The sequence below is a fragment of the Sphingobacterium alkalisoli genome, from assembly GCF_005049105.1.
Lineage (GTDB): Bacteria > Bacteroidota > Bacteroidia > Sphingobacteriales > Sphingobacteriaceae > Sphingobacterium > Sphingobacterium alkalisoli.
This window is the reverse complement of the sequence record NZ_SUKA01000003.1, coordinates 575,803-633,473: the sequence shown is the minus strand read 5'-3', so window position 1 is coordinate 633,473 and position 57,671 is coordinate 575,803. Positions and strand designations below refer to the sequence as shown.

Annotated in this window: 48 protein-coding genes (1 of these 48 running past the window's edge); 31 read left to right on the top strand and 17 right to left on the bottom strand. The window is 40.5% G+C overall.

Annotated elements, in window-relative coordinates; all coding sequences use genetic code 11:
* The 3 genes from FAZ19_RS12300 to FAZ19_RS12290 form a co-directional block, all read right to left on the bottom strand.
* Positions 1 to 1,188, bottom strand: partial view of a RagB/SusD family nutrient uptake outer membrane protein gene (locus tag FAZ19_RS12300; protein ID WP_136821010.1) — the 5' portion only. The gene continues 306 nt to the left of window position 1, outside the view; 1,188 of the gene's 1,494 nt are visible here — the first part of the coding sequence; it begins with the start codon at positions 1,186 to 1,188; its stop codon lies off the left edge, out of view.
* A 20-nt stretch (positions 1,189 to 1,208) separates the two neighbouring features.
* Entirely contained in the window at positions 1,209 to 4,208 is a 3,000-nt protein-coding gene (locus FAZ19_RS12295) for a SusC/RagA family TonB-linked outer membrane protein (protein ID WP_136821009.1), read from the bottom strand.
* Positions 4,209 to 4,484: 276 nt separating this feature from the next.
* Positions 4,485 to 7,331: a helix-turn-helix and ligand-binding sensor domain-containing protein gene (locus FAZ19_RS12290; RefSeq protein ID WP_136821008.1), complete on the bottom strand. Its 2,847-nt coding sequence runs from the start codon at positions 7,329 to 7,331 to the stop codon at positions 4,485 to 4,487.
* A 164-nt stretch (positions 7,332 to 7,495) separates the two neighbouring features.
* On the opposite strand from FAZ19_RS12290, the gene ispE reads away from it, so the two are divergent.
* The 3 genes from ispE (at position 7,496) to FAZ19_RS12275 (ending at position 13,740) form a co-directional block, all read left to right on the top strand.
* Complete coding sequence (gene ispE, locus FAZ19_RS12285; protein WP_136821007.1) at positions 7,496 to 8,305, top strand: 4-(cytidine 5'-diphospho)-2-C-methyl-D-erythritol kinase; 810 nt, start codon at positions 7,496 to 7,498, stop codon at positions 8,303 to 8,305.
* A 102-nt stretch (positions 8,306 to 8,407) separates the two neighbouring features.
* On the top strand, positions 8,408 to 10,312 hold the full coding sequence (locus FAZ19_RS12280; protein WP_136821006.1) for a heavy metal translocating P-type ATPase: 1,905 nt from the start codon (positions 8,408 to 8,410) through the stop codon (positions 10,310 to 10,312).
* 350 nt (positions 10,313 to 10,662) lie between these two features.
* On the top strand, positions 10,663 to 13,740 hold the full coding sequence (locus FAZ19_RS12275; RefSeq protein WP_229707474.1) for a beta-L-arabinofuranosidase domain-containing protein: 3,078 nt from the start codon (positions 10,663 to 10,665) through the stop codon (positions 13,738 to 13,740).
* A 168-nt stretch (positions 13,741 to 13,908) separates the two neighbouring features.
* On the opposite strand, the gene FAZ19_RS12270 is transcribed toward FAZ19_RS12275, so the two are convergent.
* On the bottom strand, positions 13,909 to 14,427 hold the full coding sequence (locus FAZ19_RS12270) for a ClbS/DfsB family four-helix bundle protein (RefSeq protein ID WP_136821005.1): 519 nt from the start codon (positions 14,425 to 14,427) through the stop codon (positions 13,909 to 13,911).
* A 156-nt stretch (positions 14,428 to 14,583) separates the two neighbouring features.
* On the opposite strand from FAZ19_RS12270, the gene FAZ19_RS12265 reads away from it, so the two are divergent.
* From FAZ19_RS12265 to FAZ19_RS12240, 6 genes are all read left to right on the top strand, one after another.
* On the top strand, positions 14,584 to 15,201 hold the full coding sequence (locus FAZ19_RS12265) for an RNA polymerase sigma-70 factor (RefSeq protein ID WP_136821004.1): 618 nt from the start codon (positions 14,584 to 14,586) through the stop codon (positions 15,199 to 15,201).
* A 66-nt stretch (positions 15,202 to 15,267) separates the two neighbouring features.
* Positions 15,268 to 16,245 (top strand): FecR family protein, encoded by a 978-nt coding sequence (locus FAZ19_RS12260; RefSeq protein ID WP_136821003.1) that lies wholly within the window; start codon positions 15,268 to 15,270, stop codon positions 16,243 to 16,245.
* A 119-nt stretch (positions 16,246 to 16,364) separates the two neighbouring features.
* Positions 16,365 to 20,018, top strand: a complete 3,654-nt coding sequence (locus FAZ19_RS12255) for a SusC/RagA family TonB-linked outer membrane protein (protein ID WP_136821002.1) — start codon at positions 16,365 to 16,367, stop codon at positions 20,016 to 20,018.
* Positions 20,019 to 20,033: 15 nt separating this feature from the next.
* The gene (locus FAZ19_RS12250; protein WP_136821001.1) at positions 20,034 to 21,686 is read left to right on the top strand and encodes a SusD/RagB family nutrient-binding outer membrane lipoprotein; all 1,653 of its coding nucleotides are present in this window, start codon (positions 20,034 to 20,036) and stop codon (positions 21,684 to 21,686) included.
* 20 nt (positions 21,687 to 21,706) lie between these two features.
* Positions 21,707 to 22,903, top strand: a complete 1,197-nt coding sequence (locus FAZ19_RS12245) for a purple acid phosphatase family protein (protein ID WP_136821000.1) — start codon at positions 21,707 to 21,709, stop codon at positions 22,901 to 22,903.
* 3 nt (positions 22,904 to 22,906) lie between these two features.
* A complete protein-coding gene (locus tag FAZ19_RS12240; protein ID WP_136820999.1) occupies positions 22,907 to 23,767 on the top strand; it encodes a glycerophosphodiester phosphodiesterase family protein in 861 nt (286 codons plus the stop codon).
* A 132-nt stretch (positions 23,768 to 23,899) separates the two neighbouring features.
* Here FAZ19_RS12240 and FAZ19_RS12235 read toward each other — a convergent pair whose 3' ends face one another.
* The gene (locus FAZ19_RS12235; RefSeq protein WP_136820998.1) at positions 23,900 to 24,871 is read right to left on the bottom strand and encodes a hypothetical protein; all 972 of its coding nucleotides are present in this window, start codon (positions 24,869 to 24,871) and stop codon (positions 23,900 to 23,902) included.
* A gap of 6 nt (positions 24,872 to 24,877) precedes the next feature.
* Positions 24,878 to 25,891, bottom strand: a complete 1,014-nt coding sequence (locus FAZ19_RS12230) for a hypothetical protein (RefSeq protein WP_136820997.1) — start codon at positions 25,889 to 25,891, stop codon at positions 24,878 to 24,880.
* 153 nt (positions 25,892 to 26,044) lie between these two features.
* Between FAZ19_RS12230 and FAZ19_RS12225 the strand changes: the two genes are divergently transcribed.
* The 4 genes from FAZ19_RS12225 to FAZ19_RS12210 all read left to right on the top strand — a co-directional run bounded on the left by FAZ19_RS12225 (position 26,045) and on the right by FAZ19_RS12210 (position 28,625).
* Positions 26,045 to 26,731: a head GIN domain-containing protein gene (locus FAZ19_RS12225; protein ID WP_136820996.1), complete on the top strand. Its 687-nt coding sequence runs from the start codon at positions 26,045 to 26,047 to the stop codon at positions 26,729 to 26,731.
* A gap of 86 nt (positions 26,732 to 26,817) precedes the next feature.
* Positions 26,818 to 27,111 carry a hypothetical protein gene (locus tag FAZ19_RS12220; RefSeq protein WP_136820995.1) on the top strand — a complete coding sequence of 98 codons (294 nt, stop codon included), beginning with the start codon at positions 26,818 to 26,820 and terminating at the stop codon, positions 27,109 to 27,111.
* Positions 27,112 to 27,114: 3 nt separating this feature from the next.
* Positions 27,115 to 27,483, top strand: coding sequence for a hypothetical protein (locus FAZ19_RS12215; RefSeq protein ID WP_136820994.1), 369 nt, complete (start codon positions 27,115 to 27,117; stop codon positions 27,481 to 27,483).
* A complete protein-coding gene (locus FAZ19_RS12210) occupies positions 27,483 to 28,625 on the top strand; it encodes a glutathionylspermidine synthase family protein (protein ID WP_136820993.1) in 1,143 nt (380 codons plus the stop codon). Before FAZ19_RS12215 ends, FAZ19_RS12210 begins: the two co-directional genes overlap by 1 nt.
* A gap of 42 nt (positions 28,626 to 28,667) precedes the next feature.
* Here the strand turns inward: FAZ19_RS12210 and FAZ19_RS12205 are convergent, their stop codons facing one another.
* Positions 28,668 to 31,340: a glycoside hydrolase family 78 protein gene (locus tag FAZ19_RS12205; protein WP_136820992.1), complete on the bottom strand. Its 2,673-nt coding sequence runs from the start codon at positions 31,338 to 31,340 to the stop codon at positions 28,668 to 28,670.
* A 160-nt stretch (positions 31,341 to 31,500) separates the two neighbouring features.
* On the opposite strand from FAZ19_RS12205, the gene FAZ19_RS12200 reads away from it, so the two are divergent.
* Positions 31,501 to 32,238 (top strand): hypothetical protein, encoded by a 738-nt coding sequence (locus tag FAZ19_RS12200; protein WP_136820991.1) that lies wholly within the window; start codon positions 31,501 to 31,503, stop codon positions 32,236 to 32,238.
* 122 nt (positions 32,239 to 32,360) lie between these two features.
* On the opposite strand, the gene FAZ19_RS12195 is transcribed toward FAZ19_RS12200, so the two are convergent.
* From FAZ19_RS12195 to FAZ19_RS12185, 3 genes are all read right to left on the bottom strand, one after another.
* Positions 32,361 to 35,822: a TraB/GumN family protein gene (locus FAZ19_RS12195; RefSeq protein WP_136820990.1), complete on the bottom strand. Its 3,462-nt coding sequence runs from the start codon at positions 35,820 to 35,822 to the stop codon at positions 32,361 to 32,363.
* Positions 35,823 to 36,054: 232 nt separating this feature from the next.
* Positions 36,055 to 37,122, bottom strand: coding sequence for a tetratricopeptide repeat protein (locus FAZ19_RS12190; protein ID WP_188876111.1), 1,068 nt, complete (start codon positions 37,120 to 37,122; stop codon positions 36,055 to 36,057).
* 172 nt (positions 37,123 to 37,294) lie between these two features.
* Entirely contained in the window at positions 37,295 to 37,654 is a 360-nt protein-coding gene (locus FAZ19_RS12185) for a winged helix-turn-helix transcriptional regulator (protein WP_136820988.1), read from the bottom strand.
* Between the two features lie 123 nt (positions 37,655 to 37,777).
* Here FAZ19_RS12185 and FAZ19_RS12180 point away from each other — a divergent pair, with 123 nt between their 5' ends.
* The 5 genes from FAZ19_RS12180 to mph all read left to right on the top strand — a co-directional run bounded on the left by FAZ19_RS12180 (position 37,778) and on the right by mph (position 42,281).
* Positions 37,778 to 38,572 (top strand): SDR family oxidoreductase, encoded by a 795-nt coding sequence (locus FAZ19_RS12180; protein ID WP_136820987.1) that lies wholly within the window; start codon positions 37,778 to 37,780, stop codon positions 38,570 to 38,572.
* 21 nt (positions 38,573 to 38,593) lie between these two features.
* Positions 38,594 to 38,911, top strand: coding sequence for a nuclear transport factor 2 family protein (locus tag FAZ19_RS12175; protein ID WP_136820986.1), 318 nt, complete (start codon positions 38,594 to 38,596; stop codon positions 38,909 to 38,911).
* Positions 38,912 to 39,033: 122 nt separating this feature from the next.
* On the top strand, positions 39,034 to 39,603 hold the full coding sequence (locus FAZ19_RS12170) for a Crp/Fnr family transcriptional regulator (RefSeq protein ID WP_136820985.1): 570 nt from the start codon (positions 39,034 to 39,036) through the stop codon (positions 39,601 to 39,603).
* A 77-nt stretch (positions 39,604 to 39,680) separates the two neighbouring features.
* Positions 39,681 to 40,448, top strand: coding sequence for an SDR family NAD(P)-dependent oxidoreductase (locus tag FAZ19_RS12165; protein ID WP_136820984.1), 768 nt, complete (start codon positions 39,681 to 39,683; stop codon positions 40,446 to 40,448).
* A 948-nt stretch (positions 40,449 to 41,396) separates the two neighbouring features.
* Positions 41,397 to 42,281: an Mph(E)/Mph(G) family macrolide 2'-phosphotransferase gene (gene mph / locus FAZ19_RS12160; RefSeq protein WP_136820983.1), complete on the top strand. Its 885-nt coding sequence runs from the start codon at positions 41,397 to 41,399 to the stop codon at positions 42,279 to 42,281.
* A 302-nt stretch (positions 42,282 to 42,583) separates the two neighbouring features.
* Here the strand turns inward: mph and FAZ19_RS12155 are convergent, their stop codons facing one another.
* The 6 genes from FAZ19_RS12155 to FAZ19_RS12130 form a co-directional block, all read right to left on the bottom strand.
* Complete coding sequence (locus FAZ19_RS12155; protein WP_229707476.1) at positions 42,584 to 43,495, bottom strand: helix-turn-helix domain-containing protein; 912 nt, start codon at positions 43,493 to 43,495, stop codon at positions 42,584 to 42,586.
* Positions 43,496 to 43,510: 15 nt separating this feature from the next.
* Positions 43,511 to 44,314 (bottom strand): SDR family NAD(P)-dependent oxidoreductase, encoded by an 804-nt coding sequence (locus FAZ19_RS12150; RefSeq protein WP_136820982.1) that lies wholly within the window; start codon positions 44,312 to 44,314, stop codon positions 43,511 to 43,513.
* Positions 44,315 to 44,877: 563 nt separating this feature from the next.
* A complete protein-coding gene (locus FAZ19_RS12145) occupies positions 44,878 to 45,786 on the bottom strand; it encodes a helix-turn-helix domain-containing protein (RefSeq protein WP_136820981.1) in 909 nt (302 codons plus the stop codon).
* Positions 45,787 to 45,789: 3 nt separating this feature from the next.
* Positions 45,790 to 46,149 (bottom strand): DoxX family protein, encoded by a 360-nt coding sequence (locus tag FAZ19_RS12140; protein WP_136820980.1) that lies wholly within the window; start codon positions 46,147 to 46,149, stop codon positions 45,790 to 45,792.
* Positions 46,150 to 46,452: 303 nt separating this feature from the next.
* Positions 46,453 to 47,235, bottom strand: coding sequence for an SDR family oxidoreductase (locus tag FAZ19_RS12135; RefSeq protein ID WP_136820979.1), 783 nt, complete (start codon positions 47,233 to 47,235; stop codon positions 46,453 to 46,455).
* Positions 47,236 to 47,488: 253 nt separating this feature from the next.
* Positions 47,489 to 48,064 (bottom strand): NAD(P)H-dependent oxidoreductase, encoded by a 576-nt coding sequence (locus tag FAZ19_RS12130; RefSeq protein WP_136820978.1) that lies wholly within the window; start codon positions 48,062 to 48,064, stop codon positions 47,489 to 47,491.
* Between the two features lie 89 nt (positions 48,065 to 48,153).
* Here FAZ19_RS12130 and FAZ19_RS12125 point away from each other — a divergent pair, with 89 nt between their 5' ends.
* The 12 genes from FAZ19_RS12125 to FAZ19_RS12060 all read left to right on the top strand — a co-directional run bounded on the left by FAZ19_RS12125 (position 48,154) and on the right by FAZ19_RS12060 (position 57,005).
* On the top strand, positions 48,154 to 48,516 hold the full coding sequence (locus tag FAZ19_RS12125; RefSeq protein WP_136820977.1) for a winged helix-turn-helix transcriptional regulator: 363 nt from the start codon (positions 48,154 to 48,156) through the stop codon (positions 48,514 to 48,516).
* Between the two features lie 179 nt (positions 48,517 to 48,695).
* The gene (locus tag FAZ19_RS12120; protein WP_136820976.1) at positions 48,696 to 49,631 is read left to right on the top strand and encodes a preprotein translocase subunit SecD; all 936 of its coding nucleotides are present in this window, start codon (positions 48,696 to 48,698) and stop codon (positions 49,629 to 49,631) included.
* A gap of 197 nt (positions 49,632 to 49,828) precedes the next feature.
* Positions 49,829 to 50,113 carry a SpoIIAA family protein gene (locus tag FAZ19_RS12115; protein WP_211245506.1) on the top strand — a complete coding sequence of 95 codons (285 nt, stop codon included), beginning with the start codon at positions 49,829 to 49,831 and terminating at the stop codon, positions 50,111 to 50,113.
* 88 nt (positions 50,114 to 50,201) lie between these two features.
* Positions 50,202 to 50,501, top strand: a complete 300-nt coding sequence (locus FAZ19_RS24245) for an SDR family oxidoreductase (protein WP_317131633.1) — start codon at positions 50,202 to 50,204, stop codon at positions 50,499 to 50,501.
* A gap of 20 nt (positions 50,502 to 50,521) precedes the next feature.
* Positions 50,522 to 50,839: a nuclear transport factor 2 family protein gene (locus tag FAZ19_RS12105; protein WP_136820975.1), complete on the top strand. Its 318-nt coding sequence runs from the start codon at positions 50,522 to 50,524 to the stop codon at positions 50,837 to 50,839.
* A 200-nt stretch (positions 50,840 to 51,039) separates the two neighbouring features.
* Complete coding sequence (locus FAZ19_RS12100; protein ID WP_136820974.1) at positions 51,040 to 51,894, top strand: HAEPLYID family protein; 855 nt, start codon at positions 51,040 to 51,042, stop codon at positions 51,892 to 51,894.
* A gap of 668 nt (positions 51,895 to 52,562) precedes the next feature.
* Positions 52,563 to 52,766, top strand: a complete 204-nt coding sequence (locus FAZ19_RS12090; RefSeq protein ID WP_136820973.1) for a type II toxin-antitoxin system Y4mF family antitoxin — start codon at positions 52,563 to 52,565, stop codon at positions 52,764 to 52,766.
* Positions 52,766 to 53,050, top strand: a complete 285-nt coding sequence (locus tag FAZ19_RS12085; RefSeq protein ID WP_136820972.1) for a HipA N-terminal domain-containing protein — start codon at positions 52,766 to 52,768, stop codon at positions 53,048 to 53,050. Before FAZ19_RS12090 ends, FAZ19_RS12085 begins: the two co-directional genes overlap by 1 nt.
* A gap of 73 nt (positions 53,051 to 53,123) precedes the next feature.
* Positions 53,124 to 53,969, top strand: a complete 846-nt coding sequence (locus FAZ19_RS12080; protein WP_136820971.1) for a HipA domain-containing protein — start codon at positions 53,124 to 53,126, stop codon at positions 53,967 to 53,969.
* A gap of 344 nt (positions 53,970 to 54,313) precedes the next feature.
* Positions 54,314 to 55,135: an alpha/beta fold hydrolase gene (locus tag FAZ19_RS12075; RefSeq protein WP_229707479.1), complete on the top strand. Its 822-nt coding sequence runs from the start codon at positions 54,314 to 54,316 to the stop codon at positions 55,133 to 55,135.
* Positions 55,136 to 55,335: 200 nt separating this feature from the next.
* Positions 55,336 to 55,710, top strand: a complete 375-nt coding sequence (locus FAZ19_RS12065) for a SpoIIAA family protein (protein ID WP_136820970.1) — start codon at positions 55,336 to 55,338, stop codon at positions 55,708 to 55,710.
* 197 nt (positions 55,711 to 55,907) lie between these two features.
* Entirely contained in the window at positions 55,908 to 57,005 is a 1,098-nt protein-coding gene (locus FAZ19_RS12060; protein ID WP_211245495.1) for a Fic family protein, read from the top strand.
* Positions 57,006 to 57,160: 155 nt separating this feature from the next.
* Here FAZ19_RS12060 and FAZ19_RS12055 read toward each other — a convergent pair whose 3' ends face one another.
* On the bottom strand, positions 57,161 to 57,541 hold the full coding sequence (locus tag FAZ19_RS12055; protein WP_136820969.1) for a (deoxy)nucleoside triphosphate pyrophosphohydrolase: 381 nt from the start codon (positions 57,539 to 57,541) through the stop codon (positions 57,161 to 57,163).
* Positions 57,542 to 57,671 lie beyond the last annotated feature (130 nt).

The window sequence follows — 57,671 nt, the reverse complement described above, 5'->3', positions numbered from 1 at the left end:
ATTCGCCTCGCCACCCACTTCATTTGCTGCTTCTGCAGCCAATAAGACAATATCCGAATAACGAATAATGCGCACATTAAACCAGTTGCCATACCTACTGCCGTATTGTACGCGTAAGTTTGGATTCGTATATACTTTTTTATTCCAGTAAGCACGGGGTAGATCTGCAGGTAGTACTTCCCCGTAAGGTTCATTACGTTGTCCACTATATAATACAGTGACATCCTTACGCGGATCTCCCTCCTCAAAGGCATCTAGCATTCTTTGATGTGGAATATTCCACCCCCAACCGAGATCCCACTGACCAGATCCTCTTACTCCTTGTCTGCTAGCATAAGTGACACCAAAATTCTGAACTCCATCAGCGAGTGCCTGTATCTCAAATATGGACTCTTTACTGTTTTCACTTTCCTCTCTAAAGATCATATTGTAAGGTACGCTAAGATCGTATATTCCTGAATTGATGACGGCGTTAGCCGATGCGAGCGCCTCCGAGAAACGTTGCCTTGCCATAAAAGTTTTTGTCTGTACCGCTAAAGCTGCTCCACGTGTTAATCGTCCTGGATGATTTGGCCAAGTTTCAGGGAGTACTGAGACAGCCTCCTGCAGGTCGGCGTCAATCAGCTGATAAATCTCAGCGATCGTAGATTTCGGTTTATTTGCGGAAGCTTGATCGACAATACGGAAATCAATTAGTGGCACTTCTCCAAAGGTGCGTACTAAGTTGAAATAGGCCCATCCTCGAAGAAACTTTGCTTCTCCGATATTAACTAATGTTGCTTCTTCCAATGTTCCTAACGAATCAACTGCAGCGATAACATTATTTGCCGAATTTATCAACGCATAATGGCCCGTCCAATAGCTATTTGTTAACCAGTGCGACAAAGGATAATTAAAATCATCGTATATGGGACCGGCCGAAGCGTAGTCTCCTGAGTTACTTCCTAGATGCACATCATCGGAGCGTATATTATGTACCGCTACATAGGGGAGTCCGCTGGTTGCCTCGCTCCGTAAGCCTGCATAGGCAGCAAATACTTGTCCCTCTAGAGATCCTGAAGGCAAATCCTCTTCTGTAAACCGACCTTTCGGCTTTATATCTAACCACTCCTTGCCACAGCTATTTAATAGAGTTATCCCAACTAAGCATAAAGCTATCAGGAGTATCGCGTTATTTTTTGTTTTCATATCTGTATCTTGCTAATTGGTTAAAAATTAAGGTTTAGACCTAGAGTATAAATTGCGGGTACCGGATATGTACCATTGTCCACACCAAATGAAATAGCACTACCTCCAATTTCGGGAGTGAATCCTGAGTTATTTGAAAGTGTGAATACATTTTGCGCATTTGCAAATACACGAAGGTTCTTTAGTCTGATTTTACCAATCGTTTCTTGTGGAAACGTATAGGCCAAGGTTACATCCCGCAAACGGAAGAAACTACCGTCTTCAATGTAATAGGTAGAAGGTAACCTATTGTTAGCCCGCCCTTCATGTACAATGGGTTCCCAATTACTTGTTCCTACACCATTCCATCGGTTTAATCTATCTGTTAAGAAATTGTAGGTGGCAAATTGGTTTTGGTTCCAATTTCGCATAATTTCGTTGCCATATAAACCCTGGAATTCCAAACCCAAATCGAAGTTCTTGTAAGAAGTGGATAAGGATATGCCATAGTAAAGGTCGGGGGTAGGATTACCGATCATTGTCCGATCGCTAACATCAATTGTTCCGTTCCCGTCTATATCTTTATAGCGCACATCTCCTGGTAAGAATGCCCCACCACCTAAGCCATTGGTAGGAGCGGAGGCAATTTCTGTTTGCGTCTGGAAAATTCCGTCGTGCTCATAACCCCAAAAATAAGCAATCGGATAACCCGCAGTAGTACGTGAAGATCCACTTAAGATACTGTGGCCCTCACTGGCCAATGAAATCACTTTATTTTTGACGGTGGTAATGTTACCTCCGAAGGAAATATTCCAATCGTCCGCTATACTTTGATTCCATCTTGCCGAAGCTTCAAGTCCTTTGTTTTCTATATTGCCCTGATTAGAAAGCCCTGGGATACTGCCCAGTATTCCCGGTACTGTTACGAGTATACCGTCTGTATTTTTTTTATAATAGATCGCTTCTACATTTAGACGGTTTTTAAATGCAGCTAATTCAAATCCAGCTTCCCAACTTTTCACCTGCTCCCAATGTAGATTTTCATCTGGGATGTATTGAGGGCCATATGCCGGGATCAGCTGATCTCCAAAAACTGCGGAATTTCCAGGTACTAATATAGGCCACATCGGATAGCGATTCCCTCCTACGTTTTGGTTGCCCATTGCTCCATAAGATCCTTTTAGTTTCAGGTTATTTATTAAATTTTGATCTTGCATAAAGCTCTCTTGGGTTACCACCCATGCCCCTCCAACTGCAAAAAAATCTTGAAATGGCTTTCCTTTTTTAGCGAATGCTGAGCTACCATCTTTTCGAAAAGAGGCATTTATCAAATATCGGCCGTCAAAGTTGTAAAGAGCCCTTGCCAGGTAGGAAATCGTTCTGTATTCCGAACCACCACCACCACCAGTATGTGTATCCCCAGCACCAATATCAAGATACCAGTAATCCGGATCATTTGGAATTTCTAGACCTTCACCCTGAGTCCTTCGCCCCGTGACAGTTTCTACGCCCTGTAGGTAAGTTGTATACCCTAACATAGCTGTCAAGTTGTGCTTTCCAAAACTATTCTTGTAATTTAATAGCCAATCACTCTGGTATTTATAATGTTTATTCTGTTCTTGGCTTACTGAAGTCAAGAGATTTCCGATTCTTTCCGATTTATCATCACCCGCGACATCTGGATTGTAAACAGATACAAGTCCTTGATAAGAGCGGAACTGATTAAAACCATAGTCAGCAGAAACGTTCAATCTGAATGTGAAATTGGATAGAAAATCGACCTCTCCATACACATTGGTCACCGCTCGATAATTATTTCCAATATAGGTGTTTTTTCGTTCCTCAATATCTATTAAGGGGTTTCCAACTTGTGCCCGTTGAAACTCTGGCATGACATGATAAAGACCGTATGCTTCATTATATGTAGGCGCAATAGGTGCAGCCAAAATAGCTCCAAAGACACCGCGTTCTTGTGGTAGTCGCGAGCGATAGCCGTTGAAAACAATTCCAGTGCGGAAATTATCGGTAATCTTCAGCTCATCGGCAAGATTTAGTGTGATCTGACTGTGTTTTTCATGGTTAATAATACCTTCGTCAACAGAATATCCAAGCCCCATGCGGAAACTATTTCGTTCGGTAGCGCCGCTTACACTTAGGTTATTATAGTTCAAGATTCCATTTCTGAAAATCTCGTCCTGCCAATTGGTATTTGCTTGCCAATTATCATAGTTGAAAGGAAAATCGCCCTGATTGAATCGCTGCTCATCATAGAGTTCACGAAATTGGTCAGCGTTCAGCATGTCCATTCGACGTCCGACATTTTTAATACCGAGACGAGAGCTGAATTCAAAATTCAACTCACCAGTCTTGGCTCTTTTAGTCGTAATGGCGATCACGCCGTTAGCACCTCTAACACCAAAGATGGCCAAAGAGGAGGGATCCTTCAGCACTTCGATACTTTCGATATCGGCCGGATTCAGGAAGTTAATGTTGTCGTTCAATAAACCATCCACTACATATAATGGCTTTACCGCATTGATAGAATTTGTACCTCGTATTCGTATATCCGGTTCTTGTCCCGGTCTTCCCGAGTTTGTCACTTGTAAACCGGCAACTTTACCCTGCAAATTGGCTACCGGATTTGTACCCGGACGGTCTACAATCTCGCTACCTTTCACCTGTGCGATCGAACCCGTTAGATCTCTTTTTTGAGCGGTTCCATAGCCGATAACAACGATTTCATCCAACGCACGGCTTTCATCGTCCAGAAAAACGTCTATTTGAGTTTGATTGCCCACCCCAATTGTCTGTGGTGTATAACCAATAAAGGTGAACACCAATTCATCAGTGGGTTCAGCAGTGATGCTGAAGTTCCCGGTCGCGTCGGTTTGCGTCGTAGTGTTCTTCCCCTTCACGTTGACGGTCACCCCCGGTAATACAATTAAAGACTGACTGTCTTTAACTATTCCGCTGACTGTCGTCTGCCCATATGCTATATCAGCGAATAGGAACAGCAGAAATAATGTAGATAATTTCCTCATAAAAACATAGTTTTTGTTGTGATTTATAATAGCGGACAATTGATGTCCCTTAGTTATGCTCAACGAATATCATGATGTATTTGTTTCAATCAAAGTGTGAGGAGATCAACATTACTACTACAGCGATAAAACCTATCTAAGCTGCATCGAAATATTTGATATAATTGGAAGAATAACAAGGTGTTATTTTGATTATATAGTGTTATAGTTTAAAAGCTTAGTGTCGTTGCTACACTATTTTGCATGAGAGGTAATGATGTAGTCCGTTAGCAGGTACTAACGCTCTAATAAGAATTCAGAGAGGTTCTTTTCAGTAGGGATATTGAGTTTTTTACGTAATCTATATCTTCTAATCTCTACGCCACGGGTGGTAATATTAAGGAGTGAAGCGATTTCTTTACTTGACATATTGAGACGTAAATACGCGCATAATTTTAGATCATTCGGAATCAACTCCGGGTATTCAGCTTTTAATTTTTTAAAGAAATTTCCGTGGGCCTCATCAAAACTTTTCTCAAATAGGTTCCAATCCCGGTCGTCGTTATGAGCATCATCGATGAGTTTGTTTATTCTACGAAGCTGATCAGGGTTTAGGTATCTACCTTCCGAATCTTTTAATTTTCTGAGTTCGTCATGCAGGTTGTTCAACATTTCATTTTTATAGACAATGTTCATAGCAGAATTAGCGAGCTCTCTGTTTTTAATATCCAATTCGTTTTGCAGCTGCTGATTTTTAAGTTTAACTAATTTCTGTTCGTTTAGTTCTGCATCACGCGCTATCACTGCTTTCTGTTGCGCCAATAACCTTCTGTTAATTTGAAACTGTCTTTTTTGTATCCGCTTATTATTCCATTTCCGGCCATAATATACGATCGCACCTAATGAGATAATATAGAAAGCGATTGCTTTCCAGGATAAATACCAAGGTGGCTGTATTTCGAATGAAACCTCCGTGATATTCGAAATGGCACCAGCTACTGATCTCGCCCTAACCTGAAAAGTATAACTTCCAAAATTTAAGTTAGTAAAGTCCCGGTACGAGGTCTCTTCCCAATCAGACCATTTTTCAGAGTAACCTTCCAAAAAATACTGGTATTGCACTGGCGAAGATGCGTACCACGGAGAAGCATATGCTATTCGGATGTTATTTTCGCGATTTAGTATCGATAGTTTTTCGTCATCAATAGGGTGTATTCCACTAGATATATTCCATATGTGGGAGATAATTGGTTTTTTGATCTCGATCTTTGTTTCAGATTGTGAGTCATAAATCGCAAAACCATTATCTAAGCCTATTAGAAATGTTTGGTTTGTGATGGGAATAATGCTTTCGTAATAATTCATCATCTTGTCGCTTAGCGACGTAAGCGCCGTAGAGTCTATTACCACATCGCCGCTGGGCGTGACTTCTACCCGTGCAATATGTGATTTTTTTACGAACCAATAGCGGTTTGAATGGATTGGAATGATTTTATTCGAAAATCTGAAAGATCCGAGTTTTTCATTGATATCATTATGTGGTTTGAATTTTTTGACAATTCCATCATATACATAGAAACCAGAATCGGTCGCGAAAACCAAATTATTCTCCAACTTAAAAATTCCGTGATATCTTAGATTATTATTTGGCGTCCTTCCAACTGAATTCAGTGTCTTTAAGTTTCTAAAACCATTGTAAAATTGCACAAGCTTAATTTCGTTTTCATTTCCAATCCAAAACTCTGTGCCCGACTTTTGACTGATATACCTTATCGGAGCTTTTATTTCGTCAAATTGTCTTAAAAAAGTGGTCGGGTCGCTGTCAAATAAGGCTACCCCCGTATAATTGCCTTGCAGCATGAAATTGGTGCCTTCAATCGACGAGAAGATCCATCCACCGGTCACCGTTGAAATTTGAATTAAATTGTCATTTTCGACTTTGAATGTGCCGTTATTGTGACCACATATTAGCTCATTTCCAACGATAGACAAGGTCCATACTTGCCCATTTGAATTTGGTATTAGTTTAAAATCAAAAGAATTATAGTCATTAGGCCCTTTCCAGGGACTTACAAACAGTCCTTGATTTGTGCCTAGATATATCTTCCCATTATAGATAGCAGAGGTATACACCGTGCCAATATTTCCCGAAAAGTCAGCATAATAATAGACCGGTGAATTGATTTCTATTCGATCGATCCCATTATCTAGGCCCACCCAGATGTTTTCCTGCTTATCTTTTGCAATACTTAATACGGTATTATTCTGAAGGCCATTGTGTTTATTAATATGTTGGATCAGGTCACCCCGTTTGTTGATGATAAAAACACCATTTTGGATTGTGCCAAATGCATAGTGCCCGCCATATACTTCAATTCCATTATTTAATTGTGCTCGTTTTAGATCATGATCGATCGCGGTCTTCCAAGGCGTAATATTTCCATCCTTGTCCATTATAAACAAGCCATCTGTAGCCGTACCAATCAATACTTCGGCTGGGCCAAAAGGAAGCATACATAGAATGTTCTTTTGGCCAAGGATAGATTTATCCTTTATAGGAACGAGCTTTTCGGTCACTAATTTGTGGAGTCCAGAGGGGATTTGCTCGAAGTACATATCTCCGTTAGCCAAATGCGGAAATAAAAAGGGCTCGCCTGATGCTGTAATCGTCTTTATATGATTATCTTGATACACATAGCATTTCGAAAATGAATGGAAGTAAATTTTATCATCCGCTATTATGATTTTCCAAATTTCGTCATTTTGTATATCCGCTTTTTCGACGAGTCCTGAGATACTGGTGTATCGCATGCCACCATATTTCTTTCGTTCCCAAAATCCGAACTCGCCCTTGCCGCCCGTGTAGACTTTCCCTTCACTGTCTACTGATACACTTCGAACTATAGATTTATTCTTTAACGGATATAAATTCCAAAATTGACCATCGAAGCTTAGTAAACCTTCCGTATTGGCTGTATATATAATTCCCTCCGGACTTATCGCAATACCCCAATTTTGGTTACCTGCTTTGTACACCTTCTTCGTAAATTGCTTAACATAGGGTGTTCCCGAGCGAATAATATGCTGTGCGAAAAGAGGTTGAAAGAAGAATATAAAACAGTAAAATAGCAGAAAACGAATCATATATAATGTTAAACTTCGAAAGTTGTAAAGTTATTTATAATATACGAAAAAATAATTTAGTAAACACGAAATTCCTATAATGGATCTAAAACCCAAATCACTCTTAAACGATTTTTTTGAATTTGGTGTTCGCGAATACAAAGCATTTTATCTAAGTTTGATCTATGCTTTCGTTCGCCAACGCCAAAATTAATTTAGGCCTTCTTGTTACTGAAAAGAGGGATGATGGATATCACAATATCGAAACCGTTTTTTATCCGATAAAATTATACGATGTCGTTGAAATTACGGCTTCAGATTCGTTTTCCTTTCGGTCGGATGGCCTGTTTATACCACAAGGGGGACCTAATCTTTGCGAGAAGGCATGGCAGTTGCTAAACGCAGATTTTGAGGTTAAGCCGGTCCGCATTCACCTATTAAAGAATATACCAATCGGAGCCGGTTTGGGCGGAGGTTCCTCCGACGCAGCACATGTCTTGAAATTAATAGATCAATTTTACCAACTAAATCTAACCACCTATCAACTACAGGGATACGCCGCACAACTAGGCGCTGACTGTCCATTTTTTATCGAAAATTCACCCGTATATGCTACGGGGACGGGAGCTACATTTGCTCCGGTGGAGTTAGACCTTTCGAAATACCGTATAATTGTTATCAAACCAGAGATTCACATATCTACGGCAGAAGCTTATCAACATATTATACCGCAGACACCCACGATCGATATTCAGCACGTATTGCGTTTGCCCATCCAAGAATGGAAATATCATTTAACGAATGATTTTGAATTGGGGCTATTCCAGCAGTATCCATTAATCGAAAAGATAAAACATAAGCTTTACAAGAGTGGTGCGTTATATGCATCAATGTCTGGTTCAGGTTCAGCAGTATTTGGTATTTTCGAAGAGGAAGAAACAGATTTGAGTGGGATGGAAGATCTAGGTAAGATCTATTATCCTATAGAATTATAAAGAGCATCGGATACATTTTCTAGATCACTGTAGTTATTCAGTTGAGATGATTAACTTCGTATAAAAGTTAACAATAATATTGTAAAACAAACGAAGCGATCTATGCAGCACCCTCAACACCATTCGCATTCCGAATCAAAAGGCACATTTTATCTCTTTGTTCCGGCTATAATCAGTTTAATACTTCTGCTTCTCGGTATAAGTTTAGATCATTATGTTACGCAGTCCTGGTTTGAGGGCACAACGCGTTTTATAGGATATCTGATTGCCTATCTTCCGGTAGGCTTACCTGTTCTTAAAGAAGCCGTTGTTAGTATATCCCGAGGGAATTTCTTTTCAGAGTTCTTTCTCATGGGTATTGCCACTTTAGGTGCATTTGCCATTAATGAGTATCCAGAAGGAGTTGCGGTGATGTTATTTTACACGGTAGGCGAAAATTTTCAAAGCATGGCCGTTAAACGCGCGAAGGCCAATATTAAAGCACTGTTGGATCAACGACCGGATCACGCAACGGTATATGAAAATAAGGAGTGGAAAACGATAAAGGCAGTTGATGTAAAGGTAGGCGATCAAGTCCAGCTGAAGCCAGGTGAAAAACTTGCGTTGGATGGTATTTTACTTAGCGATAGTGCGACATTTAATACAGCTGCCTTAACGGGTGAAAGTAAACCAGATGGGAAAAAGAAGGGAGATGTGGTGCTTGCTGGAATGATCAATCAGAACACCGTGATTCAAATGGAGGTTACCTCGGTCTACGAAGATAGTAAGCTTAGCAAAATTCTTCAACTCACACAGCAGGCCTCGTCTCAAAAAGCGCCAACGGAATTGTTTATTTCCAAATTTGCCAAAACATATACCCCAATTGTCGTTTTTTTAGCGGTGTGCATTATCTCTATTCCAGTTTTTTTCGTTGATGATTATGTCTTTCGGGATTGGCTATATCGGGCCTTGGTTTTTTTGGTCATATCATGTCCATGTGCACTGGTAATTTCTATCCCTTTGGGATATTTTGGTGGAATAGGTGCGGCCAGTAAAAATGGGATCTTAATCAAAGGAGGAAATTTTTTAGACGTACTGGCATCTTTGAAACATGTGGTGATGGACAAAACAGGTACCATGACCGAGGGGGTGTTTGATGTACAAGACGTTCAATTTAACGACGATATAGACAGTGACCAGATATTAACTTATGTAAATGTACTCGAATCACATAGTACACATCCTGTCGCTACGGCTATTCATAAGTATGTCGGAGAAATAGATAAAGGTATACACATTGAGCAAGTAGAGGAAATAGCTGGGCAGGGACTAAGGGGTATAATCGACAAGAAAGTACTATTAGTCGGGAATTTCAAGTTATTAGATAGCGCCCAGATTGCATACGATAATGATCTCCAAAAAGTTGTCCACACTGTTATCGCTATTGCTTTCGATGGCGCATATGTAGGTTATATAACGATCGCTGACAAGATTAAATACGATGCCAAGGAAACGATTGATAGATTACATGCTATGCAACTACGTGTTACCATGCTTAGCGGCGATAAGTCTTCTGTCGTCATGCATGTAGCCCGAGAATTGGGCATTGACCAGGCACATGGTGATCTTCTACCAGACGATAAAGTAAATATATTTAAAGAGATACAACAAGATAGCCATGTAACAGCTTTTGTTGGAGATGGGATAAATGATGCGCCCGTAGTCGCGTTAAGCGATGTAGGCATTGCCATGGGCGGACTAGGGTCGGATGCAACCATTGAAACAGCAGATGTAGTTATCCAAGATGATCGCCCCATTAAAATTCCACTAGCCATACACATCGGTAAGAAAACAAAACAGATCGTTTGGCAAAACATCTCGTTTGCATTTGGTGTCAAAATTATCGTCTTGGTTTTAGGTGCCGGCGGATTAGCTACCATGTGGGAAGCGGTCTTTGCAGATGTAGGCGTTGCATTACTGGCTATTTTTAACGCCATCAGGATCCAACATCTTTCCCCATTTCGTTAATTATTGCGTCCATTAAATTTTCAGCATCACGACATTTTAGTAATGAAGCCGATTGTCCCGCCCAGTAAGATTTAAAATCCAGGCTACTATCCTGAAAAGTAGAAGGATCTGCTTTGGTTTCGCCGTTTTTTTCTTATAGCAAGGCAGGTTTAGCAAAGGTCGCTATTACGAAGCAGCAGCAGAGAAGAAAGCCGTCAGATGCCTTTTTTAATAGGCTGTTAATATCAAGTAATTATTAGCTAAAATAGACCTATAGAAACATGTGGATTCTTTATAGTTTTACATAAAGCTATCAATTCTCCCTTATTCGAGTATTTGAGTAGCTAGTTAATAATGTTATAGATAGATAAATGATGATTCTAAAGAAAATGCCGAAAGTACTCCTACACATTCTCCTGTTTACTGTTGTCCTCTCCCAAGGTGTTAACCGCGCTCATGCACAAAGTGGAGATCAGATATTGGATGGGATTGGGGAAACGGGAATGATCGCACGCTATATATTTGATGGAGATCTCAAAGATTGGTCTCGAAATAATTTGCATGGAAAATTTCAAGGTAGTGAACCCAAATTTGTTACTGATGATCAGTTTGGAAAAGTTCTGTCACTATCTGGGTTAGGCAATGATTTTGTTACGATACATGGAGAATCGTTATCAGATCTAGAGTCGCTTAGTATATCGGGATGGATCTACTTACGTTCGGCGCAACCTGGACAGCGTTTTTTTGATTTTGGAAAGGATGCTAGTGATCATTTTTTTGCAGCTCCTGTTGGTACACTTACTCAAAAAGGGTATCAGGCATTGATAACAACGAAGCAAGGGCAAGAAAATGCGGCCGTTTCTTCGGTTATAGAAGTCAATAAATGGGTTTATCTTACTGTCGTAATTGATGTTCCTGCAAAATTGTTGACTAGCTATGTAGATGGTAAGCCCGTTAGTGAAGCGAAGGATATTTCATTAGAGCTCACTGAAGTATTCGGTCAATCAGGAGAAAAAAAGCAGCTATATATCGGCAAATCTCTTTTGCCAGAAGATCCAAATCTTAACGCGATGCTCTATGATTTTCGTATTTATCGTGTTCCCCTGACTAGACAGCAGATTGCTAGAATCTATTATAATTCGCTCAAAGACATCCATGAAGATTCAGCCCATATGGGTAAGTCGGAAGATGATCTTCCAAGTTTTCCGTTAACCAAGGCACAGCTTTATAATGCCTATTTAATTAAGGTCTCCGATGTAGAAGTCGAAACCGAAATAGGAAATCTACCACGGTTACCCAGTTACATACAAGGAACCTATCGGGATGGAATGGCAGGCCCAAAAGTACGTGTGCTGTGGCCTTCTGCTATCGACAATAATGCTGTACTTCAAGGTGGAACCTATACCGTTACAGGGCATATTCCAGGAACGGATTTAAAGCCAAAGGCTATTGTTACCGTAAAAGGATCCAACCGATCAACCACACCAAGTCCAAAGCTGCAAGCTTTCAATTTGGATCAGGTTTTACTGAAAACCAACGCGCATGATGACAAAACTAAATTTATCGAGAATCGCGATAAGTTTGTCAGCACATTAGCCAGTACCGATCCCAACTCTTTTCTCTACATGTTTCGCCACGCTTTTGGTCAGAAGCAGCCAGAAGGAGCAACGCCTTTGGGCGTATGGGATAGTCAGGATACCAAACTAAGAGGTCACGCTACAGGGCATTACCTTACGGCAATTGCACAAGCCTATGCCAGCACCGGATATGATAAGTCTCTTCAGGCTAATTTTTCTGATAAAATGGAATATATGGTAAATATTCTCTACGAATTGTCCCAATTATCTGGAAAGGCAAAAGAAGCCGGTGGATCCTATGTGTCCGATCCGGCAGCCGTACCACGCGGCCCAGGCAAATCAGAATATGATTCAGATTTAACTGATGCCGGCATTCGTACCGATTACTGGAATTGGGGAGAAGGATTTATCAGCGCTTATCCTCCCGATCAGTTCATCATGTTAGAACATGGCGCCAAGTACGGAGGTCAGAATAACCAAGTGTGGGCACCATACTATACTCTACATAAAATTTTGGCTGGCCTAATGGATATCTATGAAGTAAGCGGTAATCAGAAAGCACTTGAAGTCGCGATCGGTATGAGTGATTGGGTATATGCCCGTCTGAGCAAGGTGCCGACCGAGACGCTTATAAAAATATGGAATACCTATATTGCGGGCGAGTTTGGTGGCATGAATGAGGCAATGGCCCGTCTCTACCGTATTACAACTAACCCCAACTACCTAAAAACTGCGCAATTGTTTGATAACATCGACATGTTCTTTGGCGATGCCGCTCATTCGCATGGATTAGCCAAAAATGTCGATACTTTTCGCGGATTGCATGCCAATCAGCATATACCTCAGATCGTGGGAAGCATCGAAATGTATCGTGTTTCCAATAACCCGGAATATTATAAGGTGGCGGATAACTTCTGGTACAAAGCAGTTAATGATTACATGTACAGCATTGGAGGTGTTGCAGGTGCACGTAATCCCGCCAATGCAGAATGTTTTATTAGCCAGCCGGCCACATTGTATGAAAATGGTTTTTCAGCGGGCGGGCAAAATGAAACCTGTGCGACATACAACATGCTAAAACTAACTAGCAATCTATTTCTCTTTGATCAGCGAACAGAGTTGATAGACTATTATGAGCGCGGATTATACAACCATATTCTTGCTTCCGTAGCCGATGATAGCCCCGCTAATACTTATCATGTGCCGCTTAGGCCAGGGTCTATTAAACAATTTAGCAATGCGCACATGACCGGTTTTACCTGTTGTAATGGCACAGCATTAGAAAGTAGTACCAAGTTGCAAAATACAATTTACTTTAAAAGTAAGGATGATAAGGCACTTTATGTCAATCTATACATACCTTCGATACTCGAGTGGACAGAACGCAAAGTATCGGTAGAACAGACCACCAGTTTCCCTAATGAAGATCAAACCCGTCTCACGATTAAAGGAAGTGGCAAATTCGATATAAATGTACGTGTACCAGGATGGGCTACAAAAGGATTCTTTGTGAAGATTAACGGAAAAGAACAAAAGGTAAAGTCGAAGGCGGGCAGCTACCTAACAATCAGCCGCAAATGGAAGGATGGAGATGTAATCGAATTGAAGATGCCTTTCCAGTTTCATTTAGATCCGGTAATGGATCAGCAAAACATCGCTAGTTTGTTTTACGGACCGATATTACTGGCCGCTCAGGAGTCCGAAGCAAGAAAAGAATGGCGTAAAATAACATTGGATGCACAAGATATAGGCAAGTCAATTAAAGGGGATCCGCAGCAACTACAATTCACGATTGACGACGTGGTTTTTAAACCATTTTATGAAACCTACGGGCGTCATTCGGTTTATCTTGATGTTACGCTAAAACAGTAAAACAGGTTGTCGACTACCGAAATATTTAGTAGGATCACCGGCAAAAAAAAATCCTGAAGCGGGGAACTTCAGGATTTTCTAACTAACCAATTATTAACCTAAATTATGAAATTATGAATACACTATAAACGGCCGGCCGTTTAATTATATTACAGTGTTATCAACTCTTTAACGATTTTTAACATTTTTTTGCTTTTTCCATTTACGTATTCTCCCCGTTGCATTCGCATAGGGAGAGGCTGTATTAAGCTGTATCATACGTCCTAGTGTCCAATTTGCGTACCAGGGCACTTCGTAAAGTTCTTCATTGGTTTTTATCTCAATCAATGATAAAATACCCCCAACTGTGTCGTCTAGCTTCGATAGCAAACTATTAAAGTCTTCTTCTTCGTAGTCTTTGTAGAATTTTTGTGCCAGTTTTCCTAACTCATTCCATTTGAAACCTGTTTCTGGGAAGTCGACTGCTTCCTTATTATCCATGCGATGATTCCATTTAAGCACCAGTTCGCCCCAGCCAACGAGATAGCCAATAAGGTTGTTTATGCTCATTAAGGTGCCTTTGCGATGTCCGTCTAATTCTTTTACTTCTGTTAGATCTGTAGGAATCAATAATAGTTCTTTTGAGAGTTTTTCGTAATTTATTTTAATAGAGCGGATTAGTTCTTCCTTATTAGTAGGTACAGCCATTTACTTATCAAGTTTTAAAGGATTAAAGATACCGCTTAACTTTCAAAAATATCCGATTGCTTCTGCACTATTGAGCAGGCCTATTTAATAACAGCTTACGAAGCTTGATTAAAAATTAATATTATCATAATACTATCAACTTATCTTTGCGATGTTATGAATACCCAAGCCAAGAAGGAAGCCCATTATTTATCTCGCTTTAAAGGTGGAGATCCACGAGCTTTCTCCTATTTTTTTGATTTTTATTGGGAAGATCTGTATACATTAGCTTACCGACATGTACAAGATGAAGACCTTTCAAAGGATGTGGTTCAAGAAGTATTTATTCAAATTTGGGAAAAACGCCATTTAATTAGCGAGGACTACATTTCGCTAAAGCCCTATCTTTTTAAAGCAGTTAAGAACAAGATCCTAAATTATTACGCAACAGAAAAAGTGCGTAAAAACGTGATGGAGAGCATGCTCCATCGTATGGAGAAGTATGCAAGCCTAAGCGATAATCAATTTGCACATTATAAAGAGCTAGAAGGTATCGTCGACGATTCCGTGTCCAGACTGCCCAAGGCCATGAAGACTGTTTACCAGATGCGAAATGACAATTACTCCATCCAACAGATTGCCCAACAATTGGACATAGCTGAGCAAACTGTAAAAAATTACCTTTCCGAAGCCAAAAAAATACTGCGGCAAGACGTAACACAGCGTTTCGCGGATCACGATGGCATAATCCTAATTTTAGCGACCTCTTTTATGCTTCATGATTTTTTAACATAAAAGACATTTTTAATTAAAGTACTTTAATGGCTTTCACCTGTAGTAAAGTAAAATAACAACACACAGGTGGATTTAGAAAAGTTTAAAAGTATAATACAACGTTACCTTGATGGTAAATTACCCAAAGAGGAAAACAAGAATGTGGATGGCTGGTATGACGCAGTTTCGAAAGACGAAATTGCTCCCTTTAAAAATGAAGAGCATAAAGCCCGGGTAAAACAAGCAATATTCTCCAGATTTCCTCCATCTATTCAAGAAACTAGAAAACAAGTCGGCGTGATTCGGTTACGTTGGCTGTCTGCCGTAGCATCCGTTATATTGTTAGGTGTATTTGGGCTGCTATTTTTCTATCAAAATCCACAAGCCTTATTTCGCAGTAACGCTGTTGAATCTATCTCATTAACACAAATATCGACCCATCCCGGCGAGACGCGCGAGTTAAGACTGCCCGATAGTTCATCAATTTTTCTTAGTGGCAATGCGCAGGTTCGATTTGATGAACACCATTACCACGAGAATAGGAAAATTTATTTAGATAAAGGCGAAGCCTTTTTTAGCGTACAACGAGATACCGTGCATCCGTTTTCAATCGAGACCGGCACATTATCCATACGTGTATTAGGCACCTCGTTTAATGTCAATAATTCGGAAAAATCAAAATACATCACTGTTGATGTCAAGACGGGGAAGGTCAGTGTAGGCAACAGGCAAGAAGAGTCGCTTTATATTCTTACCGCCGGGAAAAGCGTGCGATACGATAAGGAAAGCGCTCGCTATAAGCTGTTTGACAGCGACCCTACCTATGCAAATATTTGGATCCGCGGGGGCATTTTGCTGAATGGTGCAACTTTTGAAGAACTTTGCGAACTTATTTACAACCGCTACGGCTTAACCTTGCGCACCGATAATATCGATACCGACACTTTTAGCTATTCAGTGCTGATGCCACACGTGCAGTCGATCGATCAGCTTCTTCATATGATATGTAACATTCATCAAATTAATTTTAGGAGGGAAAGAAATGAAATAATACTTTACAAATAAGCGCTAAATGTTGAAAAACGAGGGGAGTTTCTCAACTGAAAAGTGCTCATCTGGCAAACCGCTAAATCGACCAGTGAGCACCCTTAAAAGTCATGTTTAAATAAAACATTTACACAAATATGTATAAAATTATTAAGCTCAGCAAATTGGCAGCTGCACTAGCTTTCTGTTCGATTGTATCCGTGTCAGAGGCTACTGCTACAGGCGTGCCAATCCGTAGCAAGCAAGAAGTATTGGATAAAATAAATATCCACTTAAAAGAAGGCAACGCTTCTCAAGCCCTTTTATCCCTATCGCAACATACCGGACAGGGGATAGGGTATGACAAGCAGGCGTTGAAATTAGAGAATATAGCAGTAAAAGAACGTGTTTTTCAAAATGCAAGCTTCGATGAAGTGTTGAGTTATATTTTAAAAAACACCAATATCCAATCAAAAAAAGTGAATGGAGGAGTAGTCCTAGTTCGTAACAAAGCGCAAGAATCGTTTAGTTTGCGCGTACGCGTTAGCGACGAAGCACAACAACCTATCGCTGGAGCCTCGGTAAAAGTCCTATCTACAAACCAAAGTGTACTTACCAATGCTGCGGGCGTAGCGGAAGCCAAAGTTCCTGCCGGTACATACACCATTTTAATCACCCATATTTCTTACGGGAGCAAAGAGCTTGGTAATTTACGGGTAGATGCAAATACTACCGGAATACGGTCTGTTATCATGCAGGCAAATAATAGCGAGCTCGGTGAAGTTGTTGTTACCGCTTTGGGGATTAAGCGTCAGGATCGTTCATTAGGATATGCAGTAGGCACCATCAAAGGTGAAGATCTAAGTCGCGTAAATAATGATAATTTTATGGTCGCTATGGCGGGTAAGGTTCCTGGCGTATCGATCAGCTCTACCGGTCCGACAGGCTCATCGGTAAATATGGTTATCCGAGGAGCTTCGTCCCTAAGTACCGACAATCAACCGCTATTTGTTGTCGATGGCGTGCCGCTTATGAATCAATTAGGCAATATTGGTCAAATAGGTGATGATAACAAGGTAGACTATGGAAATTCGATATCCAATATTAATCCAGATGATATCGAAAATATCTCTATTTTGAAAGGGCCGAGTGCTGCTGCCCTTTACGGATCCCGAGCAGGCAATGGCGTGGTCTTGATCACCACAAAAAGTGGTAAGAATGCCGAAAAAATGACCATAAGTGTGAATAGCAATAACGTGTTTGATATTCCATACCATTATATCGATTTGCACAATAAATTCGCCAGCGGCACCATGCCCTGGAAACCGGGCGATATATCCGGCGATCTTAAAATAGAGGAAGAATCAAGCTACATGGTGGGGCCAGCACTAGACAAAGGGTATAAGGCGATCCAATGGAATAGTCCATTAGATGAAAATGGAAACCCTATCCCAACGGAATTAAAGTCTTACCCAAATAATATCAAGAACTTTGTACAAACCGGAATAACGAGCACCAACGGTATTTCGCTGGCAAACCGCAGCGAACGGCTGGACTATCGGTTTTCCTATTCCAATATGAATAACCGCGGCATCGTACCCAATTCCGATTTGTTCAGAAATACGCTGAATGTGAATTCAACGATGCGCATTCGAGATAATCTTTCCTTAGGATTATCACTGGATGCGAGTAGAAACAACTCCAATAACCGCCCGGCGGGCAATAGAGGTACAAACCCGTTACAAGCGGCCTATGAGGTCGCTCCCCATATCAATATACTGGATTTAGAAGATTACTGGATGCCAGGGCAGGAGGGGATACAACAACGTTCTCAGTCTGAGGGCAATTTTAATAACCCATATTTTCTAGCCCATGGGGTCAACAATAGCTTCGTACGCGACCGCGTTTTTGGAAACCTTCGTTTGGACTGGAACATCAAAAAGAATTGGAACCTGATGCTACGTTATGCGACCGATATCTACTGGGAAAACCGGGAGACCAAGATACCATATAGTTATACCAACGAGTCTCGTGGAGCCTATGGCATTGTAAACTTAATGAGTATGGAGCAAAATATCGACTTCCTTACCACGTACAACAAGAAGCTAGGTGATTTTCATGCAACAGGTTCATTGGGCGGTAACCTGCGGTACACTAAGGGAACATCCGTGCAAAATGTATCAAAGAATGGTGCCGGATTGACAACACCAGGCCTGTACAGCCTTTCCAATATCAGTCCGTTGAATCTGGATTTTGCGAGTAGCCTTTCCGAACGTGCGGTAAATAGCGTTTACGGGCTGATCAACCTAAGTTACCGGGATATGGTGTATCTCGATTTAACAGGACGGAATGATTGGTCGAGCACCCTGCCAGCAGCTAATCGTTCTTATTTTTACCCCTCGGCATCGTTAAGTCTATTGGCCGATCAAATCTTTGCATTACCTGAGTCAATCAGTTTGTTCAAGTTACGAGGAGGTATAGCACGTGTCGGAAATGATACCTCCCCCTACAATTTATTCAATGTGCTCAACAATCCCGGAAGTTGGGGAAATGTATTGCGTATCACGCGCTCGTCAGGACTCCTCCTACCAAATCTTAAGCCGGAACAGGCAACATCGTACGAATTGGGTACAGATATTGGGATCTGGCAAAATAGGTTGAAATTTGAAGGAACCTATTATACGTTAGATAATAAAAATCAGATCATTTCGACGGCGCTGCCAAGCTCCAGTGGTTTTAGTTCTAGAAACATCAATGCCGGCTTGTTGAGTAGCAGAGGCCTCGAGTTGGCCATATCGGGCCGTCCAATTGAAAAGGAAAATTGGACTTGGGACCTTGGGGTCAACTGGCACCGCAATCGCACCCGTATCGACGAGCTTTCGGAAGGTGTCGAGTTCCATACATTCTGGACAGATGGTCGTGGAGGGGCCCGCACTTATGTCGGGGAAGAGATTGGAGACCTCTATGATTCAGAGTTGGTAACCGTAGAAGACCCATCGTCTCCTTATTATGGTTATCCAATTTTAGACAGCAACGGATCTTGGCAAGCCGTCCGCATCAATAACAGCCGAAATAAGATCGGTAATTTTAACCCCGATTTCAGCATGGGCCTACAGTCTACACTGCGGCACAAGAAATGGAGTATGCATATCGCGGCCGATATGCGTCTGGGCGGTAAGTTTATGTCCCAAACCTATCGGTATTTTGAATCCAATCTCACGACGCAGCGCTTTTTAGATCAGCTTATAAATCCGAACGGATTGACCGGCGAATCCTTGCGAAACTATTTGATAGAAAACGATTTGGTTCGTGTACAGGGCAATCGTTATCCCATTGTTGGTGGGCCCGGCGAAGAATATGGGGGCTATCCAATCGAAGTGGGAAGTGCTGTCGGCAATTTCGGAGTCTTCAATCCCGGAGTAATGGCCGAATATGATGCCCAAGGTAATATTACAGGTTATACCGAAAATCTAGGAGCCGAAGGCACCAAGTACATCGCCTACTCCGACAACTACCCTTGGGATTTTATGAATGCCGCCACTTTCGATGCTTCTTTTATTAAGCTAAGGGAGTTGTCGTTCAGTTATGACCTTACAGGAAAATGGCTGACTCGATTAGGTATTGATGGAGGCAGTGTGGGTGTTTATACACGCAACCTTATTTTATGGACAAAGGCCAAAGTTGGGGTCGACCCAGAAATGGCGTTCCAGCCAGATCCCGCAACCCGGGGTGGTTTTAAACAGGGGATCGAACGTTACAACGTTACCCCTTGGGCCATTCCCGTCGGATTTAAAGTTAATGTCACATTTTAATAGCAAGCCATAACGATGAAAAATCATTTTAATACGATAAAAAAATACCTCTTGGCTTTCACAATTAGTTTAAGCTTATGGAGTTGTAAAGATTTAACTGAAATCAATATAAATCCAAATGGTGTTAATGAAGAAGAGGCTAATCCAAATCTGCTGCTGCCTACGGTGCTATCCGGGGCGGCAAGTAAATACAATGAATTGAGTTTTGTTGATTTGGGCGGTGTCGTGCAGCATACGCAATTAGATGCCTGGTTTGATTCGCACAACGACTACGAATGGACCGGGGGTATCCTAAGCTGGGATGCTTACTACGGATTTTTACGCGACAACGAATTGATGCGTCGCCGGGCAGAAGAATTGGGGCTTGATTTTCACCACGGTGTTTCGCTGGTTATGCGGGCGTATCTTTTTGGGTTGATCACGGATCTATGGGGAGATGCGCCTTATACCGATGCGCTGAAAGCCGAACTGGGAGGAGTACAGTATAATTTTCCAAAGTTTGATCAACAGGATATTATTTACAAAGGAATCATTGATGAACTGAAGCAAGCGAATACCATTCTTTCTAATCCGACAGGTAACTATGAAGTCTTGGCCAGTGCAGATCTCTACTTTGGCGGAGACGTGTCTAAATGGCGTCGTTTTGCCAACTCGTTGGCCTTGCGCTATTACATGCGTATAGCGGAAAAGGAAAGTGCATTTGCCAAACAAGGAATAGAGAATATCTTAGCCAATCCAACCGAGTTTCCAATTATTACGTCTGTGGAGGACGAAGTAGTGATGGATTTCGTAGGGAATAACTCTGGAGATGCCTGGCCCTCTAATACTATTTTTGATGCGAGTGGAAGTAACTTCCGTCGAATCAAGATGTGTGCTACACTGGTTGACCGTCTGCAGCAGCTTGGCGATCCGCGTCTTTCTGTTTGGGCCAACAAGATCGAAATTCCAATTGAGGTCCGCACGTCAGAGCCCGCCGGAACCGATAAAATCGTCAACGGTGTGCGGATCGTATCGCCTGATGTGGTGCAGGGCATCGCTGTAGATACCGATGCAGACTATGTGGGACTGCCACCAAGTGGTTCTAAGAATCCATCGGCTTACAATCTCAATCCCAGTCCAGGGCAAACGTCTATGAATCCCCATGTGTCCTATCTAAGCGACACATATAAAGAAGCAAAGGGGACGCTGCTTAAAGCACGCCTATTCGCTGCTTCAGAAGTAGATTTTATATTGGCCGAAGCAGCTTGGAAGGGGTGGTCTTTGCCTGAGTCAGCAAAGACGTATTACGAGCGAGCCGTTCGCAATTCCTTAACTAGCTGGGGGAAGGCGGGTGAATATGCCACATATCTGCAGCAACAAGGCGTAGCTTTTGAAGATACTCAATCACAGATTATCGAACAAAAATGGATATCCAATTGGTCTACGGCAGCTCAAGCCTGGTTTGATTACAGAAGGACGGGCTATCCTCAATTGAAGGCAGGGCCGGCAGCCATTCGCACGCAGCTTCCTGTACGTATACCTTATATGCAGAACGAGATGAGTGTCAATAGAAAAAATGCAGAAGAGGCACTAAGTCGCATAGAAAAGACGGCGTATTCCCAAGCCGACAACGAAAATAGTGCATGGTCAAAACCGTGGCTATTACAAGGAACAAGTAAGCCTTGGTAAAACATATAAATAAACTAAAAATGAAAGTAAACAATCTGTTTCTAACTTTGAGTTTGTGTTGTGCGGCATTAGTCAGCACAGCGCAGACTAACGATCCACGTACATTTCCTGATCGCATGATGTTAACCTGGTCTAATGATCCATCGACCACGCAATCCGTAACTTGGCGCGTCAATAGTGCTTCGAAGAAAATCATCGGACAGCTTGTAGAAGAGCAAAGCAGTCCCGATTTGGAGGAAGCAGCTCAAACCGTGTTGGGGACGCCCAGCTATCTAAAACGAGAAGGTGGAGATGCAGATACCTATGGACACGTAACTTTCAAGGGTTTGAAGCCCGGAACCCTGTATACGTATCGTGTGGGAGATGGTGAACTGTGGAGTGCTTGGAATCAATTCCGCACGGCCGATCCTTCAGGCGACTTTTCTTTTATCTACTTAGGCGATGCCCAGAATGATATCCGTTCCCGTTGGTCTCGTTCTATTCGGAAAGCATTTCAGCATGAACCCAATGCCCGATTTATCGTACATGCCGGTGATTTGATCAATCGGTCAAATACCGATAGTGAGTGGGGAGAGTGGTATGAAGGATCTGGCTTTATCCATCAGATGATACCCGCTATAGCAACACCCGGAAACCACGAATATCGTCGAGATTCGTTGGAGCAATTGGTGCTAGATCCGCACTGGAAAACACAGTTTCAGTTTCCGAAAAATGGACCAGTAGGCATGCAGGATGCGGTGTATTACATAGATTACCAGGATTTACGGATGATCTCGTTGAATTCACAATTGATTATGTTGGATTCCGTTGCCGCCAAAACACAAGAAAAATGGCTGGAAGACGTGCTCGCCTCGTCTAAATCCAAATGGAATATTGTCGTGATGCACCACCCGGTCTATTCCACTTCAAAGGATCGTGATAATACCATATTGCGGGAACATTTCAAGCCAATTTTTGAAAAATATGGTGTTGATATCGTCCTGCAAGGACACGATCATACCTACGCACGTGGCACTGGCGGAAAAGAGCGTCCCGTTTACCTTCTTTCTGTAGCAGGGCCAAAGATGTACGAGTCTGATTCAGAGCGCTGGATGGAAGTCTCCACCTCCCGCACACAGCTCTACCAAGTGATCCGGGTTACGGATAGCAAGCTATATTTTTCAAGCTACAAGCTGAATGGTCAATTGTTCGATTCATTTGAACTGTCGAAGAAATAAAATATGACAACTTTTTTTAGCTATATCCGTCTGATCTGGATCATATCCGGACTTATGTATACTACTGTGTACGCGCAGTCTACCCGTTTGTTGGCGAAGCTGGAGCAGAAGAATCTTCATTTTGCGGCACATCGGGGCTCCCATCAACAATTTCCGGAAAATTCGGTTCCCGCAATTCAGGAAGCCATCTCCTTGGGCATTACCATCGTAGAGCTCGATGTCCGTAGTACCAAAGATGGGGTGCTTATATTAATGCACGATAAGACCGTAGATCGCACCACAACCGGTAAAGGAAAAGTTAGTGAGCTTACCTATGCAGAAATTCAACAGCTGCAACTTCGAGAAACGCCACAGGGTATAGCTTCCAAATATCATATACCCACCTTGCAAGAGGCGCTGGGCTTATGTAAAGGTAAAATTATCCTAGATATCGACTTTAAAGAGGAGAGGAAAGAGTATATCGCCCAAACCTACGAGCTGATCGCTAATGAAGGGATGGAAGACGAGGTCCTGTTTTTTCTTTACGATCATCAGGAAATGGAGCAGGTTTACAGGCTTAATCCAAAAATTACCCTCTTTCCACGAGCGCGAAGTATGAAAGATATCAGTGAGATCCTACAGTCAAAGCGTACACATATTATACATATTGATGAATCCTTCGATGCGGTTGAGCAATTAGCAGCGCTTAGGAGTCAAGGAGTATATTTGTGGATCAACAGTCTCGGCGAAATGGATAAACAAGCAGCGGAAAAAGGAAGCGCTGTGTACCAATCGTTTCTAAAGAAATATCCTTATGTAACAATCATCCAGACCGATAATCCCGCGCTTTGGAGCAAGACCCGCACTACCTATAAAAACAATTAAAACGCGGACGTCATATCTTTTTCATGACAAAAAAGAATCCTGAAGCTCCGCGCTTCAGGATTCTCTAAATAACCTATTATCAACCTAAATTATGAATTCTATAATTATCAAACGCTCTGCAACGAATGTTAACTAACGAACCAGGTTCTCCTCCAAATTCTCCGTTTGGTGCGCCATGATTTCTTTGTAAAGCAGTTCAGCTTGATCCACCGTGAGCTGCCTGTGCTCTGTATAATGCCTTCGTAAAAAATCAGCTTCCCCTAGGTAATACGCCTGAAACCCCTTGATATCATAGCGTCCAAACAAATTAAAATAGCGCCCCATTCGACCGAAAAAAGTTTCCGCATACTCAGTCGTTACTTCGTCCAGTTGATGATGCCATCCGATGAACTCGGTGTAACTCGGATAAGGCATTGTATTCATAAAGTCCACTCGCTGTTCCGTAGTACCCCCAAGATCCAAGTCGATCTCCCTTTGATTAATGATAATAGACTGGCGAAAGCTTGCATCATCTGGCAATAAAGTCCCTAATAAGGGATAATTTTTCTCTTCGTTGAGATACAGATCTCCCGTCACGATTACCCATCCTTTTTCCAGCTGTACAGGTGGGATTCCATACGTATGTAACAGCGCATTGCAAATGTTGGTATAGTCGTAAGCATCCTGACGATTGTACGCAAAAAGACGCATCTGAGAGTTATCTTCGTTCCGATGCACATATAATCTACAGTCTGTATAATCGCCCACACTCCACAGATTTTCTGCTAACTCAAAATAATTAGGAGGTCCATCTGGATCTTTCTCCTTAAATCCGTTCGATGCGATATACCTCTGATTAAGGACTTCGCCGTCTAGTGCATACGTTTTTCCTTTATAGTTGTATAGCCATTGAATGGATGAATGGTAATCTTTGCCGAATCCTTTCGTATACTGAGAAGTGATCAGTGGCGCACCACCATCACTACGGTAAAAAACGGCGATGGTGTCCGTATTGATTGTACTTGCATAGGTCAATCTTTTGTTATAATCAAACTGCACCACCTGTCCAAATGCAGTCGAATAGAGAAGCAAAAACAGTGATGAAATCAGGTAATTCTTAATCATAACTTATTAATTTAAACGAACTTTACTTTCCATGCTGTCCCAGAAATCCATCACTTCAAGATTAACTGGTTTTCTAAAAAGAATAGTCAAATAACTACCTTGGGCTTCATTTCCCGCAAAATATAATGAACTTTGCCAGCCATCCAGTTGTCGAATCTGTATTGTCGTATTGCCATAGTGATTAGGTTGGATAAGCGTGGCATTCAGTGCTTCAAGTTGTTCGAGATTATGCTGCACAAGTGTTTTGAACAGGCTGTGTTCTTTCAGAAAAAAGAGCTTCCGTAGTAAAAGCTGTTTGATGATCGTGGGGTTAGCGTGATGAGTAGGGTTAAAAGGAATAGCCCAGCCAAAAGAAAGCACTACATCCTCACAGCCGCTTAAATACGCGTTGCAAGTATCACCCTGATACGTTACGCGTTCATAATATTCTTCGTTATACTGATTATCCATCTGAAGAGAAGCTTCAATTTGGAGCGGACTATCCTTTTTAAAAATCTGCTTTTTCATCGTGGCAAGCGGACATCTTTTGTAGTTTTTCTCTTTTACCTTTCCGTCGTGCAATGAAAATGCCAATTCAATACTTTTTGGTTCTTCCTGATCGGAGTACTCCGCATCTGGTGAAGGTTTTTCCCGGCAGAGGGCGTACACTATACCGTTACGTACCTGATCGATTTCCAGATTGCCGTATGAAAAGAGGCTTCCACCAAAAATGATGTGCTGATCGATAATATGCTGTTTACCATCAAGCAACACCATTCGGTATTCGTAATTATTTTCGCCAGACTCTATGCCAATATCTTCAAACCGGAAGAGCGCATCCGGAAAACCATCATCATTAAAATCCGTTATCCATCCGGTGGAAGATTTGGTAACGTAGCGATTATTGTTTGCGATGCTATTACTTTCAGCGTTTTTCAGTTCCAATTGTACCAGTTGATTTCCGATGCTGTCCAAGTCAATCGAATCTAAAGTCTGCGCACAGATACAGATAGTCGGTAGGTATAAAAAAATATTCTTCATTATACAGTTTGATTTAAACATAAACATACTATAATTTTATTTGTTTCTATAAAGCCATTTTTGGTGCATTTTATTACTTTCATGATCCGATAAAAGCATATACCCATAAAGAATTGGTAATTTTGCGGCGATAACTTTAAAATTTAATGTAGCATGATGTATAAAATAATATTTTCCACAGCACTTATCGTATTCATGATTCAATCAGGTTTTTCGCAACTATCCCGAAATATCCGTGCGGTACGCGAATTAGAAGTAACGGATAAAATAAATCTGGTATTAGTTCCGAGTGATAGGAATGAGGTAGTTATCACTGGAGAACTTGCTAATCAAGTTGAAATCATCGAGACAAATGATGCTTTGCGTATAAAGATGACCTCAGGCTACTTACTAAAAGGCGAGCAGACAGAAGTCACCGTTTATACACCTACGCTCAATAGTATTGCGGCGCGCAAAGGAGCCCATGTCCAGATGGAACAAGGTGAAATACACGGCGATTCGCTTCTTTTAACGGCAAATGAGGGCGCGAAATTAAATTTGGTTGTTCGTGTAGACGTTTTGGAATCATATAGTACAGCAGGCAGTACCATAGATCTCTCTGGCGAAGCAAAAAAACAAGAGATTAATGTAGCTTTTGGCGGAAGGTATACCGCAAAAGATATGATTTCCGACGACGCATATGCCCGTGTAAATGCCGGTGGCTACTGTGAACTACATGCAGAACAAAGTGTCGATGTGCAAACTAGGGCGGGGGGAGTCGTAGATATTTATGGCAACCCAAGCGAACGAAAACAACGGAAAGTTGCTGGCGGAAAAATTAACTTTCTATCCGCACCCTAATTTTTAGGGGAGATAACCCTTTAAATCGGGCGATATCCTTCTTTATTCCGATCATTTATAGCATATTTGTGTATTAATCACCACGAATGAAATATATATTCCTTTTTATTGTCGCAACGGCATTATATAGCTGCCATAACACACAAAACGAACAAAAATTAGAACAGCTAGATAAAAAGTCGGCCCGTGAAGTAACCTTGAAAACGGTAACCGTGGGAGACTCTGTATTACATATTACGACGCAACACATCTGGTTTAACGGTGAGCAGGTCGCTGCCCAATCCGATACGATCAAAACTGCTGTATCGCCCAAATCTTGGGATGGAGTAGATTCCTTAAAAACATTGAGTAAAGTTCCTATTTACGTAACGGTGCAATAAAATATGAGAAAGAAAGCTTCAAAAAGTGTTCAATTGGTATTAATATCTTCCGTATTGGCTTCATGTGCACAAGCACCGCAATCTACCGCTGATCAACAGCGGGTATACATGCGTGCAGATTCGACAGCAGCGTATACCGAAGTAACGGATAATTATAATCAACAACGTCATTCTTCAGGCGGTATGGGATCCGCTTTCCTTTGGTTTATGGCATTTCGTCACCTTGGAGGCGGTTTGGGCTATGCCAATAATAGTTTGCATCCACAATCTGTGGCAGGTGCCAACGCGCGAAAAGCTTCTGCTTTTCAAGCACAGAGAGCCGGATTTGGTCGGTCTGCAGTATCCAACCCATCTTCTTCCTACGGATCATAATGCAATTAAAAAAAGTATCGATAGATCCGAATTGGAAATCAAGACTGGAATCCATTGGCTACGGCTATCATTCCCTCGATGATGTACCTTATTGGGTAGACGATCGTTATTATGAAATAACCGCAGGCGAGGCAGACAGTATTTATCAGGCTACCGCCGACCTATGGCAGATGTGTCTAAAGGCAGTAGAGCATGTCATTCAGCACAAGCTATATCATTTATTTCATATCCCAGCTTTTATGGTCCATCATATTGAGCGTTCATGGGAGAAAGATGAGCCCTCTATCTACGGCAGGTTCGATTTTGCGTATGATAGTCAGTCAAGGAAATTAAAAATGTTGGAATTTAATGCCGATACACCTACCTCACTTTTTGAAAGCGGTATCGTGCAGTGGTACTGGAAAAATCATTATTTCTCGGAGACCACAGATCAATATAATTCTATTCACGAGCAATTGATCCAGAGTTGGAGGGCACTCATACCGTACCTTAAGGGAGAAATTCTGTATTTCTCCTGTGCAAAAGAGACGCTCGAGGATCTTACGAATGTCGAATATTTGAGAGATACTGCTATTCAGGCAGGCATTCAGACAGAGCTGATTTACATGGATGATATTGGGTGGGATGGGAGAGCCTTTGTCGATTTGGAAGGTTATGAGATTCAGACTATATTTAAGCTGTATCCCTGGGAATGGATGGTCAAAGAGGAGTTTGGTAATGATATAGTCCACGATATCAATGAAGCCCAGTGGATTGAGCCTTCATGGAAAATGCTTCTATCCAATAAAGCTATTCTTCCGATTTTATGGGAACTATTTCCCCATCACCCAAACTTACTAAAAGCGTATTTCAATGAGCCCAAGGGCATGCGTCACTTTGTCCGGAAACCCATTCTTTCCCGCGAGGGCGCAAATATAGAGATGTTCTATGATAAAGAAATGATTTATGCTACCGATGGTGTATACGGCGAGGAAGGCTATATCTGTCAAGAATTAGCAACATTGCACCGCGAAGAAACTGGTTTCTCCGTTATTGGCTCCTGGATTATTGGGCAAGAAGCCTGCGGTATAAGTTTCCGGGAATCCGATATGCCAATTACTACAGATCAGAGTCGGTTTATACCACATATTATTAAAAACTAGTTATTCCAACAAACCCTTCAGTACGCTGCTAGCTACCCCATTTCACTCTATTTTAGATTCAAAGTAATAAGATCCCGATCCGATGGTTACTTCTTTGCCTTGCTCTTCTTTTACATTAGCGATACGACCAGGCATTATTACGGTAGCCGTTGTGTTTGGTGGGATTGAAACGGAGAGTTTAAAGATCCCATTTTCGAGTTTCCATGATGAGGAGACCATTCCGTAAGGCGTGTCCAGTTTGGCGGATGTCGACGTTATACCGCGTCCCAATCGAGGCTCAATTCGAATCTTTTTATAACCCACCTCGTCTGGATTTATACCAGCCATATTTTTATACATCCAATCACCTATTGCTCCATATGCATAGTGGTTGTACGAATTCATGTTAGGTGTTTGGAAAGTGCCATCGGGTTTAATGCCGTCCCAACGTTCCCATATCGTTGTAGCCCCCATTTTTACAGGGTACAACCACGAGGGATATGTTTCTTGGAGGAGCAAATCGTAAGCTACCTCGGTATGACCATACTGCGTTAAGACGTGACAGAGATAGGGCGTACCTAAAAAACCCGTTGTCAGATGGTTTCCATAGCTTCTAATATTTTCCACCAGTCTGTCGGCTGCCTGTTGTCGTAAATGCTCCGGGAGCATATCAAATTGTAAGGCCAGTACGTATGCTGTCTGAGTGGACGAAACCAATCTACCATTCGGCGTCAGGTATTCCTTTTGGAAAGCACGTTTGATATGCTCTAATTGAGTATTGTATTTTTGTTCATCTTCAGTCTTTCCCAATACATTCGCCGCATTTGCAAGCAGCTGTGTAGAATGTGCATAGAAACACTGCGCGATAAGATATTTATCTGTAACTGCAGCCCTGCCATCGTTATCGTCATCCGGTCTATAAAATAGCCAGTCACCAAAGTGAAAGCCTTTGTTCCAAAGATGCTGTGGCGATTTAGACGTAATAAAATCTACCCATGCTTGCATGCTACCATATTGGTTTTCCAGGATGCGTGTATCTCCGTAAGCATAATACATTCCCCAAGGAACGATAGTGGCTACATCGCCCCAGCCCGCAGCACCTGCGTCGTTCGATGTAAGTACATCAGGAATAACAAAAGGTATGCTGCCATTCGTATGTTGATCGGCACGTACATCTCGTAGCCATTTAGTAAAAAATCCGCTGACATCCATATTAAAAGCCGCCGTGTTAAAGAATGCCTGAGCGTCGCCCGTCCAACCAAGTCGCTCGTCCCGTTGAGGGCAGTCTGTTGGTACATCCACAAAGTTCCCTTTCTGTCCCCATACAATATTGTGTTGTAGCTGATTGAGCAAGGGGTGTGAGGTTTCAAATGTTCCTGTTTGCGGCATGTCAGAATAAAGAGCCACCGCCGTAAGATTGTCAGGTGCCAGTTCACCCGGATAGCCTTCAACTTTCAGGTAACGAAATCCCTGAAAACTAAAATGAGGTGAGAAAATCTGTTCTGTCTGGTCGTCCAAAATATAGGTGTTCTGCTGTTTTGCTGTTCGGAGATTCGTGGTGTAGAAATTACCTTGCTTATCCAGTACCTCAGCATGGCTGAGGGTAATTTTCGTTCCTTGTTCACCCTTAGCTTTAAGCTCTACCCAGCCCACCAGATTTTGACCGAAGTCAACAACTAGATCACCTTCTGGCGTTCGGAAAATGTCTTTAACCTTAAAGCGCTCTTGCTTTTTAACAGGGGGAGTGTTCATGCTTACTAAACCCTCATAAGAATAATCCATCACCCGTACAGGTTGCCAGTCGGTACCTTCTGTATACTCAGGAAGCGTCCAACCTTTTTTCTCCAGTCGCGCATCATAGACTTCGCCATCATAGATATCAGATGCCCGTATTGCTCCTAGAGAAGTTTTCCATTTCTCGTCCGTGGCGAGTATCTGTTTGCTTCCATCGTTATAAAGCACTTCTATTTGCAGCAGCAATGCACGTGTATCCCCATAGAAATTCGTTTGATGGTTAAAGCCAATTCTACCTTTGTACCATCCATCACCTAACATAGCTGCCAGTACGTTATTGCCTTTTTTTAATAGTTCTGTCACATCATAGGTTTGGTATTGTATGTGGTTTTTATAGCTTGTCCAGCCAGGCATGAAATAAGCGTCGCCAATACGTTGCCCATTAATGTAGGCTTCGTAAAGCCCACGGGCCGAAATGTAAGCCGTTGCAGATTTTATATCCTTATTTAAACGGTATGTGTTCCTAAATAAAGGACTGGCTTTTGTAGTATCCGTAGCCGGTAGTGCAATCCATTTTGCCGTCCAGTCAGTTGCGCCGATTCCCATCCGCCAGGATTGTACGTCACTCCATGCCGAGGTTTTATTATAGTTATCAGTCACCCGTACCTGCCAATAATAGCGATTTCCAGGTTTTAATGCCGGCCCTTCATACGGCACCAATATTGACTGGGGAGTGTTTTTTAGAACCGTCCAAACGATGTCTTTATTTGATCTAATCCCCTTTGGATCCGTGCCAATTCTAATTTCATACGACTTTTGGGATATGTTTTTTAGCCCAGTTTCCAATTTCCAGCTCATTCTTGGAGCCGGCGTTTCAATACTTAACGGATTAATCTGATGTTCAACTTTTAAATCAAATACGTTGACTTTCTGTGCGAAAACAGGTACGTATGCAGATAGGGTTAACAGCATCCCCAGGCAGAAAAGAAAAATACGACTCATAATTTATAGTTTTTTGATGAAATTGCTAAACAACGCTATTCATCTCACTAAGATATGCAAGATACGGGGTAATAACAATAGCCTACTTATCGTATATTAAAGGCTATTGATGGATTGAAACCAATACGTTATCTTTATCATCACAGAGAACCGACATACTATGAAAAGATATCTTTTATTATTTTTATTATTCACGACATTATCGGGATACGCTCAAAACACCATTAATAATTACAAATACGTATTGGTGCCTGAGCAATACAGTTTTTTTAAAGACGTGAACCAGTATAATCTAAATAGCCTGACAAAGATTTTTCTGGAACAGAAGGGCTTTACCGTTTATTTTGATAATAAAGATTTGCCCGTTGAGCTAGCGAATAATAAATGCAAGGCGTTGAATGCCGATCTTACAGCGAAAAAAGGATTATTCACGACCACGCTTAAATTACTATTAAAAGACTGCCAAGGTAACGTGATTTTTGAGGGAAAAGAAGGTAAAAGCAGAGAAAAGGAATTTGCCGTATCTTACAATGAGGCTTTAAAAAACGCCTTTGTTTCCTTAAATGAACTTCCCTATACATTTGCCGGGGAGGCAGTAGAAGTGGAGAGCGTAAAAGTAACAGCGCCTGTCGTCGCGCCAGCAAATCAATCGGTAGTAGCAGTTGAAAGTGCCGAACCCTCAGGAACGTTATACGCCCAGACAACAGCAAATGGTTTTCAGCTGATCGATACCACGCCCAAAAAAGTATTTACTCTTTTTAAAACTTCTATACCCGATTGTTTTATTGCAGACAGTGGGCAGCATAAGGGAGTTGTACTAAAAAAAGATGGGAAGTGGTTTTTTGAATATTACAAAGATGAAAAGCTGATTTCTATAGAGTTATTGATTAAGTTTTAGATCATATGATGCGTTTCGAAAATAAATAAGCTGCATGATTTCCGCAGTTCATTATACATAAAAAACCTGAGGCGGGAAGCTTCAGGTTTTTCTAATTAAATAATTATTTACTGGCCTTAACCTTAGTAAAAGTAACTTTTTAACTGCTGGATCAAAATTTTTGCATGGGTTTCCCAGTTCTCATCATTCGTTTCGAAGTCTGAGTAGACATTCGTATAATCATAGTGAAATTCTTCCTCATCATCAACCGGTGCATAAAGAGCGCGGTAGATCGGCCCATTATCCTCCATTTTACATTCGTAGACATAATAAAGCCTGTCCTCTTCGGTGATCTTACCGACAAAATTCATCTCCATAGGGGTGTCCCATTCCATCGTTATATATTCATTGACGATCATTTTTCCAATTTCAGTCTGCGCTTTATAGATTGATGGGATAAGATCCATACGTCTGGCATCCTTCATGTGATTCATAACAACCAAACGTCTGTCAAGGTTGTCAAAAGATCTTGTTTTCAATTCATTATCTAGCGGTAAGTCAAGCTGAAGAAAAGCGGAAACGATCGTTGCCTGGAGCAAATCCATATTTTCAAACTCGCTTAATTTAAGACTCAGATTATGTATTTCGTCCGTTAGACCATATACCGTGTACAGTTGAAGGTAGTTGGCAATCAGGGATTCTTCAAAACCTCCAGGTTCAACTCCATCTGCAAGAAAAGTTTTCATATCCTCCTCAAGCCATTTTATTACCTGCGGTAGGTGTGGTGCTATGATTTCCTTGGCAGCTGGATGCTGAATCCCCTTCAAAAGCTTTAAACACGTATTTAAAAGTATATAGCGGTAGCTATCAACCTCGAATAAAGAAGCTACTCGGTCAAAGTTATGCAAGGTATACGATAGAGAATCCGTAAGTGGACGGAGTAGCATCCCGTTATAAGACCCCGATTGTGGTTTGTATTCGTTTAGTGCTGTCAGGTACCAGTCGTAATGTGTCGAATCGATAGCCATCACTGTGGTAAGAATCGCTTTTCGCATTCCATCCGTACTGCTGGGTTCGGATAAAAGCTCTTTTAATACCTGTACTGTAAATTCGTCATTGACAATTGACAGATTATCAATTAATTCTGATCGAATACCATCAGGTTCATCGTCGTCAGGATATTTCTCTTGTAGTGCGTTGTAAAGCAACGGTAACTCATCCTTTTCGAACACGTAATACGATTCGATGGCGTTACGTGCTTGGCTCGAGATGAGGGTATCGCGATGTAATAGATCGCTAAATAATAAGTCTGCCTTTGACCCAAATAGATCAAAAGGTTCCGCTTTAGTATGGAGTTCTACCGACTCCATCATGCGCACCGCATCCAGTTTAGAAACAGTTATACTATCAGCGGAAGCTCCTATTTGGTATAGTTTATTGCCGTTAACCCAAATGATATTAGCCGTAAAATTCCGTTTTACAGTGTCCTTAGTGGTGTAGAAAGCAGCGTTAAAGTTATGACACTTTATAGGTTTATAAGTGATCAGTTCTTCTGTCAATTCTTTTACCAACTTGTACCAACTGTAATATAAACTATCGTTATTATTTAATCTATAATACTTTGGCAGATCGACACGTTGGACACTGAATACAGTAGAAGAGTTTGTGTCCAATGCTACGTAGGTATTGGTTTTGAAATCGGGATCAGCCAGGGAGTCCGTTGCTGGAAATGGAATACAATCGGTCGCAGGAAGTTCGATACTTATATCCGTCAAGTTGAACGGTTGCCATTGTGTCTGACGATAGGGGACGGCATGGAATGAACTGAAGAAACTTTCGTTTTTACGGTTGTTTTTTTTGTCCAAATTTTCCTGCATTACTAAGTACACTCTATTTCCCCTTGTCCACATTTCTAAAAACATATTAGATTGTGGCAACTGAGCGGAATATCTTGCGCCTTCAAGACCATCTTTATGAATACGAACGGGTTCTCCAATATCTGGATCCATATCCGCCAGTTGTGTCTTCATTGTTTGATATACCGCGTCTCGGTCATCTAGCATATACCCTAAAGCATAGTCATTATACCTCACGAAATAGTTTATTTTATTTTCTTTATCAAGTGTCATATGATTATGGAGCCTATACTCGATATCTATATTTCCATTATTTTGCACTCCAGTGTTTAGCATATATTTCGGTGCGTTTGGAAATTGCACAGAAAATGCACCTGCCTCGTGTACAAATGGTGTATTATTTACAGGTGATATCGGCTGATGCAGTTTAAAAGATTCAAAAAAGCGGTTAGCTAAATATGTATCTGGCTCGCCTCTTTCCATATACAGACACAAGGTGTACCACGTATTATTTGCTAACCAAAATTCCCATTTAAATCGGTGTTTACCCCATCTGGTAAGGATCTGCGTACCGGATGCCCCGTGCCTATCTATACTTTTTCGGCTAAGTAGTTCATGACCCTCCGTAAGCGCACTTTTTTTAATTTGTTCCTCTATGAATTCCTCCGGCGGCATTCCTGCTAAATTCCCAACATATCGAGCTGATACCAACATTTCGCTTTCCGTACTTATATCCCCATAGTTTAGAAGAGATTTGTAGGCGCCATTTTCATGATAGAAGTATCCATCAGGCAATTGCACCTCGTAGTGATTTGCTGTGTCAATAAAAGTTGTCCACTTTTGGGTTTCATAGTTAATACTGAAGTCATCGGACAATCTTGTATTCAAAGTCCGCACCGGGCGCAGCGTGTATCCCTGCTCACGGAGTAAATGTATCAAACCCTGACTGCCTGGTAGGTGTGCAGCGCCGACAGCAGCGAACACGGACATCTGCTGCAGTTGCCCTGTTAATCGGCCGAGCATGGTATGGTTCCTACTTTTCATCTCATCATCGTCGATATAGGGCCCCATTAAATCCATCAGCTTTTGGAGGTCGCCATTAACATAACATTGTGTTATCTCCTCAAATTCTGTGTAATAGCGTGCGCTATCCCGATCATCTAGTTCTATTAATGGTTCGTGACTCTTCCCAGTATTCCTTTGATCTGTCACCGGCTCTAACCCAATAATAATCTTATTATGCGACTTCGCAACTCCATAGAGATATGAGTCGAATATAGATTTTAGATCATCCTCTTTGTCGTGAGACGGATTCATAATATACCGGATGGTACTCGGATTTTTAAAAGCTATGGAATCAGGAGGTATACCATATTCTTGTTGATAGCGTCGCTTAAATTCCTCTTTTTGACCATCTGTAAGTTCTAGTGTTTTTGGAAGTTTCTTTTTTCCATATCTATATGCAAATATTTCTTTATAAACTGAATCGGGATGAAGTTCCATTGCAAAAGATTCTGTATTCGATAGTGCAACAAAAATGGAATCATTGGCATCAATCAGTCGACGATCTTTCAAGTGTACCGTTCCTAATAAATAAGATGGTTTAGAAAGCTTATTTCCTGTAATTTCCCATAGAAAACTAGGGTATTCTGTATCTTGCGGGTAGCAGGCTAATGCTACAAAAGATAAAAATAAAAAAAGGCAAAAACGTTGAAGTTTAATGGTTGAAGATTTTTTAATAAAATTCATAAAAGGAAAATATAGTACGATAAAAATACTATTTATCTTTCAATTTTAATCATGTAGCGGAGTTGTAAACTCAAATTGTTATGATTGAACAAGTGACTCTATTTTACAGTCAGAATTACTTAGTTATTTCCATGCCATCTCGCACCTGCAACGTACCCGGTTATTGACTATTGCAGTCCTGCAAATGTTTTAATCATGATTTTGTGTCAATTTTTCGTTCAAATTATATGAACTATTTACAATGCTTTTGCAGTAATGCTTCCCCCGACTCATAACCAAGGCTTTTTAGTATTCTAAAATCATCGCAGGCCGTCTCACGATCATTTAGTTCAAGGTAACACTCGCCTCGGAATATTAGTGCTTTTTCGTTCTTTGGATTATGCGAAAGCAATTTATCGATGTAAGTAACCGCATTTTCGATATTTCCTTTTTCAAGTTGTTGTATCGCATGGTAGCCGTATTTTTCATCCCGCAGAACTGCGCTCGAAAATTCAGAGTTGATTACCAATGTAACCTGAGAATCCACTGGTTTATTGTTGTACTGCGCAGGATACCAATTTTTTTCGGTTTTCTCACACGTCTTAATAAATTCTTTATTAAATTGGTCATCCAGCCCTTTAATAATCTTTATGTTTTCGATACCGCCCGTTTTTTTGACAATAAACGTTGCACAAAATAAGAGATCATTTTTTTTTGAGGTGCGTATGTATTTAATATAAGATTTCACGTTTTTTTGCAAAGCGTAGTTAAATCCACCAGGCTTTAAAAATAGCGGATGTATTTTGGAGCTAGCTTTGTATACGGTGTCGGTTGATATAGTCTGTATACGATCTTTAGTTCCCCATTCAGATATTTTTTGCAGGTGCTCGTATCGAACAAAAGTAATCGATAAAGATCCCGGATCATTGCGTCCCAAAGGACCTTCTTGAATCACGACCAAACTGTCCTGTGTTAAATACGCTGTCTTAAGCTTTACTTTACCTCCATAACGAGTAGAGATTTCGATTGTGCCTAAGTTTACCTCATATGGAGCGAACTCTCCTTCACTAAGAAAATTTGTGACTATAGCTGCTTTCTTGTCAGGTTTAAAACTATACTTTAAAAAAGAGTATTTCGAAGGATGATGTTCTTCAAGTGGTTTACCATTAGAATAGGTGATATTGATTTTTATCCAGTTACCCACTAACGATGGTTTTGTCTGGTCAGTTGCGGCGCTAGCATAGCATTGTAATACAAAGCTCAGTAACATGGAGTATCTAATTAAGGCTTTAATATTTGGAGTTAAGCGATTTATAATCATAATGTTAGCGTTTATTTTCGTCAGGTTAAATAATGTGCAATGCTGTTAGTCAATAATAATACTAATATAGAAAAAATGACTGAAGTTGTAATTCATAAAACAAATCTTGAATAACCCTTCCAAAAGAAGCCCGGGCATTCCAGTTCAGTAATACAGGTAGCCGGGTTTTTAATTATTTTTCAAACCGTTTCATAATAATATCACGTAGCTTTTCTTCATTTTCATCTCCCCATTGGCCTAAGACTGATATTACGGGAATTAAAGTCTTGCCAAACTCCGTGAGACTATATTCTACTTTTGGAGGCACCACAGGGTAAATTTTTTTTTGAACGAGTCCGTGTTCTTCCAGCTCTTTCAATTGAATATTCAATACCCTTCTTGTTGCATCAGGAATTTTCCGTTGCAATTCACTTGGACGTTGAAATCCTTCATTGATAAACCACAACAAACGAATTTTCCATTTCCCATAGAGCACTTCACCAATTAGGTCGAGTCCACAATTCAGGTTCGGTAAAATCTTTCTCTCGTACATCGTGCAAAATTAACCCTATGTTTTAAACTGTGCAATAGGGGAATAATTTATCCCTATTCGAATCGTATTTCCGTACTTGTATAAAATGAGCATACAGCGCAATTTTGTACAAAATATTTATATATGGAAAACAGATTTAACTACAGTAACGAATTAGCAGGTAAGATCGCTTTGGTAACAGGCGGTACTAAAGGGGCGGGCAAAGCGATTGCCGAAAGACTATCCAACGCAGGTGCTACTGTTATCATCACGGCAAGAAATGCTCCTAAAGAACAAAACGAAAAACTTCATTTTATTTCAGCAGATTTAAGTAAAGCCGAAGAAACGCAAGCCATAGCAAAGAAAATTTTATCCATATTCGGACGACTCGATATTTTGGTAAACAACCTTGGCAGTTCTGAAACACAAGCCGGTGGGTTTTCCGTCTTAAGTGATGAAGATTGGGAACAAACCATTCAGACCAACCTACTTGCATCTGTCCGGTTGGATAGAGCGCTATTGCCACAGATGCTGGCACAAGGGAGCGGCGTCATCATTCATATCGCATCCATCCAGGGAAGACTACCTTTACATGAATCTACGTTGCCCTATGCCGCAGCAAAAGCAGGGTTAATAAACTACAGCAAAGGTTTGTCAAAAGAAGTCTCACCTAAAGGTATTCGTGTTTTAACCGTTTCGCCCGGTTGGATAAAAACCGAATCCGCAACAAGAATGATGGAACGTATTTCAGAAAGTGCAAATATTCCCATAGAACAAGCGATCCAAAGCGTAATGGACGCACTAGGCGGAATTCCTATAGGACGACCTGCATTACCCGAAGAAATTGCAGAATTTATAGGCTTCTTAGTATCTCCAAGAGCTAATTATCTGACAGGGACAGAATACATTATTGACGGTGGTACCATACCCACCATTTAGAAACTTTTAAAAATAAATATCATGAACTTACCAAACACAATCGCAGCACTAGTAACGGCACAGGATAACTTTGACAGCCATCGTTACGCCAATTGTTTTTCTGAAACCGCCATCGTTTTAGATGAAGGAAAAACATACAACGGAAGAGCGGAAATACAGCGATGGATTCAAAAGGCCAATGACGAATTTAGAATAGTCATGAAACCACTTGAATATTCTGAAACCGAAGAAACTTTAAAAGCAGAGGTTTCAGGAAATTTTGATGGCAGTCCTGCTGTATTAACGTATCATTTTGCGCTTCACGAAGGGAAGATCCAATCATTAAAAATTACAGGATAACGTATAACCTTAAGCTCATTATTAATCTAAATTATGAGCTAAATATAAAATACTTTTCCTGCCATCAATATTTTTTACCAAATGGTAAACCTTCATTCTTTGGCATTTGTTAACTTGCCATTATGGAAGAATTGATAGCATACATTCTACGATTTGGCAATCTGAATCCACAGCAGATCGAGCTGATAAAAAGTAAAGCAACCGAGATCGAACTTCGTAAAGACGATTATCTTTCGGAAGCCGGCAAAATTCCCCGACAGGTTGGTTTTGTACTCGAAGGAGTTGTCCGCTTTTGTTATTATAACAATAAAGGTGAAGAAATTACAGATTACTTTATTGACGAAAACCACTTTGCTACGGATTACCAAAATTTTGAGGCCTGTATGGCATCTTCCGAATATATACAGGCCATTACCGATTGTAGGTTGCTTATATTTTCCAAAAAAGATTGGGATGAACTTTTAAACACCATTATCGGATGGGATAAAATCGTGATCAAGATCGTGCAGAAATGTCTGATTGAAAAGATAGAAAGACGCAGTCCTCTGGTCTCCGAGGATGCCACAACACGCTATCTTTCATTTATCCAGAAATTTCCTACGCTGGCTAATCGGGTTCCGCTATCGCAGATTGCCTCGTATTTGGGCATTACGCAGCAGTCATTAAGCCGAATCAGAAAAAACATCCGTTGACGTTGTTTTTACCAAATGGTAAACCCATTGACCTTTAAAAACAACAGCTTTGTATCATTAAATCAAAGAAAAGAAACATGAAGACAGCATTAATTACAGGGGCCAATAAAGGAATAGGTCTGGAGACCGCAAAACAACTATTGGGAAACAGATTTTATGTATACATCGGGAGCCGTGATCTCCAAAAAGGCTTAGAAGTGGCAGAGCGCTTAAAAGCCGAAGGATTTCCACACGTGGAAGCTATTCAAATTGACGTAACAGATGATGATTCAGTAAAAAATGCACGAATAGCCATTGGAAACAAAACAGATGTTTTGGACGTTTTGATTAACAATGCCGGCATTAGCGGCGTCCGAGTAGACGAGAATGGGCATTACATTCCGCAGACCTGGACTGCATCCGAGGCGAGCATCGACACCTTTAGAGAAGTGTATGAAACCAATGTTTATGGTGTGGTAAGAGTTACACAAGCATTTTTAGACCTATTGAAAAGATCAAGTGAACCACGGATAGTTATGGTAAGTTCTACGGTAGGCTCGCTCACTCTCCAGACAGATCCTACCTGGCCCGCTTACGAATTTGGGAAGTATGCCGTCTATGGATCATCTAAATCCGCTCTGAATATGTACACCGTTCACCTTGCTTATGAGCTGAAAGACACCGCGTTCAGAATTAATATGGTGGATCCGGGCTACACCAAAACTGATTTTACCAACTTTAACGGTGGCGAGGTAGTAGAAGCGGGAAAACGCGTAGTCAAATATGCCTTGATCGGTCAGGAAGGACCTACAGGCAGGTTCTTCAGCGAGGAAACCAATCCAGAAACCGGAGAAATCGGTTGGTAATCTTAATAAAAAAAGTCCTGAAGCGGGGAGCTTCAGGACTTTCTAACTAACCAATTATTAACCTAAATTATGAGTTAAGTATATATCAAACTGCTTGCCAAACTTTTTAATATCATATTTTTGTTACCGTAATTATTTAGGTCGTACGTCTAATCGACAAGGCCGATGGTTCTATAAATCCAGCAACTATTCTTTCGCTATCCCTATACCATGAATATAACAAGTCAGATTTTGTTTAACTTCGTTGAGCTTGGTGTTGCTGGGGCTTGGTTTGCTTAGAATGTTAAATAAAATATGGGACAGAATTTTAAGTTTGGCATTCCGTATTCATATAAAAAGTCATATGATATTGTAATATTATTATAAGATAATCGAAATCTATTCGATTATCTTATAAATTTAATACATTTTTGTATGCAACCAAAACAACAGATCCGAAGACTAAAAAAAACGGAAATTTAAGAAAACGAACTATATCTCACGGAAACACTTATATACTTACAAAAGTATATTACTCATAATATTACCTTTTCCATATCCTAAAGGGGGCACTTTAAAATTCAGATACCTTAAACGCGGAGGAGAGAATTGTCAAATAAATTATTTTCGCTCGTTTGGTTTTTTGCGTATGTTTGTGATTATGATTCTAATACATACAATAAAAATGGCAATACCTTGGATTTATTAATCTGAGTTTTGCTCGACTATTCTTCTTAAGAAGACAAGCTTTGCATTGCTCTTCCTTCTTTGTTGTATAAATTTCCAAAGGAATTTTCTATCTGACATTTGCTGTAGAGACTGTGCTATAGATGCACGACCGTCTTTCACGGTATACAGATGTAGACATTTATTTCGTCGTCATACTTCAAAGTAAGAACAATGGACCATTAAAAAAAATTGATTAACGCGTTGGCAAATAGGTCAACGCAAACTTTAAAACAGAATATAATGACACCACAAGATATACAACATATTAGTAAAAAACATGGATTGGCACTTACGGAAGAGATATCTTTTAATGATATGGGGATTGACTTCAAGGTCGCATTTGCTACCGATACCAATGGGCAGCGCTGGGTACTGCGCATGCCTAGGCGGGATGATCTGGGCGAACAGGTACAGACAGAGCAACGGATATTAGATCTGGTGAGCAAACATTTGGTCGTTCAGGTGCCTGAATGGAAGATCGTCGCATCGGATATGATCGCTTATCCCTTATTACGCGATCTACCGGTGCTCTCTTTTGACGGGATTACCTACGAGGTCACCTGGAATATGGATCAGCATAATCCCAATTATGTGCCTTCTCTGGCCAAAGTCTTGGCGGATTTACATAACATTCCCAGACAGAAAATTCAGGAAAGTGACCTCAAAGTGTTGAATCCGGAAGACCTACGAACGGAAATAGAAGGACGCCTGAAGTTGGTAAAATCAGAACTGGGCATAAATAATGATCTAGAAAACCGATATAAAACTTGGCTGGATAATGATAGGCTATGGCCAGATTACACTCGATTCATTCATGGTGACCTCTATGCAGGGCATGTAATGGCAGATAGCGCCGGAACGGTATCTGGTGTGATAGACTGGTCCACTGCACATGTCGGTGATATATCGCTGGATTTTTCAGGTCACCTCTCCATCTTTGGAGAAGAGAGCCTTAAAGCACTCATTATCGAGTATGAAAAGAATGGTGGACAGGTTTGGGATACACTTTTTGAACAGACGTTAGAGCGCGCTGCTGCCGCACCATTGGCATATGGATTGTTTGCTGTAGAGACGCAGATTGAAACCCATATCATAGGGGCAAAGGCTCAGCTGGGCGTGGAATAAACGAGAAATCTATCTGTCCTACTGGGGACAAAATCTATGAAGCATTTGTTTTGGAAGCGATACATATTGATCCAACAATTTTATTAGCGAGTTAATACCACCTTAAGACTATGTTTAACTTGGATGTCACTTCATGTACCGTCCAATTCTACGACAAATGGATATTTGCCAGAGCGTCGTTTTTATCCATCTCTTTACGAGGGAGTAACTTGAGCTCCTTTGTATTAGATTGACAAGTACCATCTCCCATAGACCAGTGCAGTATCGGCAATATAATACACTTCTAAAGTAAGCTTTTTTTGTCAGTTAAACGACTGCCTAAATTCCAAAGGTGTTTGACTTGTTTTTTGCCTGAACAGCCTGCTGAACGATTGTGAAAATTCAAAGCCTAATTGAAAAGCAATTTCGCTGACAGAAAGTTCTGTTGTCGTTAAGATCTCCTTGGCTTTTTCAATCAATTTGTCGTGGATGAGTTGCTGTGTGGTTTGCCCGGTAAGTTCTTTTAGACAATCACTTAAGTATTTGGGAGATAAATTTAATTGCGAAGCCAAAAGAGCCGGTGTCGGTAATTTCTGTTCTTCTGAGTGTTGAAAATAATGGTTTAATATTATTTCCACCTTATTTAATAATTCACTGCTTTGTATTTTCCGGGTAATGAATTGCCTGTTGTAATAGCGATTGCAATGGGTCAGAAATAAGTCAAGAGCTGAAATCATCACATCTTGACTGAATTGGTCTATGGGTAGAAGGTATTCCTTCTCAATCTGTTCGAATATTGTTTCTATGGATTTCTGCTCATCTTCAGAAAGTATCAACGCTTCGTTTATTTCGTAATCAAAAAAGCCAAAGCTTTTCATTTTCTGGCTTAACGGATATCCTCTCAAGAAGTCGGGGTGGATACTTATGATCCAACCGGCTTTTGCAAATGCAAAATCTTTATCAACAATGCTCACTTGCTTGGGGGCAAAACAGGAAATAACGCCTTCATCAAAATCAAAGGCTGTTTGTCCGTATTGCATTTTACATGGACATTCTTTCTTTAACGAGATTTGATAAAAGTCACTAATCAATTTTGTGCGTTGGGTGAGCTCCGGTTTTGGAAAATTCTCAAAACGAAGAATGCTGAACATTGGATGCTTCGGCTTGGAAATACCCACTACCTTGTGCATATCAGCAATGGATTTGAGATGAATAGTTGATGTATTTAAATTCACTTTTTACAGTTATAATTATTGACTATTTTTTCTATATGACCTGGCAAAACTTTTAGCTACAAAAGCGTTTGGAAATAAAGCCGATAAGCGGCTTGCCATTCGGTTCATTTTTCCTGATACAATATAGTGCTTTTTTTTATCCAATGCGTTCAACATTTCGTCTGCTACTTGTTCAGGGGTTTGTAGAGGGGTAGAACTGTTATATTCCGCATTGAGTCTTTGCCCCACTTTACCATCTATTCCGGCAGCACTGTTAAAATTGGTTTTGGTCAAACCGGGGCAGAGCAACATCACGTGTACATTGTATGGTTTACATTCCTGGGTTAGAGCCTGGGTAAAGTGACGGACAAAAACCTTGCTGGCTGAATAGGTGGTCATATACGGTATCGGTAAAAATGATGCCATAGAAGCAACGTTGATGATCGTTCCGCCTTTGCGTGCTTTCATTTCCTGCAGAAATAAATGTGTGAGTGCAACTAAAGACGATATGTTAAGTTGTAGCATACCCAATTCTGATTGCAAGGACAATTCTGCAAACTCACCACCGGAGCCAATTCCGGCATTGTTAATGAGTGTTACGATTTGTAATTGACGTTTTTGTGTTTCGTCAAAAACCTGTTGTGACGCAGCAGTTGTAGATAAATCAGCCGCAATATATTCCACCGAGATTCGATGGTGTTTGGTTAGCTGTTCAGCCAATTCCTTTAGTTTGGCTTCGTTTCGTGCTACCAATACCAGATTTTGTTTTCTTGATGCCAGCTTTAAGGCAATGGCTTTTCCAATTCCACCCGATGCCCCTGTTATTAATATTGCTTTCATTTCTTTGTTCTTTAAATTTGATGATACAAAATTGATAATCACCCTTAACTAAAAAGTATCCAAAAGTCGGTTGTTTGTGTTCAATTGGCAGGTTTGTTTACAACCATTAGAGCCAAAAGAGCCCCAAACTTTTAACCACTCATACAATTCTTTATTTAGTAGGCGTGGCAAATATGACAAAGCACCCCCTAAAGTTTGCGGCTCACTTATATTATTTTAATGCCATCAAGTTGTTTTTTCAAACCTGTAATCAGATTTTTTGTAGCTACTGAACCAATGGGCAAACGTAAGGGGAGATTTTTTATTCATAGTAGTTCGTGTTTATGGGGCAAATTCCGAACAAATGTTGTATTGGTAGTTAACGAAATAAAAACCAATAGTTATAACTATCAAACTTTTCTATACAAGGACGGAGATATACCTTCGCATTTTTTGAAAAAGCCGAAAAAGTGGGTAAGCTCACGAAAACGCAAGATAAAATTCCTGACTTCATACGATTCAGGAATTTATCCGATGCCCCATTGCTACTACAATTATTGCAATGGGGCAGTGCTAAAAAGAGCTTAATTAAACCTCGCCCGAAATGCTAAGGGGCTTTCCTTAACCTTGCTTTTAAACAGCTTATTGAAACTTTGCGAATGCTCAAATCCTAGTTCGTAGGCTATTTCGCTTACTGACAATTCCGTTGTAGATAATTTTTCCTTCGCTTTCTGAATTAGTTTTTCGTGTATATGCTGTTGTGTATTTAGCCCTGTAAGCGTTTTCAACAAACCTCGTAAGTAGGTCGGCGAAACATTTAAGTTATCTGAAATATATTGAACAGTTGGCAGCCCTTTGTTTACCAAATCATTGCTGTTAAAATAGTCTGTCAGTAGGATTTCCAGGCGTTCCAATATTCGATGGTTGGTAATTTTTCTTGTGATGAACTGTCGCTGGTAAAACCGCTCTGCATAATTCAGCAATGTTTCTACATGTGAAAGGATAATATCCTGACTGAATTTATCGATATTGGAATTATATTCATGCCGGATATTCTTCACAATCTCATTAATGATAACCTCTTCTTTATCTGAAAGAAAGAGAGCCTCGCAGACGGAATAGTCAAAAAATTCGTATTTTTTTATTTTTTTGGACAGAGACGTACCCCAAAAAAAATCGGGATGTATAAACAGCATCCAGCCTTCAAGATGAACAGGAACGCCATTGTCTTCGCCCCGCAAGATTTGCCCGGGCGAAAGGAATGCCATCAGACCTTCATCAAAGTCATATTTTTGTTGTCCGTAATACAGTTTATCGCAGCCTCTTTTCAACGAAATCACATATAAGTCAAATATCACAGCATCGATACCTGAATTATGTGGAAGTTGGCTTAGATCCACCCAGCCAATGAGCGGATGAAGAGGTTTGGGTAACCCCATCAAGCGGTGTATTTCAGTAATACTTTTTATCCTATACGGTTGTAAACCTGCCATGTTTTAAAATTTATCTTTAAAGGGATATTTCAGCCATATCATAACCAAAGGCATCAACAAAAACGGAATTTCAATCATCACCATCCTAAAATTGCCCGCACGAGTGGCCAACGCCATAATTACCACAATCGCAATAGCATTCAGTACATTTCCAACGAAAAACGTCTTTGGAAAGAGCAGCAATACACCTACCAAAATCGTTACCGCTCCGAAAAAAGGAATCACCGTTTCGCTGATTCCCAGTTCGTTCATCATCTTCAGGGATTCAGGATTATTTTTATAATTAAATGTGTCCCATCCGTGTTTGAATGCCAGAAAAACCGATACCAGCAGCAAAATCAGGGATATAATACTTTTTACCATCTCAAATAAAAATAAAATTGTTGAAAATATAGCTCGCAACTAATGCAATCGGAACACCAATCGCCGCACTTTTCAAAGCTTTTCGGGCCTTGTTGGGGTATTGATTTCGATGTTTAAAGTACAAAAAAAATCCTATTGGCGGAACAGTAAAGCTGTATATTGTCTATGAATACTGTTGCACCAATTATTGGCTGCTTTGTAGATTGTTCAATTATTTTGCCTTTGAAACTACCCCCAGACTGGGCGAAAGAAGCCATGGACAAGTAAAGAGCAAACATTGTAAGAATATATTTTTCCATCTTGCTACGCTGTTTTTGATTGTGCCTTAAATTTTTCAAACTCCTTATGACCATATTTCATCAGCATACCGGGGGCAATACGGCTCATTGTCTTAAGGACATTTACCATAAACGGCTTCATTTCCAATGTGTCGTTTTTTAGGGATTTCACTACAACATGTACCATCTTATCCACATCCATCATCTGGCTGGGCTTGGGTTGTACTATCCATCCGTTTTGCAGGTTAGTGTTCACGCCGGGCGGGATCATTTCGAACACCTTAACATTAGTGTCCTGTAACTGCAGGCGTAAAGCTTGTGTATAAGCCCGCACACCCGCTTTGGTAGCACTGTAAATAGGTGCAACCGAATAAGGCATAAATGCAATTCCTGACGATACATTCACTATTGCCGAAGTAGTTTGCTGCAAAAGATGGGGTAAGAACTGATGCACCATTTGTACAGTCCCCGTGAGATTGATGTTGATTTCTCTGGTAATGTTTTCCAAATCAATCGAACTGTCCTGGAGATTAAGTAATCGCATTGCGCCAGCATTGTTAACGATGATGTTTAGTCTAGGAAATTGTTCTCTAACATCTTTGTACAGCTGCTCAATATCGCCCTGCTTACTCACATCACTTTGGAATATATGTACTTTCGGATATTGCGCCTTGGTTTTATTGAGAGCATCCAAGTTTCTACCGGTGATAATAATTGTAGCCCCTTCTTCAGTAAGTTGCTTTACCATTTCCAGCCCGATCCCGCTGGAACCGCCTGTAATAAGTATTGTACTGTTTTGTAAGTCCATTTTTTTCTGTTTTAATCTGATGATACAAAGGTCAGTACACCTCAAAAAACAGAAGTATCCAAAACGACTTTTGATGTAGCCGAAAATGAAAAAGTTGCGCTTCGATTGGTATAATAACTGCTTTGAGCTTCTGGACAACCAAAAATTGGACTTCTTAACAAGCTACCCTGATGATTTTATTTCGAACTTTGCAGTATGAAATTTAAAGTTAATGGAAAATAGAGAAATAGTTTTTGTCGTGCACAATACACACTTAATATTTCGTGTTCGCGGAAGGTTTTTGAGATGCCGGTTTCGATAGAATGCCTTCCAAAAATTCAAGGTAAAGCGGTACACTTTTTTCGATCCATTCCTTCGAGGCATTCAACTCGATACCATAGTATGCAAAGAATGGCTGATAATCCGCTTTAACATATTCAAAGGTCAGATCGAATGGCCGTGTCAAATCTTTCAATGTATATCTATATTTTTCGCCCGGATTATACTCATATTCATCTACACCTGCAGACATCGCCAAAGTCACCTTTTTACCCGACATCTTATAGCCACTTTTGCTACCATATGCCCAGCCATAAATTAATACATCATCAATCCATTTTTTGAGTAGTGAGGGGCAGCTATGCCAATAAACAGGAAATTGAAATACAATCTTGTCGTACGCTTCTATCATTTTTTGCTCTGCAATTACATCGATGTTTCCGTCAGGGTATACTTTATACAACTGATGAACAGTAAATTTTTCAGGGTATTTATTTAGCTCTTCCACCCATCTTTTATTTACTAGTGAATTCTCAATATCGGGGTGTGTTACAATAATCAATGTCTTCATTTTTAAAATATTTATCACAAAAATAAACCACTTCCCCCTATATTTGTATGTTAGCGGCTATTTGTAAGGTACTATAAAAAATGTAAGTAATGAGCAAGATCAAAGAAACATCGACAAACTTCGCCAATAAGCAAGCCCTGGCTGATGAATGCCCCGAGGCCTACGCTGCTAATATCATCGGCGGACAGTGGGCATTGGTAATCTGCTCTTGGCTATTTAACGGTAAATTACGTTTTGGAGAGTTGAGAAAACTATTGCCCAACATAACCGAACGTATGCTGACCCTGCAGTTGAGGAAGCTAGAAGAACACAAAATAGTGAAGCGAACTGTCTACGCGGAAGTTCCCCCTCGCGTGGAATATGAGCTTACGGCAATCGGCTATGAGTTAAAGCCTATTATCAAACAACTTGAGGAATGGGGAGCTAAGCACAAGGCGCAAAATATCAAGTAGGAGATACCATAATTACGTACCGGTGTATTAAACGTTTAACAGCTAAAAGATCGAAGAAAAGTTATAAATTGCGATAATCCAATGGGTGTCAAAAAATATTACTAGCATACTGCATAATGAAAAAGGGAAATATAGCTTTACATTTGAAATGGGTCGGTATACTTCTATTCTGCTGTTTTATGGTGAACAATATCTTTGCCCAAACAAAGACGGGTGAAAAAAAACACGTAGGCCGTTATGGCGGTAACGATGGTATTTGTCTTTTCGAAGACGGTCAATTCTTACTATACGGATACGCTACGGCCGTATTTGGAAATTACCACGTAGAAAACGATGGTATTCATTTTTATCCTGATAGACGAGATTTATTTGAAGTCTACGGTCATTATAACCCTCAGCTCGAAGCCGAACATTCCCGATGGAATTTTGTTGGGTTTGAAGAAGGCAACACCTTTGTGCGATACGATGAAGATTCCATTCATCGGGTATTCAATGAAGGAGCAAACTGCTTTTCAGGTCCCTTCATCAAAAGCTGGCCACACGGGGCTACTATCGTCTCGCTAACCGAGCGAAATAACGAAGAGTTGACATTCAAAACTTGGCATTTTGAAAATAAAGACGCTTGCAACGACTTTATTGCGGTATACAACGAGGTAAGGGAACAGCATAAGGACTTTCGGGGGGCGCTAGAGGGAAACATTCTAAAACTATCGAACTATGGTGGAGATGAGGGATATACAAAACGAGAAGATGATCAGGAATGGGATGATATCCTAGCACTCAAGGCAGAATATGCAAGTTTCCGGGACTTCGGCGATGTTATCCTGAGCAATCCGCATCACAGATCGTTTCAGCGCGATATATCCAGTTACAAACTAGATATTTCGACCAATCAATATATTTTGTCCGATACGTTGGGAAACGAAGACTATTGCCGAGACAGTCCGTACCAGGATGATCGATTTCTCCGTAAATATGACAAAATACATGTTGCGAAAGAATCAACAGATGAAATTGAAAGCGGGAAAGTGGCGCTTTCCAGTATCATCTACACCGTCTGCGACGAAGATGCCGAGGACTCATACCGCTACGATAGTGAATTTGAATCGGAATAGTACGGTCATGATAGCTTGAACCTTGCAGAGATTAAAGATCCAGCAGTTTGCGCAAATGTCGCAACATTTTTCCCTGTGTATTGTTAATACTAAAAAATAGGAAAAGTCATGATTACAGAAATTATTTCACTTCCCGAGACCTTGATCGGCTTTAAAGCCAAGGGCGAGGTTACGGCAGAGATTTTAAGAATGTCGTCATCCCGAAGGTTACGGATTTTATAGACCGGCACGATAAGATCAACTATCTGTTGGTGTTGAATACTGACGTTAGCAACTTCACTACCGGTGCCTGGCTTCAGGACGCATGGCTAGGCATAAAGGATCTTGCCAAGTGGAACCGGGCAGCCATTGTGTCCGATAGTGATACAATAAAAAATATTACGAAAGTTTTCACCAAGGTTATGCCTGGTGAATTTAATGTGTTTGAACATGCCCGCTATAATGAAGCCGTACAATGGGCTAGCGAGCAACTTGATTTATAGGGCTTCGTGTTGCTCGCATCCATTCAGGGAAGGTTACCTTTACACGATTCAACGTCGCCGTATGCCGCAGCAAAAGCCGGGTTAATAAATTACAGCAAAGGTTTGTCGAAAGAAGTCGCCCAAAGGTATTCGTGTTTTAACCGTTTCGCCAGGCTGGATAAAGACCGAATCGGCAATACGAATGATGGAACGGATTTCCAACAGCGCAAACATTCCCATAGCGCAAGCCATCCAAAGCGTAATGGACGCATTAGGCGGGATTCCAATCGGACGTCCAGCACAACCCGAAGAAATCGCCGAATTCATCGGCTTTTTAGTGTCTCCAAGAGCTAATTATTTAACAGGTACAGAATACATTATCGACGGTGGTACCATTCCCACAATTTAACAACATTTAAAATGAATATTATGAACTTACCAAACACAATCGCAGCACTAATTAAGGCGCAGGACAACTTTGATAGCCACGCTTATGCCAAGTGTTTTTCTGAAACTGCCCACGTTATAGATGAAGGAATAACATACCAAGGACGAGCGGAAATACAGCGTTGGATTCAAAAAGCCAACGACGAATTTAAGACAGCCATGAAACCACTTCAATATGTAGAGGCCGAAGAAATTTTGAAAGCTGAGATTTCAGGAAATTTTGAAGGCAGCCCTGCTGTGCTGACGTATCATTTTGAGCTTATTGACGGGGTGATACAATCACTAAAAATTACAGGATAAGATATAAAGTATATATATGTTTTATACTTATGAGGTTCAGAAGTGTACTTTTTACTAACAATATTTAAGTTCTAATCTGTTTCTAATCTATCTCTAATGGACTTATAATTTTTAAAAGAGGATATTTGTCTGCGAATTGTTGTTAAGACCCTTTATTATTTTAATCGTGTTTGAATATAATAGACTTAAATTTATAGAAAATGAAAAATGATATTTTAGTCATTACAATGTGCTTGTTCACGATAAGTACGACTGCTCAACAAAAAGAAGACAACGGAAAAAGGGACAGTGTTTATATCCATGAGATCGAGCACGATAAACTGCCCGTTAAAGTTCTACATGCGGAGCCTCTGTATATTGATCTTATTCGGGATCTTGGAGCTAGAAAAGGTGAAAAGGAATGGAATATAGGGCTTGGGTTAACCGATAACAATACATACGACGAGTATACCGCTTTAATAGAGTATGAATGGGCTCCAATAGACAGACTGGGACTAGAGATCGAACTTCCTTTTTCTATATATTATCCAACCTCTAATGATAAAGTAGCCCCAAGTAGCAACCTAAATAGTTTTAAGTTTGCTGGGCAGTATTCATTTTACGTTTCAGAAAAATATCAAACAAGTATGGCAATTGGTTACATACATGAACTGGAGCTCACTGAATTTAGTAAATATGGAAAGGAAAGCTTTTTAACAGGAAATGTTTATAACCCTTTTTTCATCGCTGCCAGACGTTTAGGTAGTAATTTTCATACGTTATTATATACTGGCCCAGCGTTCAAACATCACTTTGCAGACCAATCGATTAACACGAGCTGGCAAATAAATAGCAATATTCATTATATGATGTCCGGGACAAGAAATTTTGTTGGAGTTGAGTTTAACAAGGAATTTAATTCAGGAGATTTCGATATGATTGTCCGGCCTCAGATGCGTGTCGGCATCGCTGATAATCTTATCATAGGTATCGTCGTAGGTGTGCCGATAAGTCGGGAAAATGAACGACTTAGTTCGTTCTTAAGATTGATTTATGAACCGAAACATAAGACATAGCAAAGCCCTTTATGCGTTACTCATTTAGAAGAGGGGCGAGGTATGCGAGATCACATAAAAAATCCTGAAGCGAGGGAGCTTCAGGATTTACTAACTACCCAACTATTAACCTAAATTATGAATACTATTTAAACGGCAGTATCTGGCAGGTTATTACTGCACCTGCCGGAATTAACAAAAACTTAACATTCAAAAGTTCTACCATATTGTCCCGATTTGACGATTATTCCGGTTGCACTCGTTCTTTGAGTCCATTGCCTCACATATAATGAATCTTTTTGTTCCAGCTTCCTGTTCAATTACCCCGAATTCGGGATAATTAAAATTAAGATTGTTGATCTTTTCCATATACTTATCCTTATCCTCTTCATCGCGTTGCATATAGCAAATCTGTGTAAATCAAAATATTAAATGAATGACAAGCAGGAGGGCCTTATTGCGGAATTTCCTTCGAGATGACCGCTTTTCATTACCTCGCCTAACAGTTATAGTGCGTTTTATCATCTCAACCTATCCTGGGTATCGCGATTATTATAAAGAAGCTAACTATATTTCATGGGGCACATGTATACCTATACGGGTATATTTCTTGTGAAAAATCTATTTTTATACCCTAAATGATATAATATATCTATTTTTCGTATATTTATACCAGAAAAGGTATAAATATGGATTCTTTAAGATTATTTGTCAAGCAAAAACGCAAGGAATTAAAGCTTACGCAGGAAGATTTAGCATTCAATGCAGGTGTTGGCCTGCGCTTTGTTCGTGACTTAGAACAGGGCAAGAAAACACTTCGACTGGATAAAGTGAACGATGTGCTAGCGTTATTTGGGAAAGAGGTTGGTGTAGTCGATAAAGCGAGAGAATAATGGCACGACAAGCAAAAATATTTTATCAGGATCAGTTAGCTGGATATCTCATAGAAGGAGATAGCGGCTATTCATTTACTTACCTAAATGAGTATCTTCAATCCGTTGATCCCAAACCAATCAGCTTAGCTTTACCACTGTCAGAATATCCATACCATAGCAATGTTCTTTTTCCGTTTTTCGATGGTTTAATACCGGAGGGCTGGCTCTTGGATATTGGCGAAAAGCACTGGAAGCTCAACCCGAGAGATCGTTTTGAACTGTTGGTCAATCTATGCAGCTAATTGTTTATTTTGTTATAAATCTGTGGAATACGGGGACTATCATGGTATCTGTTCGAAGAAATTCTTCGGAACAATGCAGGTCCCAACCCTGGAGTTAGATCAGGAGAAGTTAAATAAATTAGCTGAAATTACAGTTAATGAGCGATTGGCATTAACCGGAGTACAGCCAAAATTATCACTTAGTCTAGCCGGTGAAAAGGGGAATAAACGATTAACTTTAGTCGGTCTTTGGGGAGATTATATTTTGAAACCACAATCCTCAGAATTTCCTTTTATGCCAGAGGTAGAAGATTTGACGATGCATTTGGCTGAGCTATTTAGAATCGAAACAGCTGATCATGCGCTAATTCGAACTTCAACGGGAGAACTAGCTTATATCACCAAACGTTTTGATCGCAAAAATGGAAAGAAAATTCATGTCGAAGATCTATGTCAACTTTCCGAACTATTGACAGAGCAGAAGTATAAAAGCTCGTACGAGCGTGTAGGGAAAATTATTAAGAAATATACTACCAATTCGGGTTTGGATGTTATTAAATACTTTCGCTTAGTGCTTTTTAGTTTTCTGACTGGCAATAACGACATGCATCTGAAAAACTTCTCTTTAGTGCATACCGATAAAGGTATTTTATTTTCACCCGTATATGATCTATTGAATGTAAACTTGATCTATCCCAAAGACCAGGAAGATCTGGCGTTGACCTTAGGGGGGCGAAAAAGAAAGATAAAGCGATCAGACTTCGATCAGTTTGCTATGAGTTTGGGTATTGCGGAACAGGTTCGGGACAACATTTATAAGGACTTCTCTGTTCGATCCGATCAAATTCAGGACTGGATTAACAAGAGCTTTTTGAATGGAGAAAATAAAGACCAATATTTTAAAATTATAATAAAAAAAATGCATCAAATTGGTTTTTAGGCAGTTTGCTATCAAAAATTTAACATTCTGTTACAGCATGAGGGCCTTGACGATTAGCAGATCGGCCGCCATCCAGTCCTAATTTAATAGGTCACGATTGTCCACCCATTGGCTTGCACATATAAAGCCATCCTATAATTCCATGCATAAGATTACATAAAGAAGGATATGCTGATAATCCGTATTTTCTTGCCATATGGAAAGATCTTTTAAAGGATATTTTTATACCTTTTGAAAATCAATAGTTTAATTTTATGGCCAACATGAAACCGATAATTACATATTTTGCACTAATGCTTTTTGCAGCTGCATCGTGCAATGAACAAAAAACAGAAACAAGCAAAATGGAAATAGCAACTAGAGATGAATTGACTTTTACGAGTGGATATTCCGAAGTAAACGGTCTAAAAATGTATTACGAGATTTACCTACCCCCCGGTCAGACAGACGAACAAGCTAAACCCATTGTTCTCATTCACGGGGGTGGTTCAACTATTCAGACAACTTTTGGAAAAAGTATTCCCTTATTAGCGAAAAATAGAAAAGTAATTGCAGTTGAATTACAGGCCCATGGCCGAACAAATGATAGAAATGCAGACCTATCATTTGAACAAGATGCTGACGATATCGCTATACTTCTTAAAAACCTGAAAATTGACAAAGCCGACTTTTTTGGTTTCAGCAATGGAGGAACTACAACCCTACAAATTGCCATCCGTCACCCCGAAATAGTTGGTAAAATTATCTTAGGCTCTGCGCTTGCCAAGCGTAATGGAGTTCCTGCCTGGTTTTGGGACTTTATGAAACAGGCAAGATTGGATAATATGCCCGAACAGCTAAAAACGGCATATAGACAAGTTGCATCCGACACGGATGGTTTACAGATCATGCACGATCGAGACGCCAAGAGGATGGTTAATTTTAAAGATATTCCCGACGCACAACTCAAATCCATTACAGCCGCAACGTTAATTATCATTGGCGACAAAGATATTATAACACCCGAACATGCTATAGAAATGCACAGACAAATTGCAAACGCTGAATTAGCTATAATTCCGGGCGCGCATGGTGCATATATCGGAGAAATAACGACAATAAAGGATGACTTTAAAGATAGTGATATTGTTATCCCAATGATTGAAAAATTCCTTAACAAAAATTAAGAAAGAGAAGCTAACCGCTGTACAGGTGGTAGAGCGGGCTGGTATTACTCGTTCTATCTTATATTCGGTTGAAAAGGGGGATGCAGGTGTAGCAATGGGGGCCTATTTTAATGTTTTACGTGTGCTGGGACTACAAGATGATTTTTCTAAGCGCAACATTTTTCCCTTTGCATTGTTAATACTAAAAAATAGGAAAAGTCATGATTACAGAAATTATTTCACTACCCGAGAACTTGATAGGCTTTGAAGCCAAGGGCGAGGTTACGGCAGACGATTTTAAAAATGTCGTCATCCCAAAGGTCACGGCTTTTATAGACCGGCACGATAAGATCAACTATATGTTGGTGTTGAATACTGACGTTAGCAACTTTACTACTGGTGCCTGGCTTCAGGACGCATGGCTAGGCTTAAAGGATCTTGCTAAGTGGAACCGGGCGGCCATTGTGTCCGATAATGATACAATAAAAAAAATTACGGAAGTTTTTACCAAGGTTATGCCCGGTGAATTTAAGGTATTCGAACATACCCGCTATAATGAAGCCGTACAATGGGCTAGCGAGCAACTTGATTTATAAGGGCTTCGGGTCACCATTAAATTTACTACCCTATAAACGACGCCGAGTACTGTGATATTACAGTTACTTAGCTGCACAACAAACGTATGATATACAATTGCAAGCATGGAGAAATTTTGGAATGAGCCGATTATTTTTATTAATCGGCTCATGTTTTTTATATATTTGAGGTGATTAACAATTTTAATTGGCTCATTATGTACATTTGGCAATACCAAGATTGGCCTAATTTCACCTATTCGTTAACAGAATTGCCGCCTATTTCTGTAAAATTTGCACAAGAAATGGGCGAGATAAATGGAATAGTTTCGGTTTTAGACGACAACCTGAAGATAGAGACCCTTTTAGAGATCCTCATAGCAGAAGCAATTAAAACTTCCGAAATTGAAGGTGAATACATGAGTCGCGAAGATGTAATGTCTTCTATCAAAAGAAATTTGGGACTGAAAGATAATACTATTGTCCGCGACAAACGCGTGGCGGGTATAGCGGAGCTAATGACTTTTGTAAGACAGTCTTATAATAAAGATCTGACCGTACAGATGATTTTGGATTGGCACTCCAGTTTAATGAATGCATTTCCGAAGGTGAGTGCAGGGAAATGGCGTGAAGGCACGGAACCTATGCAGGTAATCTCGGGGGCCTACGGCAAAGAAATTGTTCATTATGAAGCTCCTCCTTCATCCGACGTTTCGATTCAAATGAATATGTTTGTCAGTTGGTTTCAAGAGCAAGCTATACCGGCAAAGGATCATGTCACGAAGGCGCTGGTCAAATCAGCCATCACACATTTATACTTTGAGAGTATACATCCCTTTGAAGATGGTAATGGACGAATTGGACGTGCTTTGGCTGAATATGCTCTTTCCAATACGTTGCAAATTCCTCTACTGCTGTCTATTTCAAAGGTGATCGAAAAAAACAAGCAGCAATATTACGACGCATTAAAGCGTGCACAATCTAGCTTAGAGATCACAGATTGGATTATTTATTTTACTCAAGTTATATTGGATGCACAAATCGAAGCGAAACATATTGTAGAATTTGCGGTAAATAAAGCAAAGTTCTTTGATCGCTTTAAGGATAAGCTTAACGAACGAGAATTTAAAGCTATCAATCGTATGCTTGAAAGTGGTGTTGATGGTTTTAAGGGGGGGATGACTGCTAAGAAGTACATTGCGATTACCAAGACGTCAAAGGCAACTGCAACTCGTGATTTACAGCATTTAAACGAGTTAGGTGTGTTTAGAACTACAGGATTAGGCCGATCTGTACGGTACGAGTTAATCTTCTAATAACAAGATTTCAATACTGGTATAAAAAAATCCTGAAGCGGGGAGCTTCAGGATTTTCTAACTAACCAATTATTAACCTAAATTATGAACTATATAAACGGTAGGTTGTGTCTGATTATTACACCACCTGGCGTAATTAACAAAAACTTAACATCCTACTGCTGCATTAGTGCTTTCACGATTGGCAGATCAGCCGCCGCCCAGTCGTAATTCAATAGCTCACTATAATCCACCCATATGGCTTGTGCATGTTCGGTGAGATGCAATTCACCACCATTCCATGTACATTCAAAAGGGTAGAGGCAAATTGCGAATTCCGGATAATGGTATTCCACCATATTCAGTGCTGGCCCTACCTTTATATCAATACCTAGCTCTTCTTTGATCTCGCGCATCAGGCAGTCTTCTTTGCTTTCGCCCGGTTCGATTTTGCCACCAGGGAATTCCCATTTCAGCGGCAGCTTCATAGAGGCAGAGCGTTGACAGATTAAAATCGTATTGTTTCGTCTGATAATAGCGCAGGTAACGTGTAGCATGGTTTAAAGATAATCAAATTTGAACCTCTCAGGTCTAGTACATCTAAAATTTATCAGTATTTCCGCTATAAATAAATTCTCAGAGGAGAGATCGTTAAATTAGCCTTTAAATGCGATTATCATTGCATTT

Excerpts from the sequence above, each read along its gene's own strand:
- FAZ19_RS12295 (WP_136821009.1), bottom strand. The coding sequence starts at position 4,208 with ATGAGGAAATTATCTACATTATTTCTGCTGTTCCTATTCGCTGATATA.
- FAZ19_RS12290 (WP_136821008.1), bottom strand. The coding sequence starts at position 7,331 with ATGATTCGTTTTCTGCTATTTTACTGTTTTATATTCTTCTTTCAACCT.
- ispE (WP_136821007.1), top strand. The coding sequence starts at position 7,496 with ATGCTTTCGTTCGCCAACGCCAAAATTAATTTAGGCCTTCTTGTTACT.
- FAZ19_RS12280 (WP_136821006.1), top strand. The coding sequence starts at position 8,408 with ATGCAGCACCCTCAACACCATTCGCATTCCGAATCAAAAGGCACATTT.
- FAZ19_RS12275 (WP_229707474.1), top strand. The coding sequence starts at position 10,663 with ATGATGATTCTAAAGAAAATGCCGAAAGTACTCCTACACATTCTCCTG.
- FAZ19_RS12270 (WP_136821005.1), bottom strand. The coding sequence starts at position 14,427 with ATGGCTGTACCTACTAATAAGGAAGAACTAATCCGCTCTATTAAAATA.
- FAZ19_RS12265 (WP_136821004.1), top strand. The coding sequence starts at position 14,584 with ATGAATACCCAAGCCAAGAAGGAAGCCCATTATTTATCTCGCTTTAAA.
- FAZ19_RS12255 (WP_136821002.1), top strand. The coding sequence starts at position 16,365 with ATGTATAAAATTATTAAGCTCAGCAAATTGGCAGCTGCACTAGCTTTC.
- FAZ19_RS12250 (WP_136821001.1), top strand. The coding sequence starts at position 20,034 with ATGAAAAATCATTTTAATACGATAAAAAAATACCTCTTGGCTTTCACA.
- FAZ19_RS12245 (WP_136821000.1), top strand. The coding sequence starts at position 21,707 with ATGAAAGTAAACAATCTGTTTCTAACTTTGAGTTTGTGTTGTGCGGCA.
- FAZ19_RS12240 (WP_136820999.1), top strand. The coding sequence starts at position 22,907 with ATGACAACTTTTTTTAGCTATATCCGTCTGATCTGGATCATATCCGGA.
- FAZ19_RS12235 (WP_136820998.1), bottom strand. The coding sequence starts at position 24,871 with ATGATTAAGAATTACCTGATTTCATCACTGTTTTTGCTTCTCTATTCG.
- FAZ19_RS12230 (WP_136820997.1), bottom strand. The coding sequence starts at position 25,891 with ATGAAGAATATTTTTTTATACCTACCGACTATCTGTATCTGTGCGCAG.
- FAZ19_RS12225 (WP_136820996.1), top strand. The coding sequence starts at position 26,045 with ATGATGTATAAAATAATATTTTCCACAGCACTTATCGTATTCATGATT.
- FAZ19_RS12220 (WP_136820995.1), top strand. The coding sequence starts at position 26,818 with ATGAAATATATATTCCTTTTTATTGTCGCAACGGCATTATATAGCTGC.
- FAZ19_RS12215 (WP_136820994.1), top strand. The coding sequence starts at position 27,115 with ATGAGAAAGAAAGCTTCAAAAAGTGTTCAATTGGTATTAATATCTTCC.
- FAZ19_RS12210 (WP_136820993.1), top strand. The coding sequence starts at position 27,483 with ATGCAATTAAAAAAAGTATCGATAGATCCGAATTGGAAATCAAGACTG.
- FAZ19_RS12205 (WP_136820992.1), bottom strand. The coding sequence starts at position 31,340 with ATGAGTCGTATTTTTCTTTTCTGCCTGGGGATGCTGTTAACCCTATCT.
- FAZ19_RS12200 (WP_136820991.1), top strand. The coding sequence starts at position 31,501 with ATGAAAAGATATCTTTTATTATTTTTATTATTCACGACATTATCGGGA.
- FAZ19_RS12195 (WP_136820990.1), bottom strand. The coding sequence starts at position 35,822 with ATGAATTTTATTAAAAAATCTTCAACCATTAAACTTCAACGTTTTTGC.
- FAZ19_RS12190 (WP_188876111.1), bottom strand. The coding sequence starts at position 37,122 with ATGATTATAAATCGCTTAACTCCAAATATTAAAGCCTTAATTAGATAC.
- FAZ19_RS12185 (WP_136820988.1), bottom strand. The coding sequence starts at position 37,654 with ATGTACGAGAGAAAGATTTTACCGAACCTGAATTGTGGACTCGACCTA.
- FAZ19_RS12180 (WP_136820987.1), top strand. The coding sequence starts at position 37,778 with ATGGAAAACAGATTTAACTACAGTAACGAATTAGCAGGTAAGATCGCT.
- FAZ19_RS12175 (WP_136820986.1), top strand. The coding sequence starts at position 38,594 with ATGAACTTACCAAACACAATCGCAGCACTAGTAACGGCACAGGATAAC.
- FAZ19_RS12170 (WP_136820985.1), top strand. The coding sequence starts at position 39,034 with ATGGAAGAATTGATAGCATACATTCTACGATTTGGCAATCTGAATCCA.
- FAZ19_RS12165 (WP_136820984.1), top strand. The coding sequence starts at position 39,681 with ATGAAGACAGCATTAATTACAGGGGCCAATAAAGGAATAGGTCTGGAG.
- mph (WP_136820983.1), top strand. The coding sequence starts at position 41,397 with ATGACACCACAAGATATACAACATATTAGTAAAAAACATGGATTGGCA.
- FAZ19_RS12150 (WP_136820982.1), bottom strand. The coding sequence starts at position 44,314 with ATGAAAGCAATATTAATAACAGGGGCATCGGGTGGAATTGGAAAAGCC.
- FAZ19_RS12145 (WP_136820981.1), bottom strand. The coding sequence starts at position 45,786 with ATGGCAGGTTTACAACCGTATAGGATAAAAAGTATTACTGAAATACAC.
- FAZ19_RS12140 (WP_136820980.1), bottom strand. The coding sequence starts at position 46,149 with ATGGTAAAAAGTATTATATCCCTGATTTTGCTGCTGGTATCGGTTTTT.
- FAZ19_RS12135 (WP_136820979.1), bottom strand. The coding sequence starts at position 47,235 with ATGGACTTACAAAACAGTACAATACTTATTACAGGCGGTTCCAGCGGG.
- FAZ19_RS12130 (WP_136820978.1), bottom strand. The coding sequence starts at position 48,064 with ATGAAGACATTGATTATTGTAACACACCCCGATATTGAGAATTCACTA.
- FAZ19_RS12125 (WP_136820977.1), top strand. The coding sequence starts at position 48,154 with ATGAGCAAGATCAAAGAAACATCGACAAACTTCGCCAATAAGCAAGCC.
- FAZ19_RS12120 (WP_136820976.1), top strand. The coding sequence starts at position 48,696 with ATGGTGAACAATATCTTTGCCCAAACAAAGACGGGTGAAAAAAAACAC.
- FAZ19_RS12105 (WP_136820975.1), top strand. The coding sequence starts at position 50,522 with ATGAACTTACCAAACACAATCGCAGCACTAATTAAGGCGCAGGACAAC.
- FAZ19_RS12100 (WP_136820974.1), top strand. The coding sequence starts at position 51,040 with ATGAAAAATGATATTTTAGTCATTACAATGTGCTTGTTCACGATAAGT.
- FAZ19_RS12090 (WP_136820973.1), top strand. The coding sequence starts at position 52,563 with ATGGATTCTTTAAGATTATTTGTCAAGCAAAAACGCAAGGAATTAAAG.
- FAZ19_RS12085 (WP_136820972.1), top strand. The coding sequence starts at position 52,766 with ATGGCACGACAAGCAAAAATATTTTATCAGGATCAGTTAGCTGGATAT.
- FAZ19_RS12080 (WP_136820971.1), top strand. The coding sequence starts at position 53,124 with ATGCAGGTCCCAACCCTGGAGTTAGATCAGGAGAAGTTAAATAAATTA.
- FAZ19_RS12075 (WP_229707479.1), top strand. The coding sequence starts at position 54,314 with ATGGAAATAGCAACTAGAGATGAATTGACTTTTACGAGTGGATATTCC.
- FAZ19_RS12065 (WP_136820970.1), top strand. The coding sequence starts at position 55,336 with ATGATTACAGAAATTATTTCACTACCCGAGAACTTGATAGGCTTTGAA.
- FAZ19_RS12060 (WP_211245495.1), top strand. The coding sequence starts at position 55,908 with ATGTACATTTGGCAATACCAAGATTGGCCTAATTTCACCTATTCGTTA.
- FAZ19_RS12055 (WP_136820969.1), bottom strand. The coding sequence starts at position 57,541 with ATGCTACACGTTACCTGCGCTATTATCAGACGAAACAATACGATTTTA.